Here is a 53,415-nt window from a genome sequence, read left to right on the forward strand (position 1 = left end):
TGCAACCGGTACTATACTAACTGTCAAAGCATTACATGGATTACAACGTACTGGCAAGAAATATGCTATGATTACGATGTGTATTGGTACTGGTATGGGTGCAGCTGGTATTATTGAAGCTTGTTAGTAGCGAATAATTCTTAACATTAATATAAAAAGTAACTAATTACCCAGTAGGCTAAACTAAAATGATAAATTTAGATGATTATAAACCAATTGATTTCCCATGGAATTTCACCTGCTTTAGTGATATAGCCAAGAATCCTCTTGGTGTAAAGTTATCTTTGTATCATGTTGGTGAACATATGTATACAAAGTTCAAATGTCTACCAAATCATGTTGGTTGGGATAATGTTATTCATGGTGGTATTATCGCACTTATATGTGATGATATTCTTGGCAAGCATGTTTTAAGTATTAGTAAGTCATTTTGTATGACTCGCAACTTAAATATCAAATACTTAAAACCAACCTATAGTAAAGTAGCACATATTTTCAAAACCTCTATCATTCGTAAAGGTCGTACTACCGTGTGGATTAAAGTTGATATCTTCAATGAAAAAGGCGATCTATGCGCCTATGCTGATGCGGACTTCGCTCTATTAGAAGAGCATCATGCGAAACAAAAAGATATCGCAAGCTATAAGCTTGATGATTTAGTGGCACATCTTAAATAAGCTCTTTATTTGTCATTTCTGGCAAGAACTTATACACAATAATTATAAATGCAACGATGCAAGCTCCCATAAAATATAATACAGGAGCATAACCATAATTATGAGTAAGATCTAAGAATCTCGAGATAAACATACTTTCTATTAATGCTTTTGAAACAAGAGCTACAGATATCCCTATAGCGCGTATATGTACAGGTAGAACTTCTGATAATACCAACCATATACATACACCAGGACCTACCGCACCTCCAAATACAACAATAATTAACATCAGAAGACCTAAGTTGTTATATCCAGCTGTTATACAAAATATCATTGTAAATATAGATACAAATGAGATTAATAACCCACCAATGATGAGCTTTCTTCGACCAATAACATCAACAAGAAATAAGCCGAATATAGTAGCTATAAGATTGACTAATGTCATTGCTGTACCATAATAAGTTGCATCACAATTACTACAACTACTGAGTTGACCAAACATAGTAGGACCATAACTTATAAAGACATTAATACCAACAAAGCCATTTAAAACCGCCATTAAACTAATCAGTATTACAGATAAATAGTACTTTTGTTTGATAACAATTTTAATAAACTCAACGAAGCCTGTTTTATTTTTTTCGGTTAATGAGTGCTGAACCTTGAGAGCTAATTGCTCACTAATAGTTAGTGCCTGTTCATTTCTGCCCTTTAAAATTAACCAAGATGGTGAAAATGGTGCTATTAAGCTAATGATGAAAAGTAAAATTGAAAAAGGAATAGCACAGGCAAATATCAGTCTCCAACCAAAACTAGCCACAAATAAGCTTGCAAAAAAGTTAGCTAAAAAAATTCCAGAAACTAATGATAGCTGAAATATAGCCATCGCCCTACCTCTAAACTTAGCTACACTAGTTTCAGAAATATAAACAGGAATTACTGTTAACAAGAATCCTATTGACACCCCCTGTAGAAGTCTTGATAACATCAAAGTAGTATAAGTATTAGATACCATCATCAAAATCATTGATACTGTAAATAGAAATGCCCCAAAAGCCAAAATATTTTTTCTACTAAAGATATCCATTAATGGTCCTGATATTAGTTTCGATAGCAAAGCTCCAAAAAACACAATACCAGCTATCTCAGATAGTTGTGTAAGATTAAGAGATAACTCCTCTTTAATAACAGGTAATGTCCCTGATATCACTCCAATATCAAAGCCTGAGCATACACCTGTCAAAACTATCAAAGCTATAACGATTTTTTGGTATTTAGTTACTAACATTAGACCCTCTTTATAAAATATATAATAAATACTTAATAACTAAGTAATAAAGATATACTAAATAGAACTAAAATTTTATAAGAAATTATAGGAAAAGGTAATTTATTTAAGAATTTTTTTATATGGAATTATTTAATGATTAACTTTTTAGAGCTTTATAGATGATATCTTTGATTTCTAATCTTTGCTTTTTCAGCTCTTCTAACTGCATATCTTCAAACATACCTGAACTTTCAAGATTATATATTTTCTTATCTAGATCTTCATATTTCTTCATTTGATTACTGATATGATGATTTTCTTTCATATTGTGTAATTGATCTCTTAATTCAGGAAATTCTTTAACTAATGGATGATGTTCTAACATTGTAGATACTCCTTATTTTTATTGATTAAACAACTAATATACTTATGTGGCAATAAATGCAAACATACTACAAGTATACCTAATTTATATATATTTTCTCACATCTGCTAAAGATTGTTCAAATTTAATTTGTCCATTTTCATAATAAGTTTCAAGTATTGAGTCGCTATGATACTCTCCTATAGCATACTGATCATCTAGAACTATTGTCTGATAATTACCTTTAGCATCTTTAATCAAATCTAGACGTCCTTGTTTAGATTTCTTTGTGGGATCTGTGATAGGTTCTTTTTTAACTCCAATTAAAGAGTCCCCACGTTTGATTGCTGAGCATTTAATAGCAAACTTGAAACTATCTCTGTTTATAGATGATTCATGATTTCCTTGTAGCAATGCTCCACCCATACCAAAAGCTATATTCTCAGCAGAAAATCCATTTTTTTTCATCGCCGATAGTATACTCTTTGCTAAACTAAGGCTTACACCATCACCTTGTATCAATGCTACCTTTTGTAGAACCTTATACCCCTTAGCATTTACACTACTACCATACGCTTTTTCTAGTTCACTAAGAGCATATAAGATATTATCTATAGCATCTCCTGAATCTGGTCTAATTACCAAGTTTGCTTTTCTAGCTTTGACTTTATCTTTTAAATCAATCCAAGTTTGTACTGCTTGTTTAAAATCCCAACTATCCGAAACACAGGCATATAGAATACTGTTATCTCCAAATTGCTCAATCATATTCTCAAAGGCTTGACGCTCACACTCAGAACCCATACCCCAGCTAGTCATCGTTGAATGCTCACTTGCAGGAATCGAATAACCAGCCATATTTTCATGATAATATTCTTTACAAACCTGTAGAGCTGCTAAGGTATCTGTTCCTAGAAAATTAGTCAGATGCGCCGCTCCGCCAATCCCAGCAGACTCCTCTGATGAAACACCTCTATAGCCAAAATCATGAAGCATAAATTCCAGCTTATCGAGATTATCTGCGGTTTCTAGAAGATATTTTTTGATTAGTTTTTTGATATTAAAACTGATAGTTGCAACTGTAGTTGGATACCATACTTTCAAAAGTAGTGTCTCTAGCAATCCAGGCAACCAAAACAACTCTGGATCAGTACTTTCTATAGTCATCAATACATTATGTAAAAGTACTAGACTCCCCTCTCTAACCGCACGAATCCTAACTGGTAAATAACCATTATACTTTTTTAAGATTTTCTCAAAGCCTTCTCGATAAAATACCAAACCATGAGCTTTCAGAATTTCTTCAGCTTCATCTATCATTTCTAGTGTTATTGGCCGAGATAAGTATTTTTTGATGTAATACTGTAAGCCAAAAAATCTAGTATGCGTAGCTAAATCACTATTTACAGTACCACGACTTTCTAAATAAAAATGAAGATAATTGGCATCCTTAGGATACTGATAAGGATGTGAATGTTTATAACTATCAGTCATTAATAACAGGTTGTTTCTATGCATCAGACATATATAAAGAGAAACTTGTAAGATAATGTTATCAAAAGTTTTACAGATAAACTATTTTTGAGTTATATTTTTTATACTGCCTTCAACTAATCTTATTAGTTTTGACATATATTTAAGCGAGATTTCTGTTTTATCAATCAGAGGATTATATTCTGCCACTTCAAAACACACTAAACTATTAAAATTAATTTTCTCAATAGTCTTATAAAAAACTTGTGGGTCAATACCATTTTCAACTGGAGTTCCTACAGCATCAAGGTTAGTAGGATCTAAACCATCTAAATCAAAACTAATCCCTACATTACCCTCTGTAACCTTCTCAAGACGTTCAAACTCTTGTAAAAATAACTCTTCAAAGTTTCTATCAGTTAAATCTGTTTGATAATAAACTTTAACACCTAATTTTTCCAAAAAGTCTCTTTCTGGCTTTTCATAAGAGCGAATTCCAAAGAAAACAATATTCTCAGGCTTTAACTTGGGATTATCATTTAGTACTTTTATTAATTCCTCATGACCATATCCTAAAAGATGTGCTACAGGCATACCATGAATATTACCTGTCTCAGAAGTTTCTGGTCTGTGACTATCTAAATGTGCATCAATCCAAATCAAACCAAGCTCTTTTTTCTGACCTTTAAGATAATCATAAACCCCACTCCATGTACCTATCGCACATGAATGATCTCCTCCAAGAGCTAAAGGAAACTTACCTTCTTTAAGAATTTCAGATACTCGTTGAGCAACTTTAGTAAAATATCTACCCATGGTTGGTACTTCAGTTCTACCACCAACATAATTGATAATTTGAGCATCTATACGTCTATCTCTTAACTCATTCAACAAAGCATATGGAGCTCTTCCACAACCAATTTCTCTACCAGCATTACCAATAGCTATTCCTACTGCTTCTACTTTTTTCATTTTATCACCCCAATATTATAATACTGAAAATAAATTCTTAGGATCTTTGATTGGTGGTACCATATCCATTTGGCTACCAATATCATACTTCTCAGCTAAATCTAAGGTCAGACGAAGTGCTGAGAAATCTTCGATTGCAAAACCCACTGAATCATAGATCGTAATTTCTTTATCATTTTCACGACCTTTTTTCCTACCAGTTAAAATTTCCCATACTTCCGCATGTAAAACTTGCTCAACTTCTTGTGGTGATAAGTTTTGAATCTCTCCCTCAATCATTGACTGCTCTTTGTATTCAACAACTACTTTACCTCTGAAGAGAATATCTATATCAAGTTCAGTCTTACCAGGACAATCTCCACCCAAACCACTTATATGTACACCTTCTTTAACCCAATCATTTTCAATTACAATTGCATGAAGTTTACAAGCCGTACATACGACAATGATGTCCGCACCTTCACAAGCCTCTTTAGCACTATCACAAGCGATAAATTCAAGATCTACATCTTTCATATTATTAGCATATTTTTTCATTGCTTCTGGATCTGTATCAAAATATCTAACTGTTTGAATAGGTCTGATTAATTTATGAGCTAAAGTTTGAAATTCGCTTTGAGCACCTGTTCCTATTAGCGCCATAGTCTTACTATCTTTGCGCGCTAAGTAGTCTGTTGCTAACACAGTCGCAGCTGCAGTTCTTAAAGCTGTAAGAACAGTCATTTCAGATATAAGTAGTGGATAACCATGTTTAATCTCATTTAACTGTCCTGTAGCTACAACTGTCTGCTTACCATCAAATGGATTTGCAGGATGTCCATTTACACATTTATATGTAAATAATTTATTGTCAGCAGTTGGCATAAGCTCTAAAACACCTCCCGGAACATGAGCTGCATATCTTGGTGATTTATCAAACTCTTGCCATCTTATAAAGTCCTGTTTTGTATATTCAACTAGGTCTCTAATAAAGTTATCAAAACCGTGCTTTTGCACTATTTTTGCCATATCTTGAACTGATAAGATTCTCATATCTTCTCCAATTTACTATTAAATAGTTTTATTTTTTAAATAATTTAACCTACTAAATATATTCATAAGAATATGATTAATCAATAGAAACTTATGCAATTATTTATTTCTCGACAGAATATATCACTACAACAAAAAAATACTTTTGATCAGTTTTGAAAGATTAGTTTTCAAAATTCATTTACAATCAATATTATAAAATTTCGTTTAATAATATCCTTTGATAACAGCCTTCGCTAGTTAACCATACCATAGTTATTTTTTGAGGCATAATAGTTACGATTGTATCTTTATTATTAATTTTGAGCGTATATTCACCTTGATCTAAATCCTTAGAAAATAAATCGACATTTTTGGGCAAAAGATTCCAGCTTCTTAAATCTGCTTGGGTCGTCGCCATGTTATACACCGAAGTTCCAATTGCTGCTAGAGCCGCATAGTCACCTGATGATCTAATAGCCGCCACAGAAATAGCTGTTTTTGTAACTAGGCGTAAAACCTCTCTAGTTACGATCGCAGGATATTGATCTGATAAAGATTTAGCTGCCATTGCAGTCGTATCAACCAGTAATGCTGTTTTACCTTTATCGATAATCTTATTACCTTTTAAAATCTCTACATCGGCATTAGGTGCTAACTTATAAGAGCCATAGTATGGTAACGAAATTTTTTGAACTCCAGCTTGTTGAAAAAATATCGCGATCGGTATATCAAACTTTTTAACAGGCTCAACCCAGCCACTCTCATATATTACAACAAGTTTACCTTGCCCTTGTCGATAGATATCATGACCAGTATCAAAAGCGTTCTTGATTTGTTTATAATCTTCTTTAACATATGGATTGTTTGGAACAACTCTTAGAGCATTACTCATTGATAAATTAGCATTATTTAGATCGGTATCGTACGACTGATATATCAAAGCCTCTAGATAATATCCAAAAGCATTTTCATAAGAATTTTTTACCCTATCAGCTATATTTACTAACTGTCTATATTGTTTTGAACCAGATATATTTGATGAAACCTGTCTAGAATCAACATGATTAAATTCTTCATACCTAGTTTTATTTGTCTGAGCTGCTAAATCCTTTGCTTCATAAGTGGCATATTGAGCATATGATAAGTTACGAATACTAACAGCAGCATTTTCTAAATCATGCTGTTTTAAATAATTTAGCGCTTGATAAGCGTATAAAAAAGTAATCTCATAATCAGATATATAGTAATATCTCTCTTTATCACTTAAAAGAGTAGCTTGAGTATTTTTAAGTATATTCCTAACTCTTATTTTTGCTTCTGCTTCTGACTTAGCAACATAATCTGCTGCATTGGCATATTTAACTTGTGATAATTCAGTTTTACCTAGTAACTGATCAAAACGCCCAGTTTCTAAGAAGCCGATAGAAGCATTAATACCATCATTATCAAAAGCTTCATCAAACTTTGTTTCGATAGGTTTATAGTTACATGTCTCAATAGCACTTTTAGCAGCTCCTACCTTATTAGGGTGGCTACCACTAAATGTCGCACAACTAGATACAACAAAACATGTAATAAACAATAAAGAAATTTTTATTTTCATATTATTTGGATAAATATGCGCGTAAACCAGCTTGTATTTTAGATAAGCTACCATCAATTACAATACCTACAGAATACTTAGGCATCACATCTGTAATTCGTACTTTTGCTAAGACTTTACTATCTAAAACAATATGCTGTCCTGTTGCTGGGTCAACGCTAGTGCCTCCTTCTTGACGAATTTCATAGATACTACCTTTAACAACGCCATTCCCACCTCGGTTAAAATATATCTCGCCATCGTCTACTTTTAATACTTGAAGAGGATATATAGCTCCAACAATTTGTTCAGATATTGTTTGACCAATTTGTTCAGCAACATAACTTAATATCTGTGAATGATCGCCATTGTCATAGTTAGCATACTCGTTAGCGATATTTGCTGGTACTTGCAATCTAACGACATTCGACCATTTAACCTCCATCGTAGCTAACTCAATCATACGATAAGCCACACTCGCTGAGACGTTCAGTGTTGTAAAGTCTTCTCCATAATACGAACTCTTCTTCTTACTAATATTTAAACCTAAAATATCACCAGTTAGTATAAAATCAGCGCCTATTCTTTGATTTAGTTTTTCTTTCTCGCTAGAGTCATTAGAGTTTATTATACGTCGAATTTCTTCTTCATAAGCTTTCTCATCTTTAACATCCCTATTAGAAATCCTAAATTTACGTGTTTGCGTAATTTGAGCTATTATAGTTTGATTGAGGCCATCCTGAAGCTGCTTTTCACTATAATTACCATTTATGGTCGATCCTTTTGTATCAAATGGTAATATAGCAACTGTAAACATTTTGAGATTATTTCGCTCATCTACACCTTTGTACTTAAGTGTACTTCCAGAGTTAGTACCTAAAGTGTTATTTGATGAGTTATTTAACAAGTTAGCTGAACTACCAGATACAATATTTGTAGAAGAATCTGCAGCAATAGCAACATTACCAATTATAGAAATCAAAAATAGAGAAAAAAAAATTAATATCTTTTGCATCATTCTATCCTAGAACTGGTTTAAATATTTATTATCATCACTTTGTCTAATAATTACTTTACCATTTAAGGAAGTCTCTCCACTTTCTGTACTTTTAGCGTTTTGTTTACGATATTCATCATAGTTAAAGTTTTTGATCTTATTTGCCGTAGCTACTTGCTTAGGATCCCACTTTAATACAACACCATATACAGTATTCTCCGTACTTGGTAACTTATAACGCCATCTTTTAACAGTTTTAAGACCAATAATATCTAGGTTTGCTTTTGTTTTGTAATATGTAGATAGCGTCTTTTCAATATCAGTTGCATCTATTCTACGTGTTTGCTGCGTTTTAGTATTTTTAGCAAGAGTACTAGAAATATCCTCAGACATAGTCAAAGCTTCTTTAGTTGACATTTGTCCAGCTATCAGTGTAACTAAATTTGCTCTTGCCATAATCTCAGCTTGCTTATAACCATAATCACCAGCTGAAACTCCTTGAATTTTTGGACCTGTGTACGAGCCTTGACCATATGATAAGATATATGGTTTATTATCTTCTCCAAAGCCAACACGGATACCATAATCACCCATCATATCTTCACCTGACTTATCCTTATATAAGTCAGAAGGAGATTGTCCACCTTTACCAACAATTACAGGCTCATTACCATGCTTGATATCCTCAAACATTCCTTTAATTTTATCTGAATAAATAACCACTACACCAATAGCCGCATTACCATTTTTTTCTACCACAAAAGTCTTGATTGGTAGTAGACCTGATAAGTTACCAAACCCTATAGTTAAGCTTTTAACTGTCATTTGCTGACTTAAGAGAGCTTTTCTCTTCTCATCAGGTGTTGCAAAATCATCTGGATTTAAACCTTGATCTTTTAATTGTTTATTTAGTTTTGCTTCTTCTAATGCTTGTTGCTTAGCGTCAATAGCTGCTTGAGTACCCTCTTTTGGTTTATCAGAATCTGTATTAATATCATTAACATTAGAACCTTGAGTACTATCTATGCTTAGACTCTTATCAACTTTTGTATTAGCTGATATAAACGATATATATTCTGCCTGTGCTTTTATCAAAGCCTTCTCAAATGCTAACTGAGCACTATCGACATAATTTGAATTTGTCTGATTGACAGAAGCTGTACCTATAGCAGAACCAACATAATCATATTTATCTCTAAGATTATTCTGATCGATATAACTCTCCATTACATCACTTAAGATTTCTTCTGCGGATCTCTTATCTTCTGCAGTTGTCGCAACTGCTTTTGAATCTGATGAGATAGCACTATTAAGATTAGATACATCTGAACCCATATCAACAGATTGCGACTGCTCAGCTGTAGATTTAGTATCTACAGTTGTTTCTGCAGCAACTAAAGGACTTACTAATAATGATGAAACAATTAATGAGCTTAATATTTTCTTTTTCATAGTATTTTATCTCCTATGTTTTAAGAAATTTCAGATCTATTCTGAAATAACTATTTTGAAATCTAACTACCAGCCAAATGTTGATTTAGTCTGTGATTTACGGATTTGCTTATCATCTTGCCATACAACAAGACCTGTTTTTAGATCCATCATCTTCAATGTTGCCAAGAAGAATTTAGATCTCTTATCTCCATCAACATTAGTATTATCAATATCTTGGATAGAGCCATAAACCATATACCTAGCACCAATATGCTGACCTATCTTAGTAGCTGTAGTTTGATCAACCATACCACTATTAGCTTGATATCCAAGCTGCTCACGTACATTTTTGATTTGAGACATATCAGTAACTTGGAATAATCCAGATTTGATAATCTGTGTCTGTACTGTATTTGACAGCATTGTTGTATTAATATGTTCTCTTGTTTCATTACGAATATTACTAAAGAATAATGTTGGAGTATCCATAGCAGTAATTCTCTTAACTGCTCGTGAATTCAGCATATCTTCGGTCATCTTGTTCGTGATAGCTTGCAAATCAGTAGAACTAAAATTAATGGATGTTGTATCTACACCGTTTGGATCTTCATAAGCAACAGTTGTTTTACTACATGAGCCCAACAAAATTAAGCTTACCGATAAAGTTACAAATAAAAGCTTTTTCTTCATTATTTTTGTGAATAGAATAATTTGTCTATGTAGCGATTATAACAAAAATAATTAAGAATGTTATTGATTATAAATAGTAAAGATTATCTAAGAGGTTTAGACATAACATATACACAAACTGAACCTATTTGCTTTATAGTATATTCAGCAAAATTATTCTTTAGATATTTTTCTATAGATTCATAAGTATCGTTTTTATTATCAAATATTCCTTTGGCATTGAATTTATTAGCCACCTTAATCGCAAGTTTTGAGCTATAGTCATTGATAATAGTCGATCCAAAAGCCACTCCATCTTTACTCAACATTTTAGCAATATTTTCGAATACTTTTTCTTTATTGCCATTATCAGGTAAACAATGAATCAAATAGTTACAAGATATAGAATCATATTTTGAATAAAATTCTTCTGCAATATCTTTGAGTATATCTACTTGATAAGTTGATACTTCTTTATCTTTAAGTACATTTTTCACATACTCTAAACAATTTGGGTTTAGATCCATTAATGCTACTTTAGATAATCTATCTTTAACATTTTTTAGGTAATATCCTGAGCCTACTCCTATATCTAAATGATTAGGCGATACATTATCTTTGTATAACTGCAATAGTTGAGATGTTTTACATTTCCACAAAAAAGTATTATTGAAAAATAAAACAACAAAGTTGTAAAGTTTAAGGACTAATTTAGAGTAAACCTTTTGACCATCGTGTGTACTTTTATTCAATTTTATAACCTCACTCTACCAAAACATATTTGAACGCATTGGCTTGATTGCAAAAACAGCTATCAGTATAACATAAATATACCACGGCACGTCTAATAGAGCCGGTATCAATACAGCTAACATACAAGCAAAGAAAAACATACTAAAGAATAAAAGTACTTGATATGAGGGTTTGTTTGTCTTTAAATATTTACAAGCTTTCTCAATATACGAACCTTCAAACGACAAAAGATGAATCACTATTGGAAAAACCGCTGTCAAAAACATTAGCAAATAGAAAACCCAACTAACCAACGCTAATGTTGAATAGCTAGAAATTATTAGTAAGCCAACGAGAAAGTACACTATTTTGACCAATGCAATATCAACCAGAGTGAAACGCTGTAATTTTTCTGATAAGAACTCTTCTTCATACATAATGCACTCCTTAGTTTTTAGTGGCAATTGCATAGTAATTTTAACTTATTGAGCACACTTTAGAAACAAAAGATATTAAGCAAGATTATTATTTAGAGACATAGTCACTAATAAAATTTAAAATCTAGTACTAGACTTTAATAGTATTCAGTTGATCAGCTGGCACTTCCTTTTCCACTGTTTCGACCTTTCCACTACTATCTTCTGTCTTTTTGACAATCTTAGCAGTTTTGCCATCTGAGTTAATTGTTATAGAACTAAATTCTTTCACATCCGGTTTTTTAGTGACTTTTGATGTTTTAGATTGTGTTTGCATTTGGGCTATATTTTGATCAATATTAGCTATCATCTTATTAAAATGCTCATCTAACATTTGCTGTTGTTTTTGAAAATCTGCCATCATCTTTTCTACAGAGTCTTGACTGGATACTTGTGCATCATTTTTTGGTAATTTTTGCTTAACCCATCCAACTGTTCCATCTTTTTGATCAACTATCTCAATCCACTCCCCTTTTGAGAAAATTGCCTTATATTGATGATTTTGATCATCAATTGTCATAATTTTTTTGGATTTCTCATCTGGTTTTGCATACATCTGATAACTCTCAGCATATACTCCAGACACAATTATTAAACCAAATACTGTTGCTAGAATTTTCTTCATTTCAACCTCCAATTTTTTGATGTAGCTATTTTATACATAAACGGTCCAAAATTATAAATAAGTTTTATAGCTGTTTTTTCAAGTTACAAAGCTATTAATCGGCTATAATCATATTTATATAAATTAAATTTGAAGAAAATGGTATTGAGACAACATTAGCACATAATGGTAAAGAAGCACTCTTTCTAAATAAACTACCTAACTATCTAACTCCATAATATAAGAATAATAATTATCCATACTATGTGACATCCAGCTTTCTTTCACCGTAATTATAAAGTATGGTATTGAAAAATGATAATAATCAAATGGTTGAGTTATATACCCTACTGGATCAATCACATTTGCTACCCATACAAAATTTTTGATTTTATCTTTATAATATTCAGCAAAGTTATACTGTCCAGGCGCAGGCGCAGCATATGTTACCATACTAATATTATCTGGGTTCAACCCTTTTTCTGAAATTAAGTACGCATTAAATAAAATAGCAACTGCACCACCTAAGCTATGACCACTTATCAATATTTTAGTGTCTTTATTAATATTATTTTTATACCACTCTTTAAATTCTTGATTATTTATTACTTCTACTAAATAGTATTGAAATCCTGTATGAGCAGTAACCTTTTCTTTTATTGCTGGAAGGAAATAGCTTGGTATAACTGCTGCATCAACAATCCAATTATTAATATTTGAACTACCCCTAAAAGATATAATTGCTTCATTAGTATTATGGTTTTTTGCCAAAAGAACTTGATAGCCAGTTATTCCATTAGATTCTGAATTTTTATCCTCAATTTCACCTAAATCATTAATATCCCAAACGGCCTTAAAATTTTCATATTTCTCTCTATGGCTAGCATAATCATAATTAGATACTGTTTTTAAAGTATTATTTTTTTTACTTGCAGTCAAATCATTATTACTGTCACCATTGACTATAATATATTCATAACCTTTTTTGGTCACGTAGTTTATAGCATCATATTCTAGATTACTTGTATTAGCTGAAACGTACGATGCTTCTGCTGCTGCTGCTGCTAATTTTAAGGTTGATATATTTGGAGTTGGTGATGATTTTTCTATAGCATAAGCCGAAGACATTATGACTAACAATGAAATAATTTTAAAAAATTTAGCTTTAAACACGGTCTAGTATCTCCTTACATTGATTTAATAAAGTCTAACCATGTCAGGATAGCAGATTTAAATAAAAATATGTCAATAATTTAATAAATTTTTATTAATTTATAATATATACATATTTAATAATAAACTTATTGAGTTACTTTTGCTTTCATTTTATTCTTTCTCTTGCGTCTTGATTTATTTTTTTTAGCCTTTTTAGTTGGTTTTTTTGACTTCTTTGGATACGGCTTATCATTATTTTTATCTAAATTTGGCTTACGTGGATCATATAATTCAAAATCTATGTGAATTCTTTCCAAATCTGCTCTAACAACTCTTACAGTAATATCTTGACCAATCTTATAAACTTTATGAGTCCTCTTGCCAATTAATATATCCTTTGCTTCATCATAGATATAATAATCACCTGGAATGGCCGAAACATGTATCAATCCTTCTATATACATATCTTTTAGCTCAGCAAATAGACCTAAGCCATTAACATGCTTAACTTGAGCTTCCAAAACATGACCAATATAGTCTTGCATGAAGTAGCATTTTAACCAGTTTTCAACTTGTTTTGATGCACCATCAGCATTTCGCTCCTGATCGGAAGCATTTTCACAAATATTTGCTAATTCAGAAGGTTTATAATCAGCAGCACCATGCTCATATTCACCAATAATTGATTTGATTATTCTATGTACTACTAGATCTGGATATCTACGAATTGGTGATGTGAAATGTGTATATTCACTATATGCTAATCCAAAGTGTCCATCATTATTTATACTATAAACAGCTTGATTCATACTACGAAGAGTCATCATCTGAATATCATCATAATCTGGACGCTCTTTAATACTCTCAAGCATTTCAGCCAAAGCTTTTGGCGTAACTTTACCATCTTTACCATAAGCAAGATGTATTCCATGCCTAGATAAGTACTTTTTAAGAGTTTCCATCCTATCTTCTTTAGGTTCACTATGAACTCTAAACGGTGATGTTTTTTTATGTTTGATTGTAAATTTAGCTGCAGCAACATTGGCTACAAGCATACACTCTTCTATTAGTCTATGAGCATCATTACGATGTCTTGGCACTATTGATTCAATATGATTATGCTCATTAAGTATTATCTGTGTTTCAACTGTATCAAAGTCTATAGCACCTCGTTCTTGCCTAGCTTGATGGAGTACTTTATATAAATCATACAAGTCAAATAAATTAGGTGCCAACTCAGGAGTTTTCTCTAGTATTGTATTTTGTTTCTTCTCTAAAAGTTTTGCAACTTCTGTATAAGTTAAACGTGCTTTTGAGTTTATTACAGCAGAATAAAACTTATATCTAGAAAGCTTACCTTCCTTAGTAATATTCATTTCACAAACTAGAGAATATCTATCTTCATTAGGTTTTAACGAACATAATCCATTTGATAACTTCTCAGGTAACATCGGAATAACATACCCTGGGAAATAAACAGAAGTTGAGCGACGCTTAGCATCTAAATCTAAGCTAGAATCTTTTTCAACATAATTTGATACATCTGCAATTGCAACATATAATTTCCAACTACCACTTTTAGTTTTATGTGCATAAACAGCATCATCGAAATCTTTGGCATCTTCACCATCAATAGTTACGAAATTCTCACTACGCAAATCAACTCTATTACCAACAATCACATCATCAGAAATATTATCTAAATAGCGTAAAGTTTTTTTACTCCACTGTTCAATTAAATCATACTTCCGTGTTGCCATCATCATTGCTTCTTTAACTGGAGATACTGCTTCGACCTCCTGTTTAAATTTAGCAACGGCTGCACTACTTACACTAGGGTAAACAATTATCTCAGCTTCGATTAAAGAATTATGTTCTATTTTTTGCTTTGGTGGTAATAGCACTATATCACTTGTCATGCTCTTACTTATCGGCTTAATAAAATCACAATCAAAACTCTTATAGTAGTATCCTGTGATAGTTTTTTGAGCTCTTGAAACTATTGTTTGAATCTCTGCATCTATACGACCACGCTTGTTAAGTCCTAACACTTTTGCAGTTACTTCATCACCAACCATTACCATTTTTGCTTGATGAGAGACTATACCCACCTTAGTATTTAGAGTGTGGCTAAACAGCTCTAAGCGAGAGTCTCTATCAGTTGTCACTTTAGATGTGATATATATCGGTGCTATTTCTGGTAGACTATAGTATGATCTATCTTTTTCTAACTGACCATCTCTAACCATTGCACCTAAACGATTTACAAGACCATCAAAAAGATTTTTTTTAAATATTTCTAAAGCATTTGCTATATTTTCTATGCTAACAGGTATATTAGTATCTCTTATATAATTTAGGATTACTTCTCTACTTGGAATCGGATTCTCGTATTTTTGTGCTTCAATATCCTTATTAGGATCATTATGTATACTATATTTACTCACTTATGAATATATCCTGGTCAAAAAATTTTTTACTTATTAACTTACCTTTATCAAACTCTGCTATGGCAACAAACTTCTCATCATCGTATATCCTGACCGTTCCATCAAGATGAGATTTGTCAGCAAAAAGTCCTCTTTTGTATAAATCATCTTTTTCTTCTTCTACTAAAGAGTATATTGGCTTGTCAATAAATACACTCTCTACATTAGCTATACTAGCAAGTTTTTGCTCAAAACTTAAATCTTTTAAGTTGTCTAAGTCATGAGCAGCCTCAATTCTAAAAGGACCACTTTGTGTTCTTTGTAGCGCCACTAAATGTCCGCCACATCCTACATTTTTTCCAATATCTATTGCTAAACTACGAATATAAGTTCCCTTTGAACATTTAACTCTTATTTTCAACGAATCTGTATTGAAGTCTACTAGCTCTAACTCATATATTTTGATATTTCGAGGCTTTACTTCGACAGTTTTACCCTCTCTTGCTAGCTTATAAAGAGGTTGTCCATTATACTTCAAAGCTGAATACATTGGAGGGATTTGAACTATGTTCCCCCGAAAATTTCTCAAAACTGTTTCTAGGTACTCTGCCGACAACTCTGGAATATCATCATTTCTTGCTATTATTTGACCTTCAGCATCTCCACTATCTGTTTCAACACCTAGTTTAATAGTAGCAATATATTCCTTATCAGAATCTAGAAGATATTGTGCTATCTTAGTTGCTCTACCAAAGCATATAGGCAAAACTCCTGTTGCCATAGGATCTAAGGTCCCTGTATGACCTGCCTTTTGAGCATTATATAAATACTTTAATTGTTGTAAAACTTTATTTGAACTAAGGCCTTTAGCCTTATTTATAACAACCACACCATTTAGATTTAATCTATTTTTTTTCATGTAACCCTTGTTGTGATAGTATTTGTATCATCTTCTCTGCAGCTTTTTGCTCTGCTTTTTTTCGTGATGTGCCTTTTGCACTGACTTCAATATTTAGATCTATAGACAATGCTTTAACTGTAAACTCTTGCTCATGATCTTTACCATCAATAGTTTCAATACTATATTCAGGAAGACTTAGTCCATTTTGCAATAAAATTTCTTGTAACTTAGATTTACTGTCTTTCACTCTGACATCATCTAAATCAAGAGTCGATATCACTGGTTTGTACCAACTTAATACAACCTTTTTAACAGTTGCAAAATCACTATCTAGATAAATTGCTCCAATAATAGCTTCAAATACATCTTCTAATATTTTTTCGCGCTTATGCCCACCTTGTTCGCTAGCACCTAAGATGATATATTCATCTAATTTAAAATTTAGAGCTAAATTTGCTAAAGTTACTCCTTTAACTAGCTTAGACCTAATTTGTGAAAGTTTACCCTCTGCCAAATCAGGAAATTCTAAATATAACACTTCAGCAATTACAAAGCCTAAAATAGAGTCCCCTAAGAACTCTAGTCTTTCATAGTTTTTCTTTGTTTTACTACGATGAGTTAATGCTCTGACTAAGAAAGTATAATTTTTGAAACTATAACCAAGAATTTTATATAATCGAGAATATTCAGGAACCATTTATTTAAAAGACCTTACCTATTTCACTCCAGCGAACTTTCTTATCAACCTTATCCCAACTCATCCATACAATCTTGGCTTTACCAACAAGATCTTTCTCAGGAACAAAGCCCCAATAACGGCTATCTTCGCTGTTATCTCTATTATCTCCCATCACAAAATAATGTCCAGCGGGTACTTTGAGGTCTTCAAAGTCAGTACCATTTACAGACTCAATCCAATCAACTTGATGTTTAATACCATCAAGATCTTCGGTACAAACTGTGTCACCACCGCCATTAGCTAATGATTGATTATAATAATTGACCGCATCCCTATCACAATTTGTATACTCAAGTTTTTTACCATTAATAGTTAACATCTTATTTTTATAAGAAATAACATCTCCAGGTACGCCAATAACTCTTTTGACAAAATCTACACTTGGATTAACTGGAAAATGAAATACTAAAATGTCGCCTCTTTTAGGTTCCCCTGTTTTTATTAGAGTTTCATTACTAAAAGGTGCTCGAATACCGTAAGCAGCTTTATTGACAAATATAAAATCTCCAACAGGTAGTGTTGGTGTCATAGATGCTGTAGGAATAAGAAAATTTCCTATAAGAAATGTTCTAAGCAAAAAAACCACCAAAAACACACTAAACAAAGACCTAGCTTGATCTGCTATCAATGGAGCTTTAAGACTATTATCTTTATAAAATTGACGTTTTTGCTTCTTAGATAGACCCTTTAATCCTTCTGCATAAGGTTTTAACCTTGTTCTTTGAAAAAAGAGTAAGTCAACTAAATAGATTAGACCACTTGAAATAGTTAAAAACAACAGCCAAAAAGTAAAGCCTAGATTTAAGATATAATTCAATAGTTCCATGAAATTACTTAACTACTTTATCCTTTTGAACAAAATAACCAACACCTCTGATTGTTTGAATAAAGTTTGGAATATTGATTTTCTTCCTTAGATTATGCATATGTACTTCTAGAGTATTAGTATCCATTTCTTTATCAGTAGAGTACACTTCTTCTAAAAGCTGCGTTTTCGGTACAACACGACCTGCGTTTTGTACCAGAATAGCCAAAAGGGCTAGCTCTTTTTTTGATACTGGAATAATAACACCATCTTTAGTTACTGTCTCAGAACTAGGATTAAAGCTATAGTCGCCAAACTTAATTTCTTCTTTAGTACTTTTGCCAGATCTTGTATCTATTCTGCGAGATATCGCTTTAATTCTTGCCACTAACTCTTTAAGCTCAAAAGGCTTAGTAAGATAATCATCAGCACCTAAGTCTAAGCCTTTAATTCTATCTTCTAAACCATCTCGAGCTGTTAAAAGAATAATTGGTACTTTGATACCTTTATTTCTAACATTTCTAAGAACTTCAAGACCGGTCTTAATTGGCATACCTATATCAAGAACAACTATGTCATATAAACCAGACTCTATAAAAGTTTGCGCAGCTTCCCCATCAGAAACCAAGTTAACAATAAGACCTTCTTTTTGCAATGCTTCTAACAAGCCTTCGCCTAAATTAAGATCATCTTCAGCCAATAATAGCCTCATAAACTCACCTATACTGTTATAAAACTTATAAAAAATACTTATCAAACCAAGTATATAGCATAAGATACATAAAATAAATATTTATTTTAAATTATAAAGTACACAAAATCTCAACCAAAATAGAGGGCTCTAATTAAGAGATTTCCGAACTAAATTCTTGAGCCAGCTGCCCTGCTCTAGTGATATTTGCTTGTATAGCATTATCAACAATTCCACCAAGATCAAACTTCTCAAAAATATACAACGCTTCAAAAGTTATACCTTTTTTAGATGTTACATTTTTTCTTAAAGTAGCCATATCCTCGTCACTCTTCAAAGCCATCTGCGCAGCACCAAGACACGTTTGAGCAACAAGCTTTTCAGCTTGTTGTTTATCCAACCCTCTTTTGACAGCAGCATTGACCATATGTTCCATAAATTGAAAATAATATGCTGGACCAGAACTTGCTATAGCTGCAATAACATCAATCTCATCTTCTTTTTCAACTACAGCGACCTCTCCCATTGTCTTCATAATATTAATAACTTCTGACTTATCATCATCACTAATATTTTTATTAAAAAATATTCCAGTAGCACCATAGCCTAAGCTACTAGGCGTATTAGGAATAGTCCTTGCGAAAGAAATATTCTTAGCAAACATTCTCTCATAATCATTAGTTTTGATGCCTGCTGCTACCGTAACTATTGTCTGATCATTTCTAGTATGATCTCTAATATCCTTGATTAAACTAATCATACCTTGTGGCTTTACAGCTAAAATAATAATATCAGCTATAGCGATTGACTCTACTAAAGAGTCCGAAGACCATATCCCATATCGACTAACTAAATTTTCTCTTTTATCTTCATTTCTATCAAAAACGATAACATCCTGACCATCATAGCCATGATTAACCATTCCTGCGATCATTGCAGCAGCCATATTACCACCACCAATAAAACATACTTTCATAAATAATATCTCTATATTTTTACTCTATAGTTATATAACTATAACATTTGAAATAATTATTGCTAATATATAGACAAATACAAAACTTAAAAAAACACACAAATGAAAGAAATAGTCTTAGCTTCAAGTAATAAAGGAAAAATCAAGGAATTTATTGAGATATTTAAGCAAAAAAATATCAAAATAATTCCCCAAACAAAATTCAATATTAGTGATGCTGAAGAAATAGGCCTTAGCTTTATTGAAAATGCTATCATCAAAGCAAGACATTGCTCAAAAAATACAGGACTACCTGCAATAGCTGATGACTCTGGACTTGAAGTATTTTCATTAGCAGGTGACCCTGGCATTTACTCTGCAAGGTATGCAGATGAGCATGGCAATGATGATGCCAATATACAAAAATTACTAACTAATCTAAAAAACAATAATAATCGTACTGCGCGCTTTGTCTGTGCTTTAGCTTATGTTAGAAGTGAAACAGATCCCACCCCAATAGTAGAATATGGTTTCTTAGATGGCGAAATTACGCATAGTCGCTCTGGTGAGTATGGTTTTGGATACGATCCTATATTTTTTTTACCTAATTTACAAAAAACCTTAGCAGAATTACCAAATGATGAAAAAAATAGAATTAGTCACAGAGCTATAGCACTTAGTAAAATCATCAATAAAATATAAAGCCAGTGTATTTTTTTATCTCTGATGATATAAATTTTTGTCTTATATGCTAAAATAAAACCATTAAATTAGTAATCTACTAGATAAGTAAGCTTTCAGGTAAAAGTGTGGAACATTTAAAAAGAATACTGTACGTTTCTCTTGCTCATATATACTCAAGCTTATTTATCATATACATCCCTTTCATATATCTAAAAAAGCTTAAAAGAAGTCTTAAGAATAGTAGCTATAGGCAAAGATGGGGAGAAAGGTTTGCTCAAACCAAACTTCGTTTGAAAGATTGTATCTGGATTCACTCTGTATCTGTTGGTGAAACTGTATCAGCAGAACCTCTAGTAAGAGAATTACTTAAAAACTTTCCTAATGAAAATTTTGTCATAACAACTACAACACCTACAGGCAGTGATGTTGTCAAAAATCTCTACAGCAAACATAAAAATGTACATCACATGTATATTCCTTATGACACAATACCATTTGTAAATAGTTTCTTTGTAAAAGTTAACCCCAAAGCTTTTGTAATCATCGAAACAGAGATATGGCCCAATATACTAAATAAATGTTTTGCTGAAAATATTCCCGTAATAATAACAAATGCGCGCTTATCAAGAAGATCTATGAGAAACTACACCAAAATACCTTTTGGTAAAGATTTCTTATTCAAAAACATCGCTCAAATAAATGCTCAAACAGAAAAAGATGCAAAAAGATTCTGTTCATTGGGAGTGGATAAGGAAAAAGTTACAGTAACTGGAAATCTAAAATACAATCTTATAGCTCCTGAAAACCTTGAAGATAAAATGCTTAATATAAAGCAAAGTATACACGGTAGACCAGCATGGATTGCTGGTAGCACTCATCAAGGAGAAGAGGAGATAATACTTGCCGCTCATAAAGAAATATTAATTACTCATCCAAATTGTCTATTAATAATAGTACCAAGACATAAAGAACGTTTCCAAAAAGTAGAAAAACTCATCATAAACGAAGGATTTTCTTACCAAAAAAGATCTTCTTGTATTAATGAGATTTTCAATCACACTCAGATATACTTAGGTGATACTATGGGAGAGTTATTGCACTTATATTATATCTCAACTATCACATTTGTGGGTGGTACATTAATAGATAATGGAGGTCACAATTTATTAGAGCCTGCAGCTCTTGCAAAACCAATTATAAGTGGCACAAGCCTTTATAACTTTAGTCAAATCTCAAAAGAATTAATCCGTAATAGAGCACTAGTACGAGTCAAAAATCATACCGACCTCGCTGATAACGTAATTAAATTACTAGACAATAAAGAGTATTTAGCGCAAATGTCGCAAGGCGCTCTAAAGACATTTGAGGCTCATAGTGATGTTCTAGAAAAACAATATAATAATATAGCGAAATTCTTATGAGTATTAATACTACATTAGAAAATTTCAACCTTTTTGCAGAAAATTTGTTTTGCGACATAAAATCACCTTCTGAAAAACTCAAAGAAGCTATGAAATATAGTTTTTTTAGTGGTGGCAAAAGAATACGTGCTCAATTTGTATATGCATTAGGTGAGACACTTAACATAGACATTCAAGACTGTCATAAAATTGCATTTGCTATAGAGTGTATACATACATATTCACTCATACATGATGATCTTCCAGCAATGGATGACGATGTCTTACGAAGAGGTAAGCCTACATGTCATATAAGATTTAACGAAGCGACAGCAATTCTAGCTGGAGATGCCTTACAATCACTAGGATTTGAGATTATTAACACTTTAGATATAGAAGATTTACATAAGCTAAGAAAAGTTAATATCATATTTGCGAAATGTTGTGGCTTAGAAGGTATGGTTGGAGGACAACAATTAGATATAGATGGCGAAAATCAAAACCTAAAATTAGAAGAGTTAGAAATTCTTCATATAAATAAAACTGCAAAAATGTTTAGAGCAAGCATTATACTACCTTATATAATCTCAAAATATAACGATATTAAAACTGAAACTCTTTTAACAAAACTTTCTGATTTAATTGGATTATGCTTCCAAATTAAAGACGATATTCTAGATGTCACAAAATCCACAGAAGAGCTTGGTAAGACTAGTGCGAAAGATATAGATGCTAACAAATCCACCTATGTGTCACTAATGGGACTTAATGAGGCGAATAAGTACCTACACCATAAAAAAGATGAAATTAAAAAATTATTATCCGAATTATATAACAGAAATATTCCGACACAAAATTTAGAAAAACTTATTGAATTAGTTATTAATAGAAACTATTAACTATTTTTGTTACAATTTTGTAATTATTTATTTTGTGACAAATTTTAAAACACATAATACTATGCAGATAATACAAAAAATTTATGCTTGGCTAGTACATCTATTTACTTCATTAGGTGCGGTCTTTGGTATACTTGCCATCATTTTTTCTATAGAAGCTGCTAAGGCTACTGTAACAAATCAGATAGATCTTCACCACTATTATATTAAACTTTCAATGTTTAGTATAATTATGGCTATCTTTATTGACTCTATTGATGGTAGCCTTGCTAGACTAGTAGATATCAAAAAATTAGCTCCTCTAGACGGCGCATTACTTGATAATATTATAGATTTCACAACATATTCTATTGTTCCTTGTATTTGGATATATGTCTCCGGCATAGTCTCACAAGAATGGTTAATCCCTGTAGTTGTAATGATAACAATTTCATCGTCATATCAGTTTTGTCAAACTAATGCAAAAACTGATGATCACTTTTTTGTTGGCTTTCCTAGTTACTGGAATGTGATGGCGATGTATATGTTATGTTTTCAGTCTCCTCAATGGATCAATGAAACTGTAATAATTGTACTTTCTATATTTTCATTTGTTCCGATAAAATATATCTACTTATCAAGAACAGAGCACATAAGTAAAAGTAAATTTATAAAAACATTTACTTTTATATTTACAATGCTTGCATCCATTTCTACATTTCTAGCCGTCTTAATGTATCCAATAAAAACTCCAACCCCTTTCATATTAATAATATTAATTTTTTCGATCTTTTATATATTATTTAGTCTCAAACTTAATATTAAACCAGTAAAAAACTAATCTCTTTAGCGAATATTCATCCTATATGGTAATATATTGTCTATGGTGAAATATTAGTCAATTTTTATATGAAAGTCTTAAGTCAAGAAGAACGCCAAAAACTCTTTGTCGAAAATATATTCCCATACAAACATAAGATCCCTCGTAAAGTATATGAAAAGCAAAAGCATCATTTACAAATAGAATTATTAAAATTTCAAAAATGGGTTAAAGAAAATAATAAAAAAGTTCTAATTATTTTTGAAGGAAGGGATGCTGCTGGGAAAGGTGGTACAATAAAAAGAGTTATGGAGCACTTAAATCCGCGTGGTGCTAAAGTAATAGCATTAGAAAAACCTTCCGAAAGAGAAAGAAATCAATGGTACTTTCAAAGATATATTGAGCATCTTCCATCAGGAGGAGATATAATACTTTTTGATAGATCTTGGTATAACAGAGCTGGTGTAGAACGAGTTATGGGTTTCTGTACAGAGAGAGAATATTTCTTATTTCTAGAACAAGCACCACAACTTGAAAAAATGCTAGTTGATAGTGGCACCATAATCATCAAGTTCTGGTTTTCCGTAAGCCAACAGGAACAAAAAGATAGATTTGCTGCTAGAGAAAACCATCCTCTAAAACAATGGAAGCTTAGCCCAATTGATAAAGCCTCTTTAGATAAATGGGATGATTACACTGAGGCTAAAGAAAGAATGTTTATATATACAGATAAACCTTATGCTCCATGGGTAATAGTAAAGTCCGATGACAAGAAACGCGCAAGGATAAATGCCATTAGATACATATTAAATAGTATAGACTATGATAACAAAGACCCAGAAGTAGCAATTGCTCCAGATCCCCTTATCGTAGGAACTTCATCAAAAATTTACAAATAACAACAACTTATACAAAATAGCTATTGACTAAAGATTATATTTGAAATATAATCTTATCTATAGTTTTGGGCCTATAGCTCAGTTGGTTAGAGCGCCGGACTCATAATCCGTAGGTCGTAGGTTCGAGTCCTACTGGGCCCACCAAAATATTTTCCCATTAAATGAATTCTATAATAATTTACTAAAAACAATATTTATATTTGGGAAACACTTTTCTGAAAATGATTTTAAAGGTCTAAATTATTCGAATTTTAATGATTAAATACTAAGAAAAACTATGGATTTAAAATTAAACGACTACATATCCCGACAATTTTTTTACTCTAATAATTACAGTATAGCCGCTAAATAATTTTGTTTATCTTTTTTTGTAAGTCTAACTTTATGCTCATTCATCAGAATACCATTAAACGATTTACTTAAAGCCTCAAGTATATCAAGCATAAGCTCATAACATGTTTTAACATCATAACCTATGTTAGCTAGTTTTCTATAGTTCATTACGGCTATGACGCCTTTGACTTCTCCGTCATTAGCTGCTGCGAACACTTGCTCTTCACTATCAGGTAAAACACTAAAAATTACATCTTTATAGTTTACTTTTTGAAAAACTTTTTCATCTGTAAATTTAATACCATAATATTTCAAAAATGTTGCTAAATCTTTCACTTGCATAGATTGCGCTGCTTCAAAATAGATAAGCAAAAAGCCATCTCTTAATAATGGATATTCACGTTGCACATCTTCAACATATGCCTTATCTGGCGAGTTTTTAGCTTGACTCACAAGCTCTTGGCTATTTGCATGCTCAATATTTGCTAAAATATCTTTCTGCCTAACTCTCAAACTCTTACGAAATAAATCTATTATAATTAAGATCACTAAAATTAAAACTAAAGCTAATATCAATGTCATTTATTTAGTACCTGCGGTGTTTTTCATACTCATGTATTATATATTTATAGATCATAAAAATTAAGATTTTTCTATAATTGCATCCAATACTTCTATGATCTTTTCTTCTGTATCAACAACCATATCTTGATGAATTTTTTTAAATTCTTGAATTATATAATCATTTCTTTGCTTATCATCAAACAATCTTTTCAATTCATGAAAAAGATTATCTACCGTACAATCCTCTTGGATCAATTCTTTTATTATCTCACTTCCATGCAAAATATTTGGAAAAGCCCAGTAACTATGCCCACGAATAAGAATTCTACCCATAAACGCTGAAAGCCTAGATAGCTTGTAACCAACCACCATAGGTAATTTACATAACATAGCCTCCAAAGTTGCAGTTCCTGAAGCTAATAAACTTAAATCTGAAGCCTTCAATACATCATGAGAGTTTGTTTCAAAAACTTCGATTCCTAAACTTTTGATTTGTGAATCATATTGATCAAATATTGGTTTAAGAGATGATTTGGCTAGTGGCATAATAGCCTTAAACTCATATCCAAACTCTTGTAGCTTTTCTATAGCATTTAAAAATAATGGCAACAATCTAGTTACTTCAGTAGTTCTACTTCCTGGCAATACTGATAATATTGGTAGCTCTACATTTTCAAGACCTAAACGCTTTTTACATTTTGATCTATCAATATCTAAAGGTATATTTTTAGCAAGTGGATGACCTACATATATTGCCTCAAAATTATGCCTTTTTTTATAATACTCTACTTCAAAGGGTAAAATTGCTAGAATTTTATCAGTTGCCTTTCTGATTTTTCTGATGCGATACTCTCTCCACACCCATATCTTAGGACTTACATAATGTATAGTCTTAATACCACTTGCTCTTAATTTTTTTTCTACTGTAAGATTAAAATCCGGAGCATCAATACCAATAAATATATCTGGCCTATTTTGCTTAAAGTAATTTATTATTTTTTTGCGTATACTTAATATACCAAGACCTTTTGAAAGAATTTCGAGAAAACCTATTAATGACAGAGCATCCATAGGATACAAACTTTTAAAACCTTGCGCCTCCATTTTAGGTCCTCCAATGCCTTCAATTTTAGCATTTGGATATTTCTTCTTTAGCGCTTCAACAAGAGTTGCACCCAACTGATCCCCTGAAAGTTCTCCAGCTACAATGCCTATTCTCATTATCTCAGTATACCTCTACGTGAAGTGCTTATCACATCAACAAACGGTTCTAATACAGGTTCTTCATCTGCCATTTCTTTAATAACCTCAAAAGCTTCTTTGATCATCAAACCTTTTCGATACAGCACTTTATACACTTCTTTAATTTTCTTTAAGTGTTCCGGCGTAAATCCTCTTCGTTTAAGACCTTCTGTGTTGATACCACATGGAGTAGCTCCTGCCGTTACGGCTGTAACCATTAAATATGGAGGAACGTCTTTTCCGACAAGGGCAGCATGAGCTATAAATGCATGCTTACCAACACGGCAAAACTGATGAATACCAACGTTTGAACTCAGAATAACAAAATCATCAATATGAACATGACCCGCAAGACCAACACCATTAACAAGACTTACATTGTTCCCAACTTTACAATCATGCCCTATATGTACATAACACATAATAAGGTTATTATTACCAATTGCTGTTACACCTGTCTCTTTTGATGTACCACCATGTATAGTGACACACTCTCTAATGATATTATTATCGCCGATAACAACTTGAGAAAAGTCTCCTTTCCTATAAGTATAATCAATAGGATCATCACCAATTGATGCATACTGGAAAATTCGGTTATTTTTACCTATTACCGTATTATCACCGATGGTAACATGACTTTTTAGTTCAGTACCCTCACCAACAACAGCATTTTCTCCAATAACACAGAATGGCCCTACTATAGCACTTTCGGCTATCTTGGCGCTTTCATGTACTACTGCCAAACTATGTATCACAATTAATAATCCTTATATGCTGCCATTAACTCAGCTGAACAAACTATTTGCCCATCAACTTTAGCTACAGACTCAGCTGTACAAATAATATTTTTCTGCTTAACCATGCGCGACTCAATAACTAGAACATCCCCAGGAACAACTGGTCTCTTTACTCTTACTTTATCAATACCTGCTAACATAAATGTTCTTCTTCCACCACCGGCCTTAGCAACAACATGAGCAAATAAAGTCTCAGCCATCAACTCACCAAGTATAGCAGTCGCTTGAGCCATAGCTTCAACGATTAAAACTCCAGGCATCACCGGAAATTCTGGAAAATGTCCATTAAAAAAGTCTTCATTTATAGTTACATTCTTATGAGCTACGATCGTTCTATCTTCAATACTCCAATCAACAATCTTATCTAAAAGAGCAAAAGGATACCTATGAGGCAAAATCTTTCTAATCCCCATTACATCTATATGCTTATTTTTTTCATCAAACTGGCTCATGCAATAATCCTTACTTATTTAATTTATCTTCTAGTTGTTTTACTTTTTTTATCAAATTGTCGATTTTAGACAGCTTTGCTACAAATCGTCCCCACTGAATTCTTGGTTTAGCTTCAAACGCAGCGTAATACATTCCTGGTTGAGTAATTGACTTGCCTATATTAGATGCTCCACCAATAATTGTATTATCACAAATACTTATGTGACCTGTTATCGCAGACTGTCCTCCTATCAAGCAGTTATCTCCTATAGTTGTACTTCCAGCAACTGCCGTTACACCAGCCAAAGCAGTATTACGACCAATGACTACATTATGAGCTATCTGCACTAAATTATCAATACGCGCGCCTTTTTTAATAATGGTATCATCAATAGCTCCTCGATCGACTGTCGTTCCGGAACCAATCTCAACATCATCTTCAATTATAACTCTTCCTAATTGAGGGATTTTAGTCCAACTACCATCATCATCTCTAGCATTACCAAACCCATCACAACCAATAACTGCATTTTGATGTATTATGCAATTAGCTCCAATTTCAACGTCATGAGCTATAGATACATTACTTTTTATAAGTGTATCACTACCAATTTTAGTACCTTCATCAACAGTTGCACATGAACCAATAAATACATTATCACCAATAACAACATTTTCACCAACAACGGCATTTGCTCCGATAGTCACATTCTCACCTATAATAGCACTTGAAGCTATTATAGCCTTACTGTGTATTTTACCATCTGGCTGCGGTGATTTATCGAAAAGCTCCATAACTTTAGCTAAAGCCATATATGGATTTGATAGCACTACCGCATTAGTATTGCAAAACCCTAATGCTTCTTCTGTGATCAAAACCGCAGAAGCTTTAGTTTCAGATAGGGCTTTTAAATATTTAGGATTTGTGCAAAAAGAAATATCACCAACGCCTGCTTTTTCTAGAGTAGCTATTCTACTTATCTCAACACTTTTATCACCCTTGACTTCACCATCTAACTTCGAAGCTAAAAAATCTAAAGAATACATATCATAACCCCCAATAATTAAGAGTTCTTATTCATAATTTCAATTACTTGACTTGATACATCATCCACATTATTTACATAAGCCAATGCCTGAGTTGTCATGACAATATTATAACCCTTTTGCTTAGCAATTGTTGCCACCGCACTATCAAACGATGCCTGGAATTTCTTGGATAACTTATCTTTAGCTGCATACTCTTTTTGTTGAAGAACTTGAGCCTTCTGAGCAAAATTTTGTTGCTCTTGTTGGATTTGCTGCTGCTGCTTCTCTAATTCAGCTTTTGTCATAGTAGCTGAATTTTCTTGAAGAGTTCTCATTTGTTGCATAATATCATTTTGTTCTTGCTTGAGTTTTGCAGCTTCTGGCTTTAAATCGTTTTCCATTTTCTTTACACTAACCGATCCCAAATCAGAATCATTGAAGATCTCTACAGGGTTAACTACAGCTATTTTAGTATCCGCGTAAACTCCGGTAACAGCGCCAGCCAAAACACACAGTGATAACACAACTTTTTTCATCTTTAAAGATCTCCCTTAAATTTTCTTATATATACATCTATAGATTCTAACATAATATTATAGAACTTGTTAAATCGTTTTGGTATTAGATTTAGTTAAATAATTATTTATGTAAATACGTTATTTTAGAAGTTTTGCCCTAATGAGAACTGGAATACTTGTGTTACATCTCCCGGTAAAACATTAAATGGTTGTGCTATAGAAACAGCTAAAGGTCCCATTGGTGATGCCCATCTAAATTCTACACCAACAGAATATTTAAGATTAGTAAATGACGGTGTTGTTTGTTGTTGAGGTTGAGGAGCTACAACACCAGATAAATCATAAGTAGTATAAGTATTACCTATATCCAAAAATGCACCTATCCTCATTTTTGAACTATCCTTAATAAATGGCACAGGAAAAAGTAAATCATAGTTATTATAAATATTAAGGTTACCACCAATTGAATTACCCACTTGACCATTTTGTAAATTCACATCTCGAGGACCCAAAGAACCTTGTAAGAAGCCTCGTACACTTCCCCAGCCACCTCCGTAGAAGTTTTCATAGAAAGGAAGTTCTGCAGTGCCACCATAACCCCCACCATACTGCACACCGCCTCTGATTGTTAGTGCCGACATATCAGTATTTGGTATTGCAATATTATATTTACCACCAACCTCAATTTTATAAGCTTCGATATTACTGATAACAGGGATGTTAACAGAACCGTTAATATCAAATGAACCACCATCAGTTGCAAACATATATTTATTAGAGTTATCAAAACTCCAACCAGCAGTTAAAGCAGGCTCATTAAAGTTATTTCTTCCACCCTGTTGCTGTATAAACCACTGCACAATAGATGAATCAAAGCCTTGCGACTGATTAATAGTGTTATTTGCAAATGTTATACCTGCAGAAACATTACTAAATGTTGATATTGGCACACCATACATTAACCTTGCACCAATTGTATCTAATCGATACGCCGCAATAGCATTAGTTTTTGCAAAGTTTGATCTATTAATATAAGCTGAAATACTTTGACTAATGCCCGAAGTAGTAAAATAAGGATCAATATAGCTTATATCCAACTGTTGGAATGGAATCGATAATTGCGCATTAAGATTAAAGGTATTACCAGTACCAAAAACGTTAGGCATATTAAGCCTACCACCAATCATGAAACCATATAAATCCGAGAAACCTAAGCTTCCACTAATTGAATTCGCATTCCTCTCTTTAATATTGTAGTTAACATCAACCAAATCATCAGAACCTGCTACAGGTACAAGCTCCATATCAGCACCTGCAACATATGGTAACTGATCCAATCTTCTTTGAGATTTATCTATTGCTTCTTTATTATATTGACTTTGTTCATAATATTGTAACTGCCTACGAAATACGTAATCATTTGTTACATTATTACCAAAGAAGTTAACTCGATTTACATATACTTTTTTACCCGCATCTACGACAAACTTAAAAGATACTATACGTTTTTTCTTATCAACTGTAGGAATAGGATTAACTGTAGCAAACGCATAACCTTTACTACCTAATAGTGTTTTTATACCTTCAACAGTATCAACAAGCTTACTTTTAGAAAAAACCTCTCCTTGCTTAATTTTTATCAAAGACTCTAACTCAGATTTTGGCAAGATAAACTTACCTGTTAAAGTCACAGTTCCTACCTTATATACTTCACCTTCAGCAACATCAAGAGTAATATATGAATGCTCACGATCTTTTGACATTGATGCTTGTCTAGAAGTAACTTTAAAATCTAGATAACCCCTATCAAGATAATAATTAGTGACACCTTGAACAGATTGATTCATACCCTCTGGAGAATAACTATCAAATGATGACAAAAAGCCCCATAGATTCCATATAGATGGAACTTGAAAAGCCATACTACTGCCCAAATCAGAATCATCAAAATTCTTATTACCAACAAAATTTATAGAGTCTATTGTTGCGGGTTTACCCTCTTTAAAAGTGATATTAATATCTATCCTATTATTAGGAAGTTTTCTAATATTTTCGTTAACTTCAGCACCATATAACCCCATCATAGAATATTGATTTAATAAAGACTGTTTAAGTAAAAACATCGTATTAGGGTTATATACATTACCAACATATATACCTGCATCAGTAAAGACTTTTTCTAAATCTTCTTTTTTAAGTTTTTTATTCCCAGTAAAATTAAAGCCAGCAATAATAGGTCTTTCTTTGACATTAATAAAAAGGTTACTACCTTTACGATATAAATCTATACTGTTGAAAAACCCAGTACCATAAAGATTGTTAATAATTTGATTTGTATCTTCCGGAGTAATATAGCTACCTTTTTTATAGCCAATACGGCTTTTCACTACATCACTCTGTAAACCTTCTAATCCTTTTATGGAAACATTGTCTAATATAAAGCTGTCATTATCTGCCCAGCCATTTAATGCAATACCCATAAGAAGAGAGGCTAATACAAACTTCTTTCTCAAAAAAAACACTCAATTTACCCCAAAATAGAATCCACATATTCTCGAGTTCTTTTATCTATTTCAAAAACTTCTTCTATGCTTATTGGATTCTCAAAAATTAACTCGTTTGTTACTTTTTTATTTACTTCTATAATATCTAAATACTTAATTTTTTCATTTAAAAATGCTGCTACTAAAACTTCGTTTGCAGCGTTAAAAACTATATTCGCTGCATAATTTTTATTACTTAAATTATCAAAAACTATTTTTAAAGCCTCAAATCTTTCAAAACATGCTTCTCTAAAAGAGAGCTCATATTTTGTGAAATTTAATTTATCAACACCAACTGACCCTCTATTTGGATAGTACATTGAATTAGCTATTGGAGTCCTCATATCAGGTACACCCAACTGCGCTATATAACTACCGTCCACATATTTAACCATGGAGTGAATTACACTCTGCGGATGAATCAGAACGCCTATTTTATCAGCTGAAACAGAAAAAAGCCAATATGCTTCGATAACTTCTAGTGCTTTATTTACCATTGTTGATGAATCAACCGATATTTTTCGTCCCATTTGCCAGTTAGGATGAGCACATGCTTGAGCAGGTGTAACATCTATCAACTCACTCAACTCTTTATCCCTAAAAGGTCCGCCAGATGCTGTCAAAACTATTTCGTCTATTTCTTTTGTATATTTCTTACTGGAGTTATCAATACATTGAAATATAGCATTATGCTCACTATCTACAGGTATAAGCTGAGCATTATTTTTCTCAACTTCTTCAATTAAGAGATGTCCTGCTGTTACAAGAGACTCTTTATTCGCAAGCAGAATTTTTTTACCTGCTCTAGCTGCAGCAAAAGTAGGCCTAAGACCTGCTATACCAACTATAGCAGACATTACCATATCCACTTCTGACGCACTAGAAACTTCTTCTAAAGCATTTTCACCAACTAGAACAGTAACATTTGGTACCAAAGTTTGTAACTGTTGTTTTTTCGCTAAATCTGAAACAACAGCGAATCTAGGTGAGAACTCTTTACATAATTTCGCTAATTTTTCTACATTACTAAAAGCCGATAAGGCATAGACCTCAAAATCATTACTCTCTCTGATTACGGCTAGAGTACTATCTCCAATTGAACCTGTAGCTCCTAATATAGTTACCGTTTTCTTTAGCATATAACTTATTCACTCTGCTCTGTCGCTTCTGAAGACTCTAACTCCAGATCATCATGAGTTTCTTCATCTTCTTGCTTAACTACCTTTAAGCTAATGAGTTTTTCATTATTTTTTAAATTAATAAGTCTAACTCCCTGAGCAGAACGTCCACATTCTCTAACTTGATCGGATGATGTTCTAACTAATGTTCCATTATCCGTAATCATCACGATGTCTTCATCGTTATCGACAAGAACCGCAACAACAACTTTACCATTTCTTTCGGAAGTTGATATAGCGATTACACCTTGACTAGCTCGTTTAGTTTTACGATATTCTGATACCGCAGTACGCTTACCATAACCATTTTCAGTCGCAGCTAAAACTACTCCTTCATCTGGATTTGTCACAATTACAGAAACTATTTTTTGATTATCGTGTAAACGCATGCCTGTAACACCAGCTGCTGAGCGCCCCATAGCTCTTACATCTGATTCATCAAAACGAATAGCTTTACCAGCATCCGAGAACATCATAATCTGCTTATTGCCATCAGTAAGAGCTACATATGACAACTCATCTCCATCATTTAAACCTATAGCTATCTTACCTGTAGAACGAGGTCTAGCAAACTCTGATAAATCAACTTTTTTAACCCTGCCAAGCTTAGTTGACATAAACACATACCAGCCTTCCGTAAACTCAGAAATTGGCATTAAAGCGGTTATTCTTTCATTCTTATCAAGTGGTAAAATATTATTGATAGGTCGACCTTTAGAAATTCTACTTGCCACAGGAAAATCGTATACTTTCGACCAGTACACTCGACCCAAGCTAGAGAAACAAAGCATTGTGTCATGAGTTGAAGCAAGCATTAGTTTAAAGATACTATCTTCTTCTTTAGTCTTAGTTGCAGACTTACCAACACCACCACGTTTTTGAGCATTATACATGCTAAGTGGCTGAGTTTTGACATAACCATCCATTGATAGAGTTACAACCATATCCTCTTCTGTAATTAGATCCTCTCTTGTAAGATCTAGTCTTGACACAATAATCTCAGACTTTCTCTCATCTCCATAATTATCTCTAATCTCAACAAGCTCTTCTTTCACAACACGAATTAGCTCACTTACATCACTTAAAATACCTATTAGATATTTAATTCTTTCAATAAGTTCTTTAAATTCGTTAGTAATTTTATCTTGCTCTAAACCTGTTAATCTGTGCAATCTTAAAGCAAGTATTGCCTCAGCCTGTTCTTCTGTAAGATTATAAGAACTATCTACTTGAATACCATAATGAGATGCTAATGTTTCTTTACGATACATTTTAACATCCACTCCCTCAAGCATACTCTTAACCATAGAACCATTCCATGATCTAGCAAGCATTGATTCTTTTGCATCAGCAGGACTTGGAGAAGCCTTAATAAGCTCAATCATTTCATCAATATTTGCTAATGAAAGTAATAAGCCCTCTAAAATATGCGCTCGCTCTTTTGACTTTCTTAACTCAAAAATTGTTCTTCTCGTAACAACTTCTTTTCTGTGTTTAATAAATTGCTCTAATATCTCTTTAAGATTCAGTAACTTAGGTCTATTATCACTAAGAGCAACCATATTTATACCAAAACTACACTGAAGCTGAGTTTGTGCATAAAGAGTATTTAAAACAACTTCTGGAGACTCATCTCTCTTAAGGTCAATTACAACACGAATACCATCCTTATCAGACTCATCTCTAAGCTCAGATATACCAGTTACCTTCTTGTCTTTTACAAGCTCTGCAATTTTTTCAACAAGCTTAGCTTTATTTACTTGATATGGTATTTCTGTAATCACAATCTGCGACTTGCCAGAAGCTTCATCTTCATGAATATCAGCCTTAGCACGCATAATCACACGACCACGACCTGTTTTGTAGGCCTCTAAAATACCATCAGTACCATTTATATAAGATCCTGTAGGAAAATCAGGAGCTGGAATATATTGAATTAAGTCTTCTATCGTAAGTTGTGAGTTATCAATAAGAGCCATAGTCCCATTGATAACTTCTGTCATATTATGTGGTGGAATATTTGTCGCCATACCAACAGCAATACCTGAAGAACCATTTATCAAAAGATTTGGAACTCTAGTTGGTAATACATCTGGGACAAGTTCAGTATTGTCATAGTTTGGTGAAAAATCTACTGTTTCTTTGTCAATGTCTATTAAAAGCTCATGAGTAAGCTTTTGCATTCTAATCTCTGTATAACGCATCGCAGCTGGAGAGTCGCCATCAACAGAACCAAAGTTACCCTGACCATCAACTAATGTATAGCGTAATGAAAATGGCTGTGCCATCCTAACGATAGTATCATACACTGCCGTATCACCATGAGGATGGTATTTACCGATCACATCACCGACAACCCTTGCAGACTTTTTGTATGGCCTATTATAATAATTAGATAATTCGTTCATCGCAAACAGTACTCTACGATGCACAGGCTTCAAACCATCCCTCACATCTGGCAAGGCACGACCAATGATTACACTCATAGCATAATCAAGGTAAGATTGCTTCAGTTCTTTTTCTATATTTATAGATGATGATTCTTTAGTAGGTATAGACATTACTTATCGCTTATAACAAAGATAAAACATATAGGCAACATTTTAACATAACCGATACTAAAAAGCACTCTTTAGAGCCTTACTCAAAATCTAAGGATACAATAACTCCTTCATAAAAAGCCTATTTAAATAGTGTTTATCAATTTTTGATAAGCACTATTAATATCTAACAAATAAATAACCTTAATTTGGATATATAATAGTCCCACAAAATTCAAAATACTAAACTACCAGACTCTAGTGGGGAAATATCAGATGAAGAAAAAATTATTAATTAGCGCCTTAACTCTAAGTGCTATAACACCGACTCTAACATTCGCACACGGCGCTCTTTCATACCCTGAAAGTAGACAGATGTATTGTATGAATATTGCATCATGGGATGGCGGAGATGATCCAGTATGTAAAGCAATTGCCGCAGCAGGCGCACAAGCAGTATGGACAGACTGGTCTGGAGTTGCTCAGGGTGATGCAAACGCTCGATTCAAAAACCCTCAAACAGCCAATATATTAGGAAGTCATGCGGCGGCAGCTTCTAGCTCAGGAGTATGTAGTGGCGCAAACTCAAAATATAGCATCTTAGACGACACATCTATTAACTGGGAAGCACATGCAACGAAAATAAATATCCAAGATCAAAAAGATATGAAATATTCTGTAACAGCACCACATAAAACAGCTTATGATCTTGGATTTGGTAAAGGATATTTAGCTTTATATATCACAGATAATAGCTGGAAACCTGGTCAAGAGGTTACAAAAGCAAACCTTATTCACCTATGCACATACGAACCTAGTGCAGATGGTAATTCTCCTATGCAAACTGGTATTGATGGAAAAGTAGAAAGTTTCAAATGTGAGATACCAAATACTGTATCTAATGGTCCACATGTAATATATAGTATCTGGCAAAGAAGTGACTCAGCAGAAGCATTCTACAGCTGTAGCGATATTGACATTATAAATTCTCAACCAGTTGAAATAAATTGGAATAAATATTTAGAGATGCCAATGTATGTTTTAAATGTTGGTGACAAAGTACTATTTTCAGCAAACATAGATGGTAAGAGTGTTTCAAAATCTATTGAAATTACAGAAGAAAACAAAAATGACTGGCAATATGATCTTGCTGAAAAAATTAACAGCTCTTCAGACATTGTTCAAGCAGGTAAATTAAACTCAAAAAATAAAATAGAGCCTCAACACAACAATGAAAATATAATCTATATCAACAGCCAAGAAAGTGCCAAAGTAAGCGATATCACTTTCAAGCATGAGGAAGGTCAACAACCAGAACCAGAGCATTACGATTTCGCACCTATAGCAGCAATGAACAAATCTAGCAACGTTATCTACGACATCCCATCATTAAAAGTTGGAGATAAGCTTGTATTTAGATTATTTAATAATAAAACAAACCTTTTAACTAATGTTAAATCAGGTAATACAGATATTGATAAAATAGCTTTAAAAATAACAGACAAAAACATTGGGAAATGGCAGTTTGCTTTAGCCAAAAAGTTCAATGATAAATCTACTGTTAAAGACAAGGTTGTAATAGGCTATTTAAATGATGATGAAGTATCTCCATCTAACAGTAAGAATGCCAATGCAGTATACGCTATAAAGTCAGCTCTTGATACTGGTGATAATTACTCTTGGACTATTGACATTAGAAGCAGTGAAGATCCTCAACCAGAGCCAGAACCGACACCATCAGATAACTATACTTACCCTGAAGGCATTGGTTCATACGAGTTAGGCACGATAGTAATATCTGATAATAAAGAATTTAAATGTAAAGTTCCTAGCTGGTGTAACAGTGAAGCCTATAAACCTTTAGGAATATACTCTAGCGCAGCATGGGAAGATATGAGTGAACAGCCAGAGCCTGAACCGACTCCTGAAGGGACATGGGATAAAAATAAAGTATATACAGAACAAGACAAACCTGTAACACTTGAAGGCATAACATACAAGGCAAATTATTGGACTCAAGGAGATGATCCGCGCAAAAATAATTGTCAATATGGCTGTCCTTGGACTAAGGTATAACTTCAACACTCTATAATTAAGAATATTTATATCATGATTAAAAAATACACAATGTTAATAAGTATAGCTATACTCTCCATTACAGCAAGCTATGCACTACCACAACACGCTCCAGATGAAGAAGTTTGTGATATGCATGCCTTCACACAGTATAATAAACACCTAGCTTTTCATAACCTTCATGATTTATCGAGTCAAATTTCAAAGTTACCAGTTATTGGCAAATTAAACTCTGAAGATACGATAATACAATTCTGTGATTTTCAATCGATTAATTGCTTGAAGAACTATAAAATTTTATCTGAAGTTCATAACAGCAATAAAGATATTACTATTTATATACTAACTAATAGCCAAGACAAAACAACAATATCTGAAACTTTATCTAAGAATGGATTTGATAAAAATTATATAAGCATGTACCTACAAAATTTGGAAAATATTAACTCTGCATATAACAATTTGACAAAAGAGTTGAAAATAGACCATACTCCATCAGTGTACATAATGAAGACCAACGCAACAAAACTCGATCAAATCTATTTCTCGGAGCATGAACAAGTACCAGAGTATATAATTGAAAGAGCGCTTAACTATCTATCAATAAATAAGGTTAATTGAATATGAAAAAAATTATTTTAAGTATTTCTACATTTCTAATAATTACATCTTTTGGATTTAGTAATACTCAAGAACTAAAAAAAGAATGCAACATAGAGTCTTGTGAACTTAAGATAACCCATGTTGAAGTAGAAAAACCAAGTGATAACGATACCGCTATAAAAATGCACATTAAAAACAACGGAAATAAAACTGTTGATATTATTGCTGCATACTCTCCAATAGATACAAAAACCCAACTTCATCATTTTGTTACAATTGGTAATAAGCGTGTAATGAAACAAATAAAAACTATTGAAATATATCCACATAACAGTGTAGATTTATCATTCCAAGAGTTGCATATAATGTTAATAGGGTTAAAAGAAAAACTCACTAAAGGCCAAAAGGTACCTCTTACTCTAATCCTTGAGGATGGTAGTACACTATCAACAACCGCAATAGTTGATTAATTTCTTAGAGTAACTTTCTTACAATCTCCAATCTATAATATCGAGACCTTTTAAAGTCAAATATTGATTAGCTTTTACAAAGTGATCACAACCCTCAAATCCTCTATATACAGATAATGGTGATGGGTGTGATGACTCCAGAATTAAGTGTTTAGTAGCATCAATAAGGTTTTTTTTCTTGCGAGCATGTGAACCCCATAGCATAAACACAACATTTGTTTTATTATCAGATATCTTTTGTATTACAGTGTCTGTGAAAATCTCCCATCCAATATCTTTGTGTGAATTAGCCTTATGAGCTTCTACAGTAAGAGTTGTATTTAGGAGAAACACGCCCTGCTGAGCCCAAGATGTAAGACAACCATGATTAGGAGCTTTAAACCCCGAGATACTTCGCTCTAATTCTTTGTAAATATTACGCAGTGATGGAGGAACTTCAACTCCTTGTTCTACAGAAAAAGCAAGACCATGTGCTTGGTTATAATTATGATAAGGATCTTGCCCTAGAATTACTACTTTTAGATTATCAAATTCAGTATACTTAAAAGCATTAAAGATATCTGCTTTATTTGGAAATATAATCTTACCAGACTTTGTTTCACTCGCAAGAAACTCCAATATAGCCTTAAAATAGTCCTTTTGCTTTTCAGCAGCTAAAACATCTGACCAATTCATTACTTCCTCCTAGAGTAAACTTGTATTTCCTCTATCTAATAAAACAATTTTTACAAACAATATAAATAAGTAGCTATCAGTAACCTAATTGTTGCAAAAACATAATATGGTATTTATTACTTACATTTTCATTTATAGTCTGAATCAGCTTGATAGTTCATTGGATACATAATCCAAATCACTAAAATAATATATTATCAAAGCATTAAGCAGATATCTAACAAAAGCACCTATGACTTTATAACCCTATTAAGCTTAGGCACTAAAATCAGCATCAAAATAGCACAAATTAATACCACGACACCTATTATCATAAAATTATTGGTGTAAATATCTAAGCTCTGTAAAACTGTTCTTGCGCTATCATTGCTATCTGCGGTCATACTACCTAGTATTCCAGCAATTTTGCCGCCCAGCATGGATGCTAAAAACCAAACACCTGTAGCGGTGCCTGAGATACTAATTGGAGATAACTGAGTAATCATTGCTAAACCAATAGCAGCTATACAAACCTCTGATGCTGACTGAAGCGCATACGATAGGACTAGCCACCACGATGATGTAAATCCTGCTACAGCACTAATCTTACTTGCATACAATGTGAAAAATGCCAAAGAACACAAAAACATTCCAATAGTAAATTTAGTAGCATGTGTACTTGGGAATTTCTTAAAAAGATACATCAACAATGGTGTCAATAATGCAATAAATAATGGATTTAATAACACATAAGAAGAATATGGAATCTCGAACCCAAATAGCGTCCTATCAACATTATGCTTAACAAATAATGCTATTGATGTTGGCATCTGAAAATATAATGAGAAAAATACCACTGCTTGGATTATCAATACTAATGCTACAAGCATCTTGTTTCTTGCAACCTTTGAATCTTGAGCAAACGCAATAAAAATAAAATATATAAAACCTAGCACGACTACCGAATAAGCAATGATCGAGCTTACTAAATTATTTGAGATAATTAAGCCAAGAACATATGTGAAAATAGCTGCAAATATAAATACCAAAGGAATATATTTTTTGCTTGAAGGTTTGTTATCAATCGGACTTGGTACCTTTCTGACAATTGTATAAAAGATTAAGAAATTAGATAAACCTATAATCACACCTAGTGAACAAATCATAAAGCCTAACGAATAACTATCATACACCTTAGACAACACGGGTACCATTAACATCGCTAAAATCGCACCAACATTAATCGCAAAGTAATACAATGTCATTGCTACATTAATCATCTGACTGTCTCTATCGAACATCTTAGAGATTAGTGAGGTTGGATTAGCCTTAAATAGCGAGTTACCAACAATTAGACCAGCTAGACAAAAATATATCGAACTTGCAGTCGCAAATGCCAAACCCGCATAAGAAAGAGCAAGCACAATAGCCCCAACAATAATAGTCTTACGAGGACCAAGTAACCTATCTCCGACAAATCCACCAATAATTAATAAACCATAAGAAAAAGCTCCATACGATGTAAAAACAATTGTAGATTTCTCTTCAGAAAAGCCTAATCCATCCGATAAAAAAGCTACCAAGATCGCAAAAACACCTCCATAACCAAAGCGCTCCCAAAATTCTATAATCCAAACAACCCAAAATGGTGCTGATAACTTTTCTTTATTTATATTTGCCATATTTACTTTTGATAACCATATATTACTAATGAAAATATACTAATAACATTTCAGTTACAAATAGATTTATAAAATGAGATGGAAAAGTGAATGTTTTTTAGAAAAATTAGCTAGAAATATAAATTTTAATTATTTTTTCTTTTTCTGAGGAGGAAGATCTGTTGCAGTACCTTCAAATACTTCTGTAGCCATCATTAAACTCTCAGAAAGAGTTGGATGTGGATGAACTGTAAGAGCTATATCTTCAGCATCACAACCCATTTCAATAGCAAGTGCTGCTTCAGAAATAAGTTCACCAGCATTAGTACCAACAATAGAAGTACCAATGATTCTATGATTTTCATCAAATAGAACTTTAGTCATACCTTCTGATCTACCAATACTTAGTGATCTACCACTAGCAGCCCATGGGAATACACCCTTCTCATACTTGATGCCTTTTGCTTTTGCAGAAGTCTCAGTTTCACCAACCCAAGCAACCTCAGGATCAGTATAAGCAACTGAAGGAATTACTAAAGGATCAAAACTATGATTTAAACCAGAAATAACTTCAGCAGCAGTTCTTCCTTCAGGTACAGCTTTATGAGCAAGCATAGGTTGACCAACGATATCACCAATTGCAAAAATATGTGGTACATTTGTACGAAGTTGTTTATCTACAGGAATAAAACCTCTTTCATCAACTTTAACACCAGCTTTTTCTGCATCGATTAATTTACCATTAGGCTTACGACCAATTGCCATAAGAACTCTATCATAACGCTCATCTTTAGCTGAATGATCGCCTTCCATTGTTACATAGATGCCATCTTTCTTAGCTTCCACAGCTGTAACACCAGTTTTTAGGCGAACTTCATATTTCTTATTCATCTTCTCATAAGCTTTGACCATGTCTTTATCAACACCGTTCATAAGCTGATCAGCAAACTCAACAACTGTAATCTTAGTACCAAGTTCAGAATAAACTTGTGCCATCTCAAGACCAATGATACCACCACCAACCACAAGCATAGTTTCAGGAATTTCTTTCATTTCAAGAGCGCCAGTAGAGTCAATAATTCTCTCATCTTTTGGAACAAATGGTAGATTAATTACACTAGAACCTGCAGCAATAATACAATTATCAAAAGTGATTTTTGTAATCTTACCATCAGCAGCTTCTACAGCAAGCTCTTTATCAGATGTAAATTTACCGTAGCCTTGTACGATTTTTACTTTTCTCATCTGAGCCATACCTTTTAGACCGCCAGTAAGCTTGCTTACAACATCATTCTTATACTTAAGAACTTTGTCTTTATTGATTTTCATATCACCCATTTCGATGATACCATCAGCAGCTAAGTGTCTAGCCTCATTAATAACTTTAGCAATATGAAGAAGTGCTTTTGATGGAATACAACCAACATTTAGACATACACCACCGATATTTTCATATCTTTCTACTAAAACAACTTCTAATCCTAAGTCAGCTGCTCTGAAAGCTGCGCTATATCCACCAGGACCACTACCTAAAACTACAACTTGTGTTTTAATATCACTCATTTTTTAAAACTCCGCGTTTACATTATGATTTCACGTAAATCAGAAAGAATCTGACTATATCTTGTTAAGAACTTAGCAGCTAATGCACCATCAATTACTCTATGATCAGCTGACATAGATAAAGGCAACATAGTTCTAGGTTCAAATTCTTTACCATTCCACACTGGTTTAACAGCAGTCTTAGATACACCCATAATCGCTACTTCTGGCATATTAATAATTGGTGTAAATGCTGTAGTTCCAAGTACACCTATACTAGAGATAGTAAATGTAGCACCAGTCATATCTTTGGCACCTAGTTTACCATCACGCGCTTTACCAGCCAATTCCATAATATCTTTTGATATTTCAACAATACCTTTTTTGTCAGCATCCTTGATAACCGGAACCATTAGACCAGCTGGAGTATCAGCAGCAAAGCCGATATTGTAGTATTTTTTCAATATTAAGTTTTCACCATCATTTGATAGTGAACTATTCATTCTAGGGAACTCTTGTAAAGCTACTGCAGCAGCTTTGACCAAGAATGATAATGGAGTAATCTTAATACCTGTTTTCTCAGAAAATGCTTTCTTGGATTTTCTAAACTCTTCTAAGTCAGTAACATCTGCATCATCATAGAACGTAACGTGAGGAATCTTAACCCAGTTTCTATGCAGATTTTTTGCACTAATTTTGTTGATACGAGTCAACGGTTGAGTTTCAATCTCACCAAACTTAGCGAAGTCTACTACTGGATCATCTAAAAGATCTAAACCATTGCCACTAGCAGCAACTTTACCAGTTTGAACTTGTGTTACTGCATGCTTGATATAGTTATAACAGTCTTCTTTACTCACACGTCCTTTACGACCTGTAGCTTTGACCTTGCTTAAATCAACATTTAAAATTCTAGCTAGCTTTCTCACTGCTGGAGAAGCATGAGCATTAGAATTATCTACCGCATACTCATTAACATTAGTTTGAGCTGGAGCAGGCGCTACCGGTTTAGACTCTTGCTTAGGTGCTTCTTGCCTAGCTGGCTGACTAGGAGCTGCAACTGGAGCCGAACCTTTTGTTTTGACTTTAAGAATCAAGTTACCCTGAGAAACTTTATCACCAACCTTTGTGATAATCTCAACAACTTCACCAGCTACTGGAGATGGAACCTCCATACTAGCCTTGTCAGTTTCTAATGTAATCAAAGAATCTTCTTCAGCAATTGTATCACCAACAGCCACTGATACTTCGATAACATCAACACTATCATAATCACCAATATCTGGAACTTTGACATCTACAACCTCTTCAGTAGCTGACTGTGCAGCTACAACTTGTTGTGCTGGCGCTTGTGTAGTTGCTGAAGCACTTGCCCCAGTTTCAACTTTCAATATTAAGCTACCCTGAGAAACCTTATCACCAACTTTTGTGATAATCTCAACAACTTTTCCAGCAACTGGAGATGGTACTTCCATACTAGCTTTATCTGTTTCTAATGTAATCAAAGAATCTTCTTCGGCAACCTCATCACCAATCGCTACTGACACTTCGATAACATCAACGCTATCATAGTCACCAATATCTGGAACTTCCACATCAACTATTGCTGTAGCTTGCTGCTGTTGTGGCGCTGGAGCAGCTTCTTGCTTAGGTTCAGCTGCTGTTGCATCACCTGCAACCTCAACTTCCATAATAGCAGAACCTTGCGAAACTTTGTCGCCAACTTTTACAGTCAACTTAACAATCTTACCAGCCACTGGAGATGGAACCTCCATACTAGCTTTGTCTGTTTCTAATGTAATCAAAGAATCTTCTTCGGCAATAACATCACCTTCAGCAACATTAACTTCGATCACATCTACACTATCATAATCCCCGATATCAGGAACTTTAACTATCTCTATAGACATTAATATCTCCTTACCGATTAGCTATATAACGGAGCTATACGCTCTGGGTCTATATTATATTTCTTAATCGCATCTTTAACTTCACTAGCTTTAACTTTACCATCTAAATGTAAAGCATATAAAGATGCTACAACTACGTGATATCTGTCAACTTCAAAGAAGCTTCTTAGAGCTTCGCGAGTATCAGATCTACCAAAACCATCTGTACCTAAATTAACATAAGTATGTGGCATGAACTCTCTTAGCTGATCTGTATATAGCTTAATATAGTCAGTAGAGGCAATCACAGGACCTTGCTCATTCTTCAAACATTTTTCGATGTAGCTTTCTTTTCTCTCAGCATCTGGATGAAGCATATTTTCTCTTGCTACTTTTTTAGCTTCTCTATGAAGCTCATTAGCAGAAGTCATACTCCAAATATTTGAAGTAACACCATATTCATCTTTTAGCATCTTAGCAGCAGCTTCAACTTCTCTTAATATAGAACCTGAGCCTAATAGCTGCACATGCTTGTCAGCTGGCTTAGTATCTTCTAGCTTATATAGACCCTTAATAATACCTTCTTCACAACCAGCTGGCATAGCCCTATGAGAATAATTCTCGTTCATCACTGTAATGTAGTAATAAACATGCTCACCCTTAACATACATTCTATTCATACCTTCGCCAAGAATTACAGCTAACTCATAAGCATAGGTAGGATCATAAGAGATACAGTTAGGGATAAGTCCAGCTTGAATATGACTATGACCATCTTCGTGCTGTAGGCCTTCACCATTTAGAGTTGTACGACCAGAAGTACCACCGATCACAAAACCTTTTGCCATAGAGTCACCCGCAGCCCATGCAAGATCTCCAAATCTTTGGAAACCAAACATAGAGTAGTAAATCATGAAAGGAATCATTGGCACCTTATGCACACTATATGAAGTAGCTGCTGCTATCCACGAACAGAATCCACCCTGCTCGTTGATACCTTCTTGTAAAATTTGTCCATCTTTAGCTTCTTTGTAGAACATTACTTGCTCTTTATCTTCAGGTACATATTGCTGACCTTTAGGGTTATAAATACCTAACTGTCTGAATAGACCTTCCATACCAAAAGTACGTGATTCATCAACCGTGATTGGTACAATATGCTTACCTAATTTCTTATCTTTCGCTAAGTGAGATAGTATTCTTACAAAAGCTGTAGTAGTAGAGAACTCTCTATCACCACTATCTTCTAATAAGTTTTTTGCAAACTCTTGATAAGTTGGAATAGCTAATGGCTCTTTATTCTCCAATCTTGCTGGAATATAACCACCTAAAGCTGCTCTCTTCGCATGAAGATATTTCATCTCAGCAGAATCTTCAGGTAAAGAAACTAGTTTATAATTTTCGATATCTTCTTTTGTAGCAGGAACATTAAATCTATTTTTGATATGCTCAAGAGCATCTGTATCAAGCTTTTTAACATTGTGTGCGATATTCTTAGATTCACCCCACTCACCTAAACCATAACCTTTAACAGTCATAGGTAGGATAAGTGTTGGTTTACCATTTGCTTGCTCAATAGCCTTCTTATATGCAGCATAAATCTTGATAGGATCATGACCACCACGACGTAATGCTTGGATATCTTCATCTGTCATATCTTTAGCTAATGCTTCAAGATCTTCATCACCACTAAATACTACTCTACGACACTCTGCACCACCATGGGCTTTGATAGTGTGGAATTGACCATCATTTAGTTCACTTAATCTTTGAGCAAGCTTTTTGCCGCCTTTTTGATCTTGTAGTAATCTATCCCAATCACTACTCCATAATACTTTGATAACATTCCAGCCAGCACCAGCAAATACATCTGCTAACTCTTCAACAATATTACCGTTACCGTTTACAAGGCCATCTAGTCTTTGTAGGTTACAGTTAACTACAAATATAAGATTATCTAAACCTTCACGACCTGCTCTAGTAATAGAACCAATTGATTCCGGTTCATCCATCTCACCATCACCACAGAATGCCCATACACGACGATCTGAAGTCTCGGCAAGACCTCTAGCTTCAAGATACTTCATAAATCTAGCCTGGTAGATAGCTTGAAGTGGACCTAAACCCATAGATACCGTTGGGAACTGCCAATAAGTAGGCTGTAAATACGGATGAGGATAAGAAGATACTGCATCCTCTTTATCAAAAGCTTGTCTTCTAAAGTTTTCTAGTTGTGATTTTGCTATTCTACCTTCTAAGTATGAACGTGCATATACTATTGGAGAAAGGTGTCCTTGATAGAAAATCAAATCACCTGCTTGATTCTCATTTGGAGCTTTCCAGAAATGGTTAAAGCCAACTTCATATAGAGTCATAGCACCAGCACCAGTACCAATATGACCACCAATAGAACCTTCTCTTTTGTTAGCTGATGCTACTATTACTGCTGAATTCCATCTATTTATTGCTTCAATTCTTTGCTCAATCTCCATATCACCAGGATAATTTGGCTGTTCAGAAACATCTATAGAGTTTATATATCTTTTTATTTTTGCTGTTGAGTAAGCACTTTCTATACCAAGTTCAGCACCTTTACTAAGCAACTGTTCAAATAAAAACTTAGCTCTATCAGCACCCTCTCTTTTAATGACATCTTCAAAAGCCTCAAGCCACTCTTGAGTTTCTAAAACATCAATATCTTTAGTGAAATCCGACATCCTTTATCCTCCGAATTAATCGAACATTAACGAAATTAAAACTTAACCACTCGATTATAAGTCAATATATAAATAACATCAACTATATAACTCTACACCATGCTAATTAAAGAGTATGTGCTACAGGTCAAAAGTACCACATCAACATCTTACTTGCTATTATTCAACTCTTGACATTGCAATACCCAAATTAAAATTATATGCATAAACTCAACTAACTTCATTGACACATAATATTTAACTATTATGATTTTTTAATTAATCGTGACATCTCAATACTTTGACTCACTGCATTAGTTTATTTTTAACAAGGATTGTTTTTTTTTGATAATTGCTAGCTCTTATAAAAAAATATAGACTTATCACCGTAATATTTTTTAATTTTCAATCTTAAATTTCAGGAATAAAAAGCCATGAAAAAAAACATACCAAGCATTGCATTGTTAACAATGGGAATCATTGGTTCATCAACGGTACTATATGCTGATGATCAAGAAACTTCTCCTATCACCTATATCAAAAATCTGCCTGACTCAAAAATAATTGCAGTAAATAGTAAGGGTGAAACCCTTATAGCTGACAAACTTGCTAAGACATGGAAAAATTTTGGAAGTAGTTATGGCAGCGATGTATCTCAAGGTGAGATCCAAACAATATATCAACCAGCAAGTTTAATCCAGAATAATAGTCCATTAATCAAAATATTGCAAACAAATGGATACACATCTACATTCAATATTAACCTAGGAGCGTATAGCACCAATCTTTCTGATGGCAATGAAGCATATTGGTATGAAGAGAATGACGGTAAGCCAGCACTTTCTGTGTCGTCACCTTTCTACAAAGGTAGTAATGATATCGCAGACTATGTAAACTTCTATGGAACACCAAAGGGTCAGCTTTATGCTAGATATTTGATGAAAGCAAACAATAATAGCTTTTTTTATGGTTTAGATCCCGTTACAACTGCTGCTTTTGACTCACCTATTGTTAAAATGATTTATGATTACAATAGCATAGATCAGAAACCCACGTTTGCAAAAGATGGCGATTTTGATTTCCCTAAATCACTTTATATACTTTTGCAGTCAGGAGCTCTTATCAAAGTAAATATACCTCAAGAGTTAGATGACAATGGTTTAAATTATTTTTCAAAATATGATTCTGCTTCTCCTGGAACTAAAGCAAAGGGGTTAACTAGAAAAACTGTAGCAGATGGAGTATCCACTTTAGAACCTCAAGATCTTGCTGTATTTGGATCTAACAATAGTTCTATACAAGGAGTAATAGAATCAGCAAAGGGACAAATTAGGTTCTATGATGATAAATCTAGTTCAAATACTATAGTAAATTTACCTGTTAAGGCTGATGAAACTGACTACTCTAACATTATCACAGAAAATGATGGTACTAATGATGTTGCAAGATACATCTTACAAGATGTAACACAATCTAATGATATTTATTTATATGATGTATCGTCTTGTAGCTCATATTCGTTTGGCAGTATCTCTTCATGTCTATCAAAACCGCTAGATCATAAAGGTTTTAATGATAATTACTCTACTGCACTAGACTCAGTAATTAGTAACCCATCAGGAGATAGATATATCGTAGTCGGCTTTGAGTCAGGAGCAGTTCGATACTACAATACGACCAGCGGTAACTGGAATACAATCCAGGACGATATTTATAGTTCACCGGTAGTTAATCTAACTAAAATAGATAACAACAGTATATATATCAGCTTAGAAAACGGTCTTGTGGAACAATATGATTTTGATACAAATAATATTGACATAATTAGACAAGCAGCTTCCACTCTAGTCTTCAATAGTTCAAACCCAACTGTAACTTACAATAGTATAAGTATCAAAAACTTCAGCGCAAAAACTGCTGATGGTAAAGATACTGAGATTACATATAACTATGAGCTATACAGTAACTCTAATTCCTCCAAACCTGTCCAAATAGGTACGCAAACAGTTGCTTCAAATATGGGATTTAATATAGATTTTAACAATCTAAAGTCTTCACATAGTTATAAACTTGTAATCACAGCAAGTGCAGATGGTTATAAAGATATCACAAAAACTATTAATACTATTGAAACCACTGCAGAGCATGCATTAGATATTTATAATATCAATGTAGATAGTAGCTATACAAATGCTAATGTTAATGTAATAGCATATCCAAAAGATGCTGTACCATCTGCAGTAGATATAGATTATGGCTATACTATAACTAATACAGATACTGGAGAAGTCGTTAAAAGTGGCATAGAAGATAATAGTCCTTTCACTATCGATGACTTAGAAGCAAATACTAAATATACCCTAACGGTTACAGCTAAAGCTGATGGTTATGATGATGTGGTGAAAGAAGTTCTATTTACGACTGAGGGATATGAAATGGTCTGGGTAAACAAGGGAGCAATCTGGGAGCTCACTCCTACAAAAGTACGACTTGGCTTTGCTACAACTTTGGATCCAAATGATCCAAATGATATGCCAATCGAGGCTGTTGAACATGAGGTACTAATGAACACTACAGATAAAAGCAATCAGTATGTTGTATACGATGGTGAGAGAAAAACAACTTTTGATGATCTAACACCCGGAAATCAATATAGGATGTACTATACAAAAGATATGAAAAACTACAAGCAAGCCAAGGTAGAATTTACTTTTAATACTCCTGTAGAGTAATAAAACAATCTAAACATTTCCCACGTCTATTCTATCATTCGAAAGTCTCTTTGTTATCAACAGCTTTTCCTTGCATAAAATTAGAACCTTGTGCACTATATGCAGCATTATCATAGAGAACCTTTGAAATCATAAAATCATATGGATGTCTATCTATAGTAATTTTTTTAAACTCTCTAATACGCTCCCAAATAGAGTTTTACATCAATTTTTCTATGTCTATATAATTTTTAAATTTCATCGATAAGTCATATTCTTTCGACAATTCTTTGATTTTTATAGGAATATCATCGAGATTATTATTCATAATTATCTATAAAATCTTTTTATCCACACCTTTTGAACTGTCCAATTTCTTGGGAACCAGCTATTATCAGCACAAAACTTCTCATCTCTAAAAGTTATTCGCGTAACGACATCACTCTCACCTAAAATTGACCTCAAGAGAGCTTCTACAGATGTACCTGCAACCTTTTTTGTTTTTATAAAAACAAATTTATGTTTAAAGCTTATCATCATTTGATCTCTCTATTTACAAAAAATCCAAATTTCTATGCTTTTTCTTTATCTCATCAATATCATCTAAATATTGTTGTTGATATTTCTTGATGGTCTGACTATCAAATGGCATAAATGCTTTATAGATTTCTCCAGCTGGATATTTATTTGCTATATCCTCTATTTCTTCTTTAGATAGAGCGCATCCTTGATAATATGCATCCTTGATAATACTATATGCCTCATCAGATAACGATGGTCTTGTTTTAGATGATGTATATGATGATATAAGGCTATCAACATTATTAAGTGTTGTCATTTTTCTCAATATAGTTGATTGTAATTTTTGAAAATCTTCATAACACCATACCACAACATTCCTACCATGAAAAACATCTACCAAGCTAGATATCACAGTTACCCATGTATTATCTTTAAATCTTTCTTCACAAAAGAATTCTTCAAATGGAATAAAACCGCGATTTCTGACAACCTCAAGATACGCCGAACGATAATACTCTTCATACGATCGTATAGAGAAAAATACTTGAATATCATAGTCTTTAAAGAGCTCTTTAAAAGCTTGTATTCTAGCTAGCATATTAGGATATATACCTGAATACAATTTAAGATCATACGATATACCACTAATATTCTCTTCTGATAAGATCCAAGTATCATAATCTGTAATAGGCACTACTTTTTCTAATAAGCTAGTATCTTTGGTTTTTACATACTGCATAAAGCTTGGCATCCAAGTTTTAAGAAGATCTTCATGAATATACAATAAAATATCCATTTTGGTAAGGTAGTCATTACTATTTTGTAATAACCTCTGAATATGTGTTGTAGCTGTTTTATGTGCACCAACATGTAGCTTTATTTTTTTCTTTTTTATCCTATGAAGAATATCTCTTAGCCAAGTATCCTCAACTATTGTTTTATCTGCTAATGATTGATTTATTCTTCCATCATCATAATAGCAATATTTAATATAACGGTCTAGACTACCTTTTGTTATCAGCTCTTTATAAAGTGTCCTTCTAGCAGTACCTGATGAAATTGGTAATACCTTATTATTCTTATATGCTCTCCCGCCTTTAGATATTTTATTTATGATTTGTAATTCAGTCCGAACTGGAAAATGTAATATTGCAATAGAATCCCTATCAATCTTAGGTTTAGGTATCTCTGAAACCTTATGATTACCTTGAGATATTTTGACAGTATCACAACCTATATGCATTTGTTTAGGAGGGAGAGGTTTTGTTCCCAATGGATTTAAAGATGATACTTCTCTATAAATCATGCTATCATAAAACTTACTAGCTGTATCACCCACATATACATAGTTAGTCCTTTGAGCCTCAGCAATATTATATTTTTCATTAATTAGTCTGACAATTTCTTGCCTAAGAGATTTATTTCTATCTTTTGGATACCAAAATTCATCTGCGTCATTATTGATAACCCAATCAGCTCCATACTCGATATAAGCCATCCTAGCCATATCTGTAACCCACTGATGTTGATTGTGAGTATCCTCTGATTGATAGATATATTTAAGTACACCTCTAGCCTCATACTCTTTAAGGATCTCTCGTGTTCCATCAACTGATAAATTATCCATAACAATAAAGAAATCTACACCTTGAGACAGATGATAGTCCAGATTATACTTGATAATATCCTCTTCATCTCTAACTTGAATTGTCATCACTATTTTGATATTATTTTCAATAATATTTATTGAATCTGAAACATATTTTACTGTCTTAGCTATGCAATGTGGTTGAAAATACTGAGCGTGCCTAGTCTCTAATATTCCCCATGCATATTTCTCAAATTGCTTGTCCCATATTGTTCTAGGATCAATATCTGAGTTAGTGAAAGGATTAAACGCAGTTTGTCCATAAAGTAACAGTATTTTACCAGTATACTTTTTAGGCCAGTACTCTAATGTAACTAGATAGGGAGAAACTCCTAAAAATTCCTGAAAATATACTGCTATGGCCTCAGCAATCGGTCCTGTTTGACAGTTCCCAAAAATAATGAAAGGTTTTGATATATCACACATCTGACTAATCTTTGAAAAATATATAAATGCAAAATGATTTGTAAACTTAACTCTATCTTTTACACTCAACTTAGAATAGTGTAATGAGCTAAATCCATAAAATGGCTGTTCAGAGTCAAGATTATCATAAAAATCAATAAATGTGGGCCATGTTGCTGGTATCCAAAATATTGGAGGCTTACTTCCGGACTCATTACATGATAAAGCGATATCATCGATTCTTCCTACATTACTTGAGACATCAACAACTGTCTGTTTCATTCTAGTCAAGGCCATATACAGCTTGTTACGATCATCTCTAGATAGATTTTCTAATACTCCTACTTCTGGAAGACCATCATTTAGCTGATAAGCATATTTTGTTGTTTTTATCTCCTCAAAAACTCTATCTTTGGTCTTATCTCCTGAGATTACTTTTGATATTGTTGGATTATCAAACAAATACTTCACATCAATATTATCTTTAAACAATTTTTTTATTTTGCTAATTATTTTAATAGCTAAGATACTATTACCACCTATTCTAAAGAAATCATCTGTTATTCCTACTTTCTCTAAGCCAAGTACCTCTGCAAAGATATTACTTAAAGAAGTTTCAAGTTCAGTAGTAGGCGCCACATAAGAATCTTCATTTAAAAACTCTGGCTCAGGCAATCCTTTACGATCAAGCTTACCATTCACAGTCAATGGCATACCCTCAAGCTCAACCAATATACTCGGCACCATATACTCA

46 protein-coding genes and 1 tRNA gene (1 of these 47 running past the window's edge) are annotated in these 53,415 nt (G+C 33.2%); 12 read left to right on the forward strand and 35 right to left on the reverse strand.

Annotation, left to right across the window (positions count from 1 at the left end):
* Both ACKTR7_RS06165 and ACKTR7_RS06170 read left to right on the forward strand, forming a co-directional pair.
* A protein-coding gene (locus tag ACKTR7_RS06165; RefSeq protein ID WP_407877494.1) for an acetyl-CoA C-acyltransferase crosses the window boundary here: on the forward strand, positions 1-127 show its end. 1,061 nt of this gene lie to the left of the window's left edge; the window shows 127 of its 1,188 coding nt (coding positions 1,062-1,188); the start codon falls outside the window, past its left edge; the stop codon is at positions 125-127.
* A gap of 61 nt (positions 128-188) precedes the next feature.
* Positions 189-677 carry a PaaI family thioesterase gene (locus ACKTR7_RS06170; protein ID WP_407877495.1) on the forward strand — a complete coding sequence of 163 codons (489 nt, stop codon included), beginning with the start codon at positions 189-191 and terminating at the stop codon, positions 675-677.
* Here the strand turns inward: ACKTR7_RS06170 and ACKTR7_RS06175 are convergent.
* The 19 genes from ACKTR7_RS06175 to proC all read right to left on the reverse strand — a co-directional run bounded on the left by ACKTR7_RS06175 (position 670) and on the right by proC (position 19,945).
* A complete protein-coding gene (locus ACKTR7_RS06175) occupies positions 670-1,950 on the reverse strand; it encodes an MFS transporter (RefSeq protein WP_407877496.1) in 1,281 nt (426 codons plus the stop codon). The two genes, ACKTR7_RS06170 and ACKTR7_RS06175, sit on opposite strands and share 8 nt — an antisense overlap.
* Positions 1,951-2,089: 139 nt before the next feature.
* A complete protein-coding gene (locus ACKTR7_RS06180; protein ID WP_044526738.1) occupies positions 2,090-2,317 on the reverse strand; it encodes a YdcH family protein in 228 nt (75 codons plus the stop codon).
* Positions 2,318-2,401: 84 nt separating this feature from the next.
* Complete coding sequence (locus ACKTR7_RS06185) at positions 2,402-3,814, reverse strand: nicotinate phosphoribosyltransferase (protein ID WP_407877497.1); 1,413 nt, start codon at positions 3,812-3,814, stop codon at positions 2,402-2,404.
* A 57-nt stretch (positions 3,815-3,871) separates the two neighbouring features.
* Positions 3,872-4,741 carry an arginase gene (locus ACKTR7_RS06190; protein ID WP_407877498.1) on the reverse strand — a complete coding sequence of 290 codons (870 nt, stop codon included), beginning with the start codon at positions 4,739-4,741 and terminating at the stop codon, positions 3,872-3,874.
* 15 nt (positions 4,742-4,756) lie between these two features.
* Positions 4,757-5,773 (reverse strand): ornithine cyclodeaminase, encoded by a 1,017-nt coding sequence (locus ACKTR7_RS06195; RefSeq protein WP_407877499.1) that lies wholly within the window; start codon positions 5,771-5,773, stop codon positions 4,757-4,759.
* A 193-nt stretch (positions 5,774-5,966) separates the two neighbouring features.
* Complete coding sequence (locus ACKTR7_RS06200) at positions 5,967-7,358, reverse strand: COG3014 family protein (protein ID WP_407877500.1); 1,392 nt, start codon at positions 7,356-7,358, stop codon at positions 5,967-5,969.
* A 1-nt stretch (position 7,359) separates the two neighbouring features.
* On the reverse strand, positions 7,360-8,352 hold the full coding sequence (locus tag ACKTR7_RS06205; RefSeq protein ID WP_407877501.1) for a CsgG/HfaB family protein: 993 nt from the start codon (positions 8,350-8,352) through the stop codon (positions 7,360-7,362).
* A gap of 9 nt (positions 8,353-8,361) precedes the next feature.
* Positions 8,362-9,786: a DUF6844 domain-containing protein gene (locus ACKTR7_RS06210; RefSeq protein ID WP_407877502.1), complete on the reverse strand. Its 1,425-nt coding sequence runs from the start codon at positions 9,784-9,786 to the stop codon at positions 8,362-8,364.
* A gap of 66 nt (positions 9,787-9,852) precedes the next feature.
* Positions 9,853-10,458 carry a penicillin-binding protein activator LpoB gene (gene lpoB / locus ACKTR7_RS06215; protein WP_407877503.1) on the reverse strand — a complete coding sequence of 202 codons (606 nt, stop codon included), beginning with the start codon at positions 10,456-10,458 and terminating at the stop codon, positions 9,853-9,855.
* Positions 10,459-10,541: 83 nt separating this feature from the next.
* Positions 10,542-11,189 (reverse strand): class I SAM-dependent methyltransferase, encoded by a 648-nt coding sequence (locus tag ACKTR7_RS06220; protein WP_407877504.1) that lies wholly within the window; start codon positions 11,187-11,189, stop codon positions 10,542-10,544.
* Positions 11,190-11,204: 15 nt separating this feature from the next.
* Positions 11,205-11,606 (reverse strand): hypothetical protein, encoded by a 402-nt coding sequence (locus ACKTR7_RS06225; RefSeq protein ID WP_407877505.1) that lies wholly within the window; start codon positions 11,604-11,606, stop codon positions 11,205-11,207.
* A 130-nt stretch (positions 11,607-11,736) separates the two neighbouring features.
* Positions 11,737-12,270 carry a hypothetical protein gene (locus ACKTR7_RS06230; protein ID WP_407877506.1) on the reverse strand — a complete coding sequence of 178 codons (534 nt, stop codon included), beginning with the start codon at positions 12,268-12,270 and terminating at the stop codon, positions 11,737-11,739.
* Between the two features lie 198 nt (positions 12,271-12,468).
* Positions 12,469-13,422, reverse strand: a complete 954-nt coding sequence (locus ACKTR7_RS06235; protein ID WP_407877507.1) for a lipase family protein — start codon at positions 13,420-13,422, stop codon at positions 12,469-12,471.
* A gap of 128 nt (positions 13,423-13,550) precedes the next feature.
* Positions 13,551-15,851, reverse strand: coding sequence for a ribonuclease R (rnr, locus tag ACKTR7_RS06240; RefSeq protein WP_407877508.1), 2,301 nt, complete (start codon positions 15,849-15,851; stop codon positions 13,551-13,553).
* Complete coding sequence (gene truB / locus ACKTR7_RS06245) at positions 15,844-16,752, reverse strand: tRNA pseudouridine(55) synthase TruB (protein WP_407877509.1); 909 nt, start codon at positions 16,750-16,752, stop codon at positions 15,844-15,846. The genes rnr and truB overlap by 8 nt, the downstream gene beginning before the upstream one ends.
* The gene (gene rnc / locus ACKTR7_RS06250) at positions 16,739-17,431 is read right to left on the reverse strand and encodes a ribonuclease III (RefSeq protein ID WP_407877510.1); all 693 of its coding nucleotides are present in this window, start codon (positions 17,429-17,431) and stop codon (positions 16,739-16,741) included. The genes truB and rnc overlap by 14 nt, the downstream gene beginning before the upstream one ends.
* Before the next feature lie 4 nt (positions 17,432-17,435).
* Positions 17,436-18,299 (reverse strand): signal peptidase I, encoded by an 864-nt coding sequence (lepB, locus tag ACKTR7_RS06255; protein WP_407877511.1) that lies wholly within the window; start codon positions 18,297-18,299, stop codon positions 17,436-17,438.
* A 4-nt stretch (positions 18,300-18,303) separates the two neighbouring features.
* The gene (gene qseB, locus ACKTR7_RS06260; RefSeq protein WP_004287232.1) at positions 18,304-18,990 is read right to left on the reverse strand and encodes a response regulator QseB; all 687 of its coding nucleotides are present in this window, start codon (positions 18,988-18,990) and stop codon (positions 18,304-18,306) included.
* Between the two features lie 133 nt (positions 18,991-19,123).
* Positions 19,124-19,945, reverse strand: a complete 822-nt coding sequence (proC, locus tag ACKTR7_RS06265; protein ID WP_407877512.1) for a pyrroline-5-carboxylate reductase — start codon at positions 19,943-19,945, stop codon at positions 19,124-19,126.
* Positions 19,946-20,047: 102 nt separating this feature from the next.
* On the opposite strand from proC, the gene rdgB reads away from it, so the two are divergent.
* From rdgB to ACKTR7_RS06295, 6 genes are all read left to right on the forward strand, one after another.
* Positions 20,048-20,626 carry an RdgB/HAM1 family non-canonical purine NTP pyrophosphatase gene (rdgB, locus tag ACKTR7_RS06270; protein WP_407877513.1) on the forward strand — a complete coding sequence of 193 codons (579 nt, stop codon included), beginning with the start codon at positions 20,048-20,050 and terminating at the stop codon, positions 20,624-20,626.
* A gap of 107 nt (positions 20,627-20,733) precedes the next feature.
* A complete protein-coding gene (gene waaA, locus ACKTR7_RS06275) occupies positions 20,734-22,029 on the forward strand; it encodes a lipid IV(A) 3-deoxy-D-manno-octulosonic acid transferase (RefSeq protein WP_407877514.1) in 1,296 nt (431 codons plus the stop codon).
* A complete protein-coding gene (locus ACKTR7_RS06280) occupies positions 22,026-22,907 on the forward strand; it encodes a polyprenyl synthetase family protein (protein ID WP_407877515.1) in 882 nt (293 codons plus the stop codon). Before waaA ends, ACKTR7_RS06280 begins: the two co-directional genes overlap by 4 nt.
* A 61-nt stretch (positions 22,908-22,968) precedes the next feature.
* Positions 22,969-23,727, forward strand: coding sequence for a CDP-alcohol phosphatidyltransferase family protein (locus ACKTR7_RS06285; RefSeq protein WP_044526765.1), 759 nt, complete (start codon positions 22,969-22,971; stop codon positions 23,725-23,727).
* A gap of 68 nt (positions 23,728-23,795) precedes the next feature.
* The gene (ppk2, locus tag ACKTR7_RS06290) at positions 23,796-24,605 is read left to right on the forward strand and encodes a polyphosphate kinase 2 (protein WP_004287226.1); all 810 of its coding nucleotides are present in this window, start codon (positions 23,796-23,798) and stop codon (positions 24,603-24,605) included.
* 67 nt (positions 24,606-24,672) lie between these two features.
* Positions 24,673-24,749: transfer RNA gene (locus ACKTR7_RS06295), tRNA-Ile, on the forward strand.
* Between the two features lie 186 nt (positions 24,750-24,935).
* Here ACKTR7_RS06295 and ACKTR7_RS06300 read toward each other — a convergent pair.
* The 9 genes from ACKTR7_RS06300 to gyrA form a co-directional block, all read right to left on the reverse strand.
* The gene (locus ACKTR7_RS06300) at positions 24,936-25,520 is read right to left on the reverse strand and encodes a cell division protein ZipA C-terminal FtsZ-binding domain-containing protein (protein WP_159184534.1); all 585 of its coding nucleotides are present in this window, start codon (positions 25,518-25,520) and stop codon (positions 24,936-24,938) included.
* A gap of 60 nt (positions 25,521-25,580) precedes the next feature.
* Positions 25,581-26,723 carry a lipid-A-disaccharide synthase gene (gene lpxB / locus ACKTR7_RS06305; RefSeq protein ID WP_407877516.1) on the reverse strand — a complete coding sequence of 381 codons (1,143 nt, stop codon included), beginning with the start codon at positions 26,721-26,723 and terminating at the stop codon, positions 25,581-25,583.
* A complete protein-coding gene (gene lpxA / locus ACKTR7_RS06310; RefSeq protein ID WP_407877517.1) occupies positions 26,723-27,502 on the reverse strand; it encodes an acyl-ACP--UDP-N-acetylglucosamine O-acyltransferase in 780 nt (259 codons plus the stop codon). Before lpxA ends, lpxB begins: the two co-directional genes overlap by 1 nt.
* 2 nt (positions 27,503-27,504) lie before the next feature.
* Positions 27,505-27,996: a 3-hydroxyacyl-ACP dehydratase FabZ gene (fabZ, locus tag ACKTR7_RS06315; protein WP_004287222.1), complete on the reverse strand. Its 492-nt coding sequence runs from the start codon at positions 27,994-27,996 to the stop codon at positions 27,505-27,507.
* Positions 27,997-28,006: 10 nt separating this feature from the next.
* Entirely contained in the window at positions 28,007-29,023 is a 1,017-nt protein-coding gene (gene lpxD, locus ACKTR7_RS06320; protein ID WP_407877518.1) for a UDP-3-O-(3-hydroxymyristoyl)glucosamine N-acyltransferase, read from the reverse strand.
* Between the two features lie 17 nt (positions 29,024-29,040).
* Positions 29,041-29,541: an OmpH family outer membrane protein gene (locus ACKTR7_RS06325; protein ID WP_407877519.1), complete on the reverse strand. Its 501-nt coding sequence runs from the start codon at positions 29,539-29,541 to the stop codon at positions 29,041-29,043.
* A gap of 125 nt (positions 29,542-29,666) precedes the next feature.
* Positions 29,667-32,045: an outer membrane protein assembly factor BamA gene (bamA, locus tag ACKTR7_RS06330; protein ID WP_407877520.1), complete on the reverse strand. Its 2,379-nt coding sequence runs from the start codon at positions 32,043-32,045 to the stop codon at positions 29,667-29,669.
* A gap of 5 nt (positions 32,046-32,050) precedes the next feature.
* Positions 32,051-33,205 (reverse strand): 1-deoxy-D-xylulose-5-phosphate reductoisomerase, encoded by a 1,155-nt coding sequence (gene dxr, locus ACKTR7_RS06335; RefSeq protein WP_407877521.1) that lies wholly within the window; start codon positions 33,203-33,205, stop codon positions 32,051-32,053.
* 5 nt (positions 33,206-33,210) lie between these two features.
* On the reverse strand, positions 33,211-35,805 hold the full coding sequence (gyrA, locus tag ACKTR7_RS06340) for a DNA gyrase subunit A (protein ID WP_407877522.1): 2,595 nt from the start codon (positions 35,803-35,805) through the stop codon (positions 33,211-33,213).
* A gap of 255 nt (positions 35,806-36,060) precedes the next feature.
* On the opposite strand from gyrA, the gene ACKTR7_RS06345 reads away from it, so the two are divergent.
* Genes ACKTR7_RS06345 through ACKTR7_RS06355 form a run of 3 tightly spaced genes read left to right on the forward strand, consistent with a single transcriptional unit; the run spans position 36,061 to position 38,933 of the window.
* A complete protein-coding gene (locus tag ACKTR7_RS06345; protein WP_407877523.1) occupies positions 36,061-37,860 on the forward strand; it encodes a lytic polysaccharide monooxygenase in 1,800 nt (599 codons plus the stop codon).
* Between the two features lie 33 nt (positions 37,861-37,893).
* On the forward strand, positions 37,894-38,481 hold the full coding sequence (locus tag ACKTR7_RS06350) for a hypothetical protein (RefSeq protein WP_407877524.1): 588 nt from the start codon (positions 37,894-37,896) through the stop codon (positions 38,479-38,481).
* A 2-nt stretch (positions 38,482-38,483) separates the two neighbouring features.
* Positions 38,484-38,933, forward strand: coding sequence for a copper chaperone PCu(A)C (locus ACKTR7_RS06355; protein WP_407877525.1), 450 nt, complete (start codon positions 38,484-38,486; stop codon positions 38,931-38,933).
* Between the two features lie 18 nt (positions 38,934-38,951).
* On the opposite strand, the gene ung is transcribed toward ACKTR7_RS06355, so the two are convergent.
* The 5 genes from ung to aceE form a co-directional block, all read right to left on the reverse strand.
* The gene (ung, locus tag ACKTR7_RS06360) at positions 38,952-39,608 is read right to left on the reverse strand and encodes a uracil-DNA glycosylase (RefSeq protein ID WP_407877526.1); all 657 of its coding nucleotides are present in this window, start codon (positions 39,606-39,608) and stop codon (positions 38,952-38,954) included.
* Positions 39,609-39,838: 230 nt separating this feature from the next.
* Positions 39,839-41,269: a peptide MFS transporter gene (locus ACKTR7_RS06365; protein WP_407877527.1), complete on the reverse strand. Its 1,431-nt coding sequence runs from the start codon at positions 41,267-41,269 to the stop codon at positions 39,839-39,841.
* A 129-nt stretch (positions 41,270-41,398) separates the two neighbouring features.
* Entirely contained in the window at positions 41,399-42,811 is a 1,413-nt protein-coding gene (lpdA, locus tag ACKTR7_RS06370) for a dihydrolipoyl dehydrogenase (RefSeq protein ID WP_407877528.1), read from the reverse strand.
* A gap of 17 nt (positions 42,812-42,828) precedes the next feature.
* A complete protein-coding gene (gene aceF / locus ACKTR7_RS06375; protein ID WP_407877529.1) occupies positions 42,829-44,700 on the reverse strand; it encodes a pyruvate dehydrogenase complex dihydrolipoyllysine-residue acetyltransferase in 1,872 nt (623 codons plus the stop codon).
* A 17-nt stretch (positions 44,701-44,717) separates the two neighbouring features.
* Entirely contained in the window at positions 44,718-47,396 is a 2,679-nt protein-coding gene (gene aceE, locus ACKTR7_RS06380) for a pyruvate dehydrogenase (acetyl-transferring), homodimeric type (protein ID WP_407877530.1), read from the reverse strand.
* A gap of 413 nt (positions 47,397-47,809) precedes the next feature.
* On the opposite strand from aceE, the gene ACKTR7_RS06385 reads away from it, so the two are divergent.
* Positions 47,810-50,107: a hypothetical protein gene (locus tag ACKTR7_RS06385; protein ID WP_407877531.1), complete on the forward strand. Its 2,298-nt coding sequence runs from the start codon at positions 47,810-47,812 to the stop codon at positions 50,105-50,107.
* A 309-nt stretch (positions 50,108-50,416) separates the two neighbouring features.
* Here the strand turns inward: ACKTR7_RS06385 and ACKTR7_RS06390 are convergent, their stop codons facing one another.
* Together ACKTR7_RS06390 and ACKTR7_RS06395 are read right to left on the reverse strand one after the other, a co-directional pair.
* The gene (locus tag ACKTR7_RS06390; RefSeq protein WP_407877532.1) at positions 50,417-50,623 is read right to left on the reverse strand and encodes a hypothetical protein; all 207 of its coding nucleotides are present in this window, start codon (positions 50,621-50,623) and stop codon (positions 50,417-50,419) included.
* Between the two features lie 16 nt (positions 50,624-50,639).
* The coding region (locus ACKTR7_RS06395; protein ID WP_407877533.1) for a glycosyltransferase family 2 protein at positions 50,640-53,415 on the reverse strand (2,776 nt) is incomplete at its 5' end.

This window comes from Francisella sciaenopsi, assembly GCF_045862875.1.
GTDB lineage: Bacteria > Pseudomonadota > Gammaproteobacteria > Francisellales > Francisellaceae > Francisella > Francisella sciaenopsi.

Bases quoted from the DNA above. Each gene is read 5' to 3' on its own strand.
- ACKTR7_RS06325 (WP_407877519.1), bottom strand. From the start codon at position 29,541: ATGAAAAAAGTTGTGTTATCACTGTGTGTTTTGGCTGGCGCTGTTACC.
- lpxD (WP_407877518.1), bottom strand. From the start codon at position 29,023: ATGTATTCTTTAGATTTTTTAGCTTCGAAGTTAGATGGTGAAGTCAAG.
- ACKTR7_RS06285 (WP_044526765.1), top strand. From the start codon at position 22,969: ATGCAGATAATACAAAAAATTTATGCTTGGCTAGTACATCTATTTACT.
- ACKTR7_RS06280 (WP_407877515.1), top strand. From the start codon at position 22,026: ATGAGTATTAATACTACATTAGAAAATTTCAACCTTTTTGCAGAAAAT.
- ACKTR7_RS06300 (WP_159184534.1), bottom strand. From the start codon at position 25,520: ATGACATTGATATTAGCTTTAGTTTTAATTTTAGTGATCTTAATTATA.
- ACKTR7_RS06190 (WP_407877498.1), bottom strand. From the start codon at position 4,741: ATGAAAAAAGTAGAAGCAGTAGGAATAGCTATTGGTAATGCTGGTAGA.
- ACKTR7_RS06175 (WP_407877496.1), bottom strand. From the start codon at position 1,950: ATGTTAGTAACTAAATACCAAAAAATCGTTATAGCTTTGATAGTTTTG.
- lpdA (WP_407877528.1), bottom strand. From the start codon at position 42,811: ATGAGTGATATTAAAACACAAGTTGTAGTTTTAGGTAGTGGTCCTGGT.
- rdgB (WP_407877513.1), top strand. From the start codon at position 20,048: ATGAAAGAAATAGTCTTAGCTTCAAGTAATAAAGGAAAAATCAAGGAA.
- ACKTR7_RS06365 (WP_407877527.1), bottom strand. From the start codon at position 41,269: ATGGCAAATATAAATAAAGAAAAGTTATCAGCACCATTTTGGGTTGTT.
- ACKTR7_RS06205 (WP_407877501.1), bottom strand. From the start codon at position 8,352: ATGCAAAAGATATTAATTTTTTTTTCTCTATTTTTGATTTCTATAATT.
- rnc (WP_407877510.1), bottom strand. From the start codon at position 17,431: ATGGTTCCTGAATATTCTCGATTATATAAAATTCTTGGTTATAGTTTC.
- ACKTR7_RS06225 (WP_407877505.1), bottom strand. From the start codon at position 11,606: ATGTATGAAGAAGAGTTCTTATCAGAAAAATTACAGCGTTTCACTCTG.
- ACKTR7_RS06355 (WP_407877525.1), top strand. From the start codon at position 38,484: ATGAAAAAAATTATTTTAAGTATTTCTACATTTCTAATAATTACATCT.
- gyrA (WP_407877522.1), bottom strand. From the start codon at position 35,805: ATGTCTATACCTACTAAAGAATCATCATCTATAAATATAGAAAAAGAA.
- ACKTR7_RS06195 (WP_407877499.1), bottom strand. From the start codon at position 5,773: ATGAGAATCTTATCAGTTCAAGATATGGCAAAAATAGTGCAAAAGCAC.
- ACKTR7_RS06350 (WP_407877524.1), top strand. From the start codon at position 37,894: ATGATTAAAAAATACACAATGTTAATAAGTATAGCTATACTCTCCATT.
- ACKTR7_RS06210 (WP_407877502.1), bottom strand. From the start codon at position 9,786: ATGAAAAAGAAAATATTAAGCTCATTAATTGTTTCATCATTATTAGTA.
- fabZ (WP_004287222.1), bottom strand. From the start codon at position 27,996: ATGAGCCAGTTTGATGAAAAAAATAAGCATATAGATGTAATGGGGATT.
- ACKTR7_RS06180 (WP_044526738.1), bottom strand. From the start codon at position 2,317: ATGTTAGAACATCATCCATTAGTTAAAGAATTTCCTGAATTAAGAGAT.
- aceE (WP_407877530.1), bottom strand. From the start codon at position 47,396: ATGTCGGATTTCACTAAAGATATTGATGTTTTAGAAACTCAAGAGTGG.
- ACKTR7_RS06230 (WP_407877506.1), bottom strand. From the start codon at position 12,270: ATGAAGAAAATTCTAGCAACAGTATTTGGTTTAATAATTGTGTCTGGA.
- ppk2 (WP_004287226.1), top strand. From the start codon at position 23,796: ATGAAAGTCTTAAGTCAAGAAGAACGCCAAAAACTCTTTGTCGAAAAT.
- ACKTR7_RS06185 (WP_407877497.1), bottom strand. From the start codon at position 3,814: ATGCATAGAAACAACCTGTTATTAATGACTGATAGTTATAAACATTCA.
- lpoB (WP_407877503.1), bottom strand. From the start codon at position 10,458: ATGAAGAAAAAGCTTTTATTTGTAACTTTATCGGTAAGCTTAATTTTG.
- ACKTR7_RS06345 (WP_407877523.1), top strand. From the start codon at position 36,061: ATGAAGAAAAAATTATTAATTAGCGCCTTAACTCTAAGTGCTATAACA.
- ACKTR7_RS06200 (WP_407877500.1), bottom strand. From the start codon at position 7,358: ATGAAAATAAAAATTTCTTTATTGTTTATTACATGTTTTGTTGTATCT.
- qseB (WP_004287232.1), bottom strand. From the start codon at position 18,990: ATGAGGCTATTATTGGCTGAAGATGATCTTAATTTAGGCGAAGGCTTG.
- truB (WP_407877509.1), bottom strand. From the start codon at position 16,752: ATGAAAAAAAATAGATTAAATCTAAATGGTGTGGTTGTTATAAATAAG.
- ACKTR7_RS06385 (WP_407877531.1), top strand. From the start codon at position 47,810: ATGAAAAAAAACATACCAAGCATTGCATTGTTAACAATGGGAATCATT.
- proC (WP_407877512.1), bottom strand. From the start codon at position 19,945: ATGAAAGTATGTTTTATTGGTGGTGGTAATATGGCTGCTGCAATGATC.
- lpxB (WP_407877516.1), bottom strand. From the start codon at position 26,723: ATGAGAATAGGCATTGTAGCTGGAGAACTTTCAGGGGATCAGTTGGGT.
- lepB (WP_407877511.1), bottom strand. From the start codon at position 18,299: ATGGAACTATTGAATTATATCTTAAATCTAGGCTTTACTTTTTGGCTG.
- dxr (WP_407877521.1), bottom strand. From the start codon at position 33,205: ATGCTAAAGAAAACGGTAACTATATTAGGAGCTACAGGTTCAATTGGA.
- ACKTR7_RS06170 (WP_407877495.1), top strand. From the start codon at position 189: ATGATAAATTTAGATGATTATAAACCAATTGATTTCCCATGGAATTTC.
- aceF (WP_407877529.1), bottom strand. From the start codon at position 44,700: ATGTCTATAGAGATAGTTAAAGTTCCTGATATCGGGGATTATGATAGT.
- ung (WP_407877526.1), bottom strand. From the start codon at position 39,608: ATGAATTGGTCAGATGTTTTAGCTGCTGAAAAGCAAAAGGACTATTTT.
- ACKTR7_RS06390 (WP_407877532.1), bottom strand. From the start codon at position 50,623: ATGATAAGCTTTAAACATAAATTTGTTTTTATAAAAACAAAAAAGGTT.